Genomic DNA, 56660 nt, shown 5'->3' on the forward strand with positions numbered 1-56660 from the left:
CCGCCCGCCGGTCCGCCCGCCGGTCCGCCCGCCGGTCCGCCCGCCGGTCCGCCCGCAGGTCCGCCCGCCGGTCCGCCCGCCGGTCCGCCCGCCGGCCCGCCCGCCGGTCCCGCTGGGGGCGCCGTCGGCCCCGCGCCGGAGGTTCGCGACCACGGCTCCGACTCCCTGTTCAGGAACGCCTACTTCCTCATGCTCAGCACGGGCGTCTCCGCCGTGCTCGGCCTGGGGTTCTGGCTGGTGGCCGCCCGCTACTACTCCGAGGAGGCCGTCGGGCAGGGCTCCGCCGCGATCGCCGGCATGCGACTGCTCGCCAGCATCACGGCGACGACGATGATCGGCGCCGTCGTCCGTTTCGTCCCGCGCGCGGGACGGGCGACGGGCCCCCTGGTGTGGCGGGCGTACGCGGCGAGTTCGGTGGTCGTGGCGATCGCCGCGTCGGTCTTCCTGCTCACCCTCGACCTGTGGGGGGCGTCGTACGCGCCGCTCGGCACCCCGCTCGCGGGGGCGGCGTTCGTCGTCGCCTGCGTGGCGTGGGCACTGCTCACCCTCCAGGACGGAGTGCTGACCGGACTGCGCAGATCGGGGTGGGTGCCGGTCGGCAACGCGGTGTTCTCCCTCGGCAAGCTCGTCCTGCTGGTCGTGTTCGCCGGCGTGCTGCCGGTGCTCGGCATCTTCGTCTCCTGGGCCGTCGCCATCGCCTTCTCGACGCTGCCGCTCGGCTGGCTGATCTTCCGCAGACTCATCCCGCGCCAGGCCGCCGCCGATCGCGACCTGGAGCCGCCCAGGCTGAGGGAGATGGGCCGCTTCCTGGCGGGTGACTCACTGGGCGCGCTGTTCAGCCTGGCGATGATCAATTTGCTGCCGGTGATGGTCGCGGTCCGCTTCAGCGCCGCCGAGAACGGCTACTTCTACGTGGCGTACACCGTCGGCGGGACGATGGAGTTCATGGCCATCAACATGGCCTCCTCCCTCACCGCGCACGCCTCGCACGACCCGCGCCACCTCGCCGACGGCGTGCGCGGCGCACTGCGCCGCATGACGTTGCTGCTCGTGCCGGTGGTGCTCGTCCTGGTGGTGTTCGCGCCGCAGATCCTGCTGCCGTTCAACGCGGACTACGCCGAGCACGGCACCACCGTGCTGCGGCTGCTGGCCGCGGGGGCGCTGCCGCGGGTCGTGGTGGAGCTGTACATCGGGGTGCTGCGCGTGCAGGGCCGCACCGGTGTGCTGGCCGCGCTCCAGGGCGCCATGTGCACGCTGGTGCTGGGCAGCGCGGCCGTGCTGTTCACCCCGGCCGGCATCGCCGGCGCGGGCTGGGCGGTGCTGCTGAGCATGTCGCTGATCGCCGTCGTCTCGGTGATCGGCCTGCGCGCCGCGCTGCGCCCGCCCGCCCCCGGTGCCGCCGGTTCGTCCGGGCCCCTCGCCGACCGGGCCGATCCCGCCCTCGCCCCGGTCGACGGGCCCGTCGGGGAGGGTGCCCGGCCCGCCCGGCTGAACGCCACCGCCGGATACGGCACGAGCTGGGCCCGCCGGGCGGCGCACGACCGCGGAGCCTCCGACGAGGACACCGTCGCGCTGTTCATAGGACGTCCCGGCTACGAACGGGAGGCGCTGGAGGCGGACACGCTCGCCGTGATCGTCCGGTCCCGTCAGGGAGCCGCCGCGCCCGCCGAGAGCACCGGGGCGCCATGCGCGCCGGAGCCCGGCTACGAGGGCGACGGCATCTGGTCGGAGCGTGGCCAGCGGTGGCTGCGCGCTGGGCTCTGGAGCCTGCTCGGTGTCACCGCCGTCGTCTTCTGGACGGCGCTGCGGCACCTGCCGTGGCTCGGCGGCTGGATCGACGACTCCCTGGCCGCGCCGATGAGCGGGGCCGGGATGCTCGGCCGGCTGCCCGCCACGGCGATCGTCGCCGGGCTCCTGCTGCTCGTGCTGTTCGTGGCCGCCGTGACCCTGTGCGTACGGCACGACACCTGGCTTCCCGGGACCACCCTGGGGGTGATCGCGCTCGCCCTGTACTCCGTTCCGGTCGCCCTCGGCCGGGAACCGAGGGAGCTGGGTGGGACGTTCTATCGGGAAACGGCCGCTTTCTTCGCCGAGACACTGGCCCTGCCCGGGCCCGAACCGCTGCTGCGATGGGTACCGCCCGTCTGCCAACTGCTGTGCCTGATCCTCCTGTGGCTGCTGCTCGACCGGGTGGGCGACCGCTTGGGTGACCGGCTGGGTGACCGGCTGGGTGACCGGCTGGGCGGACGGCTGCCGTGGGCCGCGCGCTGGGGGGTCGTCTCTCTCACCGCCGTGGGGGGCTGGGCCGGGAGAGATGCGTTCGCACCCGTCGCGCCGCCGTTGCTCCTCCTGCTGTTCCTGCTCGTCCTGCTCCTGTCCGTCCGCTGGGCCGAGTCACCGGCCGAGGCACTGACCGATGAACCGACCGATGAACTGACCGGGGCGCCGACCGGGGCGTCGGCTGATGCGCCGGCCGAGGCCGCGTACCGTCCGCACGCCTCGCTGCGGCGCACCCGTCCGCACCGACCGCCCGTGCACACCCGTCCCACCGACCGGAACCGAGACCCGTCCAGCGACTGATCAAGCTCAGAGCCGAACGCCAGGGGGGAACCGTCGTGCGTCCGCCAACCACTTCACGGGGCAGATCCGAACCGGAGCCCGTACCGGGCCCGGGAACCGACGTGGCCACCGCGTCCCAGCCGGAGCCTGTCTCGGCCTCCGCAAGCGCGACCGCGACCGCGACCACGATCGCGACCGTTCCGGAAGTCGCCGCTCCGGTAGGTGGTGAGCCCGGCGGGTCCGTGAGTGACCTCTCCGACCTCCCTCCCGCCCGCCCCTGGTGGAACACCGCGTTCCATCCGGCTGTCGCCCTGCTGGTCGCCCTCGCCCTGTGGGTCTGGGCGGTGACCCACACCGACGTCTCCGACCTCGACGACTTCGGTCTGGTCACCGCGGTGCATCCCACGTTCTGGGCGGGGCTGGCCGTCCTCACCGCCGGCTTCTGGCTCACCGTGCGCGGCCCGCGCCGCCACCCCGCCTGGGCACCGGCGTACGTGCTCGGACTGCTGGCGATGGAGCGCGCCACCCAGGCCGTGCTCTACCCGACACCGCTGTACGCGTGGGCGTGGAAGCACGACGCGATCATCGACCACCTGCTGACGGCGGGCCGGTTGCAGAGCGAGGAGGTCCTCGGCGACCTGGCCGTCTACGACCAGTGGCCCGGCTTCTTCGCCGCACAGGCCACGCTGGTCAAACTGCTCGGCGTGGACTCCGCCGCGCAGTTCATGGCCTGGTGGCCGCTGGTCTCCAGCCTGATGCTGCTGCTTCCGCTGCTGCTGCTCTACCGCACGTTCACCGACGACCGGCGCCTGATCTGGACCGCGGTCTGGCTCTTCTACGTCGCGAACTGGGTGGGCCAGGACTACTTCTCCCCGCAGTCCGTGGCCTTCGCCCTGCACCTCGGCGTGCTCGCCGTCGTCCTGCGCCGCTACGGCCGTCCCGGCCGGACGGCGGCGCAGCAGCGCCAAGCGGTGTGGACGGTGCTGCTGACCGTGCTGGTCGTCGCCGTCGTCATCTCGCACCAGCTCACCCCGGGCATGCTGATCGTCTCGCTGGCCGCCCTGTTCCTCGTCCGCCACTACCGGGACAAGGTTCCGCTGATCACCACCGCGGTGATCTTCCTGGCCTGGTGTCTGACGGCCGCGCTGCCCTTCCTCTCCGCGACGATGCCCGAGATGATCCGCTCGATCGGCGACATCGGGGGCAACGTCTCCACCGGATACGGCGCCACCCCGACCGGCACGGGCGCGGTGACGACCTCCTGGGCGGCCCGGCTGCTGTCGGCGTCGGTGCTGCTGCTCGCCGTCGTGGGCGTGCTGCGCCAGCCGGTGCTGCGCCACCGCGCGATGCCGCTGCTGCTGCTCGCCGCCGCACCGCTGCCGATGCTCGGCGCGAGCAGTTACGGCAGCGAGATGATCTTCCGGGTGCTGATGTTCATGCTGCCCGGCGCCGCTTTCTTCGCCGCGGCGGCGCTGCTGCCGCAGGTACGCACCCTGACGGCGATGGAGAACAGCCGACAGGCCGGCCATGGCCGCGACCCCGGCCATGGCCACGCCCTCGGCTACAACCGCGACTCCGGCCACAGCCACGAATCTGGCCCCGGCCCCGGGACCGGCTCCCGCCCCGGCCCCGGGACCGGCTCCCGCCCCGGTCCCGGCTCCGGCTCCGGTCCCGGTCCCGGTTCCGGCTCCGGTCCCGGTCCCGGTTCCGGCTCCGGTCCCGGTCCCGGTTCCGGCCCCGGTCCCGGCTCCGGTCCCGGTCCCGGTTCCGGCCCCGGTCCCGGCTCCGGTCCCGGTCCCGGCTCCGGTCCCGGCCCAGGCCCCGGCAAGGGGCGCGAGCCCCGTCGCTATGTCTGGCTGCCGCTGCTCGCCCTCCTCGTCGGCACCCTCGCCTTCGTGCCGAGCTACTCCGGCAAGGACCGCATCAGTTATTTCCCGCCGGCCGAAGTGGACCTGGCCCAGCAGGTGTTCGACCAGGCGCCGGACGACTCCCTGGTCGTCGCGGCCGACCGCAACTATCCGCTCGCGTTCGACCAGTACTGGAGAGTGGACCACTACTGGTTCCTCGACGACGCCCGCGAGCACGTCGACCGGATCGTGCGCGACCCGGCCGCCACCCTGGCCCGCGACATGTCCGCCGTGGAAGCACCCGGCCGCGCCTATCTCCTCCTCACCCGCGGCCAGTTCGCGGACGCCGAGATGAACGGGTTCCTCACCGAGGGGCAACTGGACCGCATCGAGCGGTCGATCGCCGCGTCACCCCTGTTCGAGCGGGTGGCCGCCAACGACGCCGGGACGGCGTACGCACTGAAGGAGGCGGGCCGGTGACCCCGCAGGAACTCGTCGTCCGGATGCTGCCCCCGTTCGGCGGCTGGCTCGCCCTGTCCGCTCTCGCACTGCCCGGCGGCTCCCCGTTGAGGGGCGCCGCGGTGATCGCCTTCCTGGCGGCGGGGCCGGGCGCCGCCCTGCTCAGAATCTGCGGGCCCGCGCTGGTGACGGCCCCCGCCGCCGGGCCGGTCGAGCTCCGGGACCCGGCCTTCGAGCACCACTCCGACCTGCTGGAACGGCTGATGCTGACCGTCTTCGTGAGCGTGGCCGTCGTGCTGCTCGCCGCGACGGTCTTCATCGCCTCGCACGCCTTCAGCGCGCAGCGCGTTCTGCTCACGCTCACGCTGCTGACCACGGTCGCCGCGTTCTGCCCGCGGCTGCGCGCCTCCCCGCCGAGGAATGGGAAGGGTTCTGTTCTGTGAGGCTGCCCCACCCTTCAGATGACGGCCGCCCGTCCGCTGACGACCGCCGTCCACACCGCCACCGCCACCGCCACCGGCGCCCGCGCCGCTTGCCCATCCCCCGCAGGTCCGCCGGGCCCCACGCATCCGGCGCCCGGCGATCCGCTGGTCCCGACCCGTCGGGCGGCCTCACTCCCCGCCCCCGCCCCCGCTATCTCCTCCTGCTCGCGGTCGCCACCGCTCTGTGCGCCGTCCTGACCGCCTGCCTGGTCCTGCGTGACGCCCCCGGCCCGTGGGAAGCCGGCTCCGACCCGGACCAGGCCTCCGGGTCGCGGCCCTCGGCCGTCGGCGGGGAGTGCGCTCCGACGGCACTGCTGGAACCGCCCTGCGGTGCCTGGTTCGGCGCGTTCGTGCCGCACGACAAGAGCAATCTCTCCGAGAAGGTCCGCGACTACGAGGAACGCATCGGCCGCACACTCGATGTCGTGTACACGTACCACGACATGTCCCTCGTCGAAGGCGATCGGCTGGAGGGCCAGTTGCTCACGGCGGAGGAGCAGCGGGTCGCCGCGGACGACCACCTGCTGCTGCTGTCCTGGGAGAGCAAGTGGTGGGGCGGCACCGACGCCCAGCAGCCCACCTGGAAGCAGATAGCCGACGGCGACCTCGACGCGTCCGTCATCGACGTCCAGGCCAGGCGCGTCAAGGAGTTCGGGGAGAAGGTGTTCCTCTCCTTCGACCTGGAGATGGACACCCGCACCCCGGCCAACGGCACCCCGGAGGACTACGTCCGGGCCTACCGGCACATCCACGACCGGTTCCGGGACCTGGGCGTGACCAATGTGGTGTGGACGTGGATCACCACCGGCTACCTGGAGCACGCCGACGTGATCGAACGGATGTACCCCGGCGACGACTACGTCGACTGGGTCGCCTACAACCAGTACAACTACTTCCGTTGTCACCAGGCGGACTGGCTGACCTTCGCCCAGACCCAGCAGGCCACGCACGACTGGATCCGCGAGAACATCTCCGACGACAAGCCGCTGATGCTGTCCGAGTTCGGCACCGCGAACGACCCGTCCCGCCCGGGCCGCCAGGCAGAGTGGTACGCGCAGGTGCCGTCGGTCCTCAAGGGGCTGACGGGGGTCAAGGCGGCGCTCCAGTGGAACTATCGCGACCCCGGCCCGCACTGCGATCTGGCGCTGGCCGACGACCAGGCGTGGAACAGCCTGCGCAAGGCGGTCTCCGACCCTTATCTCAACCAGCCCCTGGGGTAGGGAGGCGCGGGACCGGAGACCGCCTACCGAACGGGCCGGGACTCAGCCCGCGAACACGGGCCCGCGCACCACGGCGCGGGCCCGCCGGTACCACCGCCACGCGACCGTCTTCGCGCCGTCCCGGTAGGGCGCGACCCGCACCCCGTCGCCCGCCAGCCAGGTCTCCACGTCGGCCACGGTGTGGCTGCGGCGCACGATGAGCCGGGCGATGCGGTACCGCTCGTCCCGGTCGGAGCTGAGCGCGTGCCGTACGGCGGTGGCGGTCTCGTAGCCGGCGGCGGCCGCGGTACGGCGCACCCGCCCGCTGTTGTAGCCGTGCGGGTAGGCGAGGTGGCGGACGCCGCGCCCGAGCGCGTCCTCCAGGACGGCCCGCGAGTCGCGCAGTTCCCGCACGAGGTCCCGGGGCGGCAGGGTGTCGAGCTGGGCGTGCGTGACGGTGTGGCTGCCGACCTCCATGCCGCACCGTTCGAGTTCCGCCGCCTGCTCCAGGCGCATCATCGGGGCGGGCGGCAGCAGACTGCGGCCGCCCGGGGTGATGGCGCCGGTGGTCAGATAGGCGGTGGCGGCCAGGCCCCGCGCGGCCAGCGCCTCGGCGGTCGGACCCGGCAGGTCGGCGAAGCCGTCGTCGAAGGTCAGCAGCACCGGCCGGGCGGGCAGCGGCGCCCGCCCGGCGAGATGGTCGGCGAGCGCGCTGACCGTGACGGGCGTACGGCCGCTGTCCACGACGGCGTCGAGTTGCGCCGCGAACTGCCGCGGAGTGACGGTGAACTCCGCGATCCAGTCGGGCGGGTCCTCCATCACGGCGTGGTAAAGGAACACGGGGATGCTCCCCCCGGAGACCGGGGAACCGGAGGTCGGGGAACCGGAGACCCGGGAACCGGAGACCGGGAAACCCGTGTCGCCCCCCGAGCCACTGGCCCCGGTCTCCGCGCTGCTCGCCCCGGTCCCCGTACCTCCTATGCCACTTCTGTCGTCCTCGGCCCCCGTCATCGTGACTCCCGGGCGACGAGAGCCGCCCGCAGGGCCCGCCGGGCCCGCAGGTAGCCGATGGGTCCGTACGCCATCCCCCGGCGCTGCAACCGGGACAGACGGCGTGGCCAGGGATGGCTCCGGTCGTCGTGGGCGCCGGGTGTACGGGTGCCGTCGGCGTCCGCCTCGCGGGTCGCGGTCAGGGTGCGGGCGCGGGCGAGGCCGCGGGGCAGCCGGGCGAGGAACGCGGGGAGGAGGCCGGGACGGTTGACGAGGACGGCGGTGAGGTAAGCGGTGAGGCCTGCGCCGTAGCCGTAGGCCTGGGTCTCCAGGTCCTGCCAGGTCTCCCGGTGGTGGTGCCAGACCAGGGCCTGCGGGGCGTAGTGCAGACGGTGGCCCTGGGCGAGGACGCGGACGAACCCGTAGAGGTCGTCGCCCCCGCGTGCGGGCGTGCCGGCGCCGGTGGCAGGGTCGAAGCCGCCGACCGCGCGCAGTACGGAGCGGCGGAACGCCATGTTGGCACCGGAGCCGAACCGGCCCGCAGTGAACGGGAACAGCGGCTCGTCGGCGGGCGGGTCGGCCGGGTCGTACGTGCGGGCCTCGAAGCCCTTGGCGAAGCCGCCGTGGCTCTCCAGCAGCACCTGGGCGGGGGTGCGCAGCCGGGCCGGCAGGATCAGGCCGGTGACGCAGCCGAGGCCGGGGTCGGCGGTGAAGGGCGCGGTCAGTCCGGTCAGCCAGCGCGGATCGGCGACCACGTCGTCGTCGGTGAAGGCGATCACCTCGCCGCGCGCGGCCTCGACGCCCCGGTTGTGCGCGACGGCGAGACCGGGCACCGGCTCGGTCACGTACCGCACGCGTTCGGCGTACTTGCGTTCGATCAGGTCCCGGGTCGTGTCGGTCACGGGCGCGTTGTCCACGACGACGATCTCGAAGTCGGGGTGGTCCTGGGCGAGCATCGAGTCGAGCGCGTGGGCGAGTTGCCCGGCGCGTTCGCGGGTGGCGATGACGACACTGGTGTACGGCACGGAAGGCGCCGGAGGCGCCGCCCCCGCGCTACCGGACGACCGCTCGGTTGTCTCGGCGCCGTTCCCGCTCCCCGCCCGCTCCGGGACGATCCGCTCCCGGGCCAGGCCGGCGAGGACCGTCTTCGGGTCGGCGCCCTCCGGGACCCGCCCCAGGAGCGTGCCGATCGGCCGGCCGTCCCTCCTGACCAGCAGGAACACCTCGCCGTGGGTGACGGGAGGACTGCCCGGACCGGGCCTGAGGGCGGCCCCGGGACCCTCCAGGTCCAGCTCGGCGACCTGCACCGGCCCGATGTCGAGGAACCGCCGGATCTCCTGCTCCACGTGTGCGCGGGACATGAACCCCCCTGGTCTCATGAGCCTTCCCCTGCCATGAAGTCCCCCTGCCCTCACGGGCACCTCTCGCGACGAGCCCCCGGCCAACCGGCCTCCGACCCGGCCGACACGGCCTCCGGCCACGCCGACCCCGTCTCCGACCCCGCCTCCGCCCCCTTCCGAATCCGCCTCCGCCCCCCTCCGAATCCGCCTCCGCCCCCCTCCGAATCCGCGTCCGATTGCGCGCGTCGGACCCGAGTCGGGCCCCACACCCGAATCTCCCCGCCGGGCCCGGCGGTTCCGACTCTCCCCGCCAGGCCCGGCGATGCCGACCCTCCCTGGCGGGCCCGGTGATCCCGACCGTCACGATCGCCGCAACTGTCGCAACCGCCCCGCGCCCTTCAACGTCCGTGCGGCCGCCGCCGCGAGCCTCGGCCGGGCCCGTACGAAGTGGTGTGCGCGGCGGGAGGGCTCACGGCTGAGCCAGTGGAGCGCGGCGCCCACCCCCGGACGCGTCCACGCCCCCTCGTACACGGGCAGCTCGCCCGTCTTCAGCGAGTCCTTGTACTCGGCCGCGCCCCGCCCCAGATCGAGCAGGCCGACGCCCTCCGCGGCCGAGGCCTCGGCCATCCGCAGATGCAGCACCAGCCCCGGCGAGAACTTCGCGAACTCCGGGTCGTAGGCCGGGAACCAGCAGGCCAGCACGGTTGCCGAACGGAGTCCGAAGTGGGCGGCGACGGGCCGCTCACCGGCGTAGAGCACGGACAGCGTGCCGGAGCACTCCGGAGCGCGCGTCTCGGCAAGGGCGTCCACGAGCCGGGTGATCCACTCCTGCGCGAACCGGTCCCGGCGGCCGGTCCTGCGGTACTGCGCCGACTTCCACGCCATGAGCGTGCGCAGCGCGGCCGGGTCGCGCTCGTCGAACACGAACCGCAGCGGCCCGGCCTGGCGGCCCAGCCTGCGTTCCTTCGCGAGCGTCGTCTTCAGGAACTTCGGCGACTGCGCGCGCAGGCCGGACTCGTAGGTCTCGTACCCCTTCTCCACGTCGATGACGTAGGACGCGTACTCGGCGGCCACCTGCGGCAGGAACAGCCCCTGTTCCGCCTCCAGGTTGTCGAAGGCGAAGCTCGACAGGGAGCACGCGCGCATCAGTTCGTCCGCGTTCAGCCCGATGCCCGGGCTCAGTACGGCTCCTTGGGCGTCCGAGACGCCGTACGCGAGGGCCTGGCCGCGGCCGAGCCTGCCCCGCTCGTGGGGGAGGAAGCCGACCGGCTCACGCCCCTCGTACACCACCGCCACGCGCGCGCGGGGCCGCACCCGGCCCACCGCGTCGGTGAACTCCGGTTCCATGAACGGATTGCGCGGAACCGTGGACGCGGCGCGCAGCGCACGCCAGCGCTCCCGATCCCCCTCGCCGAGCTCCTCCGGCCTGAGCACACGAACACGTCCACTGCTCAACCTGACCCCCCGATCAAGTCCCCCCTGGACTCCTGGACGGTACCGCTCCAGGCGGTCAGGGCGGTAGGTAGCGGAGCATGTTGTTGCCAATCGGTGCAGAGGCCTTCAACCGTCCTGTACCCGGCGTTGCGTGAGAAAGCCGTTTCTGGCCGCCGCTCCCCGTTCTCCCGCGGATCGGCCTGCACGGACGGTGAGTTGGGGACGGCCGGGATCCGTATTCTCTGATCATGGCCGCACCCTTCGCAGATGCCGCGCGCTGCGCCGCGTACTCCCTCATCGCCACCGACCTGGACGGAACGCTGCTCCGCGGCGACGACACCTTCTCCGACCGGTCGCTCGACGCGCTCGCGCGGGCGGCGGCGGCCGGCGCCCGCCACCTGGTCGTGACGGGCCGCCCGGCACCCCGGGTGCGGCCGCTGCTGGCGAACCTGCACAGCAGGGGACTCGCGGTGTGCGGACAGGGCGCGCAGCTGTACGACGCCGGCACGGACCGTCTGCTGTGGTCGGTCACCCTGGACCGGGACCTGGCGGAGACCGCGCTCGGGAAGATCGAGGCGGAGGTCGGCGAGGTGTACGCGGCCGTCGACCAGGACGGCGTCGACGGGCTGACGCTCATCGAGCCGGGCTACCGGATGCCCCACCCGACCCTGCCGGCCCTGCGCGTCGGGTCGCGCGACGACCTGTGGCGCGAGTCCATCAGCAAGGTGCTGCTGCGCCACCCCACCCTGTCCGACGACGAGTTGGCGGCGACGGCCCGCTCGGTGGTCGGCTCGCTCGCGACCGTCACCATGTCGGGGCCGGGCACGGTGGAGCTCCAGCCGTGCGGCATCACCAAGGCGACGGGTCTGGCGCTGGCGGCCGAACACCTCGGGCTGAGGCCCGAGGACTCGCTGGCCTTCGGCGACATGCCCAACGACATCCCGATGTTCGATTGGGCGGCGCGCGGTGTCGCGATGGCCAACGCCCACCCCGAGCTGAAGGCGGTGGCCGACGAGGTGACGACGTCGAACGAGGACGACGGCGTAGCCGTCGTCCTCGAACGCCTCTTCCCCTAGGACATGTGCCGCGGGGTGTGTGCCGCGGGGCCTGTTCTGCGGGGTGTGTCCTGAGCCTCGGGCAGGTCAGTACGCGCCGAACACGTTGTCGATGGAGCCGTAGCGGGCGGCCGCGTAGTTGCAGGCCGCGGTGATGTTGGCGACCGGGTCGTACGGGTCGTACGAGGTGCCGGGCACGTGGTACGCGGCGAAGGTCGGGTCGATGACCTGGAGCAGCCCCTTGGACGGGGTGCCCTTGGCCGCGTTGGAGTCCCAGAGGTTGATGGCCTTCGGGTTGCCCGACGACTCGCGGAGGATGTTGCGGTGGATGCCGTTGTACGTGCCCGGGATGCCGCGCTCGGCCATGATCGCGAGCGACTCGCGGATCCAGCCGTCGAGGTTGTCGGGGTACCCGGCGACCGTGGTGGCCGACGTCGTGGCGACCGACGTCGTGGGGGCGGCGGAGGCGCTGGTGGCGGCCATGAAGGGAAGGGAGAGCACGGCGGCGCCGGTGCAGACGGCGGCGACGGTGCGGGCGAGGCGGGTGCGGCGGGGCTGGGTGGCAGCAGACATGGCGGACTTCCTCTCCGGCGCCTGCGGGGTGAGCTGTCGGGTTCGGGCGGGGAGGTGCCCGGCCGGCCGCCGTACGGGTACGGCGGCACGACTTCACCCCTAGCCGGGGCCGTTACGTGCGTGACGTACGGCCCGGCGTTCTACCTGGGTCCCCCGCTCCTGCCGTGCGTGAGTGTTCGTCGATGGGTGGTGAAGGGCGGCGGCAGGATTCGGCGTCCGCCCGACTGAGCGGAACGTATGCGAGAGCACATGTCCGGAACAAGTGGCGGAATCACACCACACCCCCATTGACCATGATCCGCGCAGTATGGGGTGCTTGATCCTTTGCTGTCGTAAAACGTCAACTCACCTGAGGCAAAGCGGAATCACAGGGTCCGGTGTGAGGAGTGGGGTGGGGGGTGGAGTGAGCCAAGTCACCCGCCATCGCAATAGGGGTCAAACGGACAATGAGTCATAAGTCCTTTTTAAAAGGGCGCGTTGTGGAGGGGGGGTGGAAGGTGCGGAGGGGGGCGGAGCGGTGCGGAGGGGGGTGGGGGGTGCGGAGGGGGGTGGGGGTGCGGAGGGTGCGGGAACTGTCCGGTCGTGGCCCCGGGGCGCCCCGTAGGGCGGGTCGGCGGCGGGGGCGGAACCTCCCCGGTGGTGCCCGTCGTTGTCATGACGGCGGCCGTTCGGGCGGCAGGGGGATGCGCGGGCCCTCGTGGGTCGGTGGGCGGGCGGCGGGGGTCAGGGGGCGGGGTGTGTGGTGCGGCGCAGCCAGGGCGACGCGGCCAGTACGGCCAGGCCGGTGGCGACCGCGATCGCACCGCTGACGCCGTAGTGGACGGGCCGGGACACGTCGTCGTGGAGCCGCGCGGCCTGCGCCTGGATGCCGCCCGCGAGTGCCGCGGAGAGGAACCACAGCGCCATGGTCCACCCGGCGAAGGCGGCCGGGGCGAGCCTGGAGGTGGCCGACAGGCCCGAAGCCTTCACGAGGACGTCGCCGAGGCCGAGCAGCAGGCACGAGCCCACGATCCACCAGCCGGACATCGGGTGCGCGTCGCTGTCACCGCGCCCGCTCGTCGGCACCGCCAGCAGCAGGGCCGCCAGACCGCCGAGGGCGACCCCGAGCGCGATCGTGGGCCCGGCGCCCGGCCCGCGGCGGCCCGGCCGTACCCACAGGACCGCCACCGCCGGCGCGAGGACGGCCTCGAAGGCGCAGAGCGCCGGCAGGTACCAGTTCGCCGGGAAGCCGAAGCCGGGGATCGCGGTCCCGGCGCCCGCCGAGCCCGGCAGCAGTGTGGTGGAGTACGTCCGGAGGAGGGCGAGGTCGAAGACGGTCGAGGCGAGGAAGAGTACGACGCACGGACGCAGCCGGCCGCGTTCCCGCGCGGTCACCGCCGGACTGGTGAACAGCACCGCGAAGCAGGCGACCGGGGCCAGTACCGAGATCAGGGTGAGCAGGTTCACGAATTCTCAGGGTCAGTCACCCCGACGCGGCCAGGTGGACCGTGAACGCGGTGACGACCACGGCCCCGGTGACGATCCGGTGGCCGCCCGGCGTACCGGGGCCGAGCGAGCGAGGGACCGGGGGGAGACCGTGACCTTGCCGGCCGTCGGTACCGATCGAGGGGCGCGCCTTCGCCCGGTCGGGTGAAGGCTCCCGGTCGGGTGAAGGCTCCCGGTCGGTTGAGGGTGGTCGGTCGGCTGACGGCGGTCGGTCGGTTGGGGGAGGCCGGTCGGTTGAGGGTGGTCGGTCGGTTGGGGGAGGCCGGTCGGTTGAGGGCGGTCGGTCAGGTGACGGCGGTCGGCCAGGTGGCGGCGGCCGGTCACGTACTGCGCCAGGCCGCACGTCATGCCGATCGCGGCCGCCGCGAAACCCCCAGTGCCGGCCGTGGTGATCGCCGAGCCCGCCGGTGATCACCGGTCCCGCGAGGGCGCCGAGGCCGAGCGCCGCGCAGTAGAGGGCGAAGTCCGCGTCGCGGCGGTGGTCGTCGGCGCGCCGAAGCGTGCCGACCAGGGTGGCGGCGTTCGGCCTGGCGAGCCCGGTGCCGGCGACGATCAGGCCGAGGCCCGTCCAGGTCGTGCCGGCGGTGGGCACGGCCAGGGCGTAGAGCCCGCAGGCGGTCAGGACTCCACCCCACAGCACCGCGCGGTACGGGCCCAGGACACGGTCGGCGAGTCGGCCGCCGGCGACGGAGGCCAGGTGGGCGAGGGCGCCGAAGGCCGCCGCGAGGGAGACGGCGGTCCCGGCCGGCAGGCCCAGACCGCCGTGGGCCACCGCGTCGGAGAAGTAGAGGACCAGAACGGCCTGCACCCCCAGGAAGGAGAAGCGCTCCCAGGCCGTCAGGCCGCAGAGGGCGAGCAGGCCCCCGGGCCGGCCGGGGAAGCGGCGGCCCGGGACGGCGTCGTTGCGCGGAGGGGGCCGGTCGGCGGATTCGGCGTCCACCTCTGCGCTGGACATGAATCACTACTTCCCGGTCAGTCGATAAATGTCCGTTCGTATCGGCTGATCAGAAACATACCGGTCATGATCGGAAGCCGCCCTGGCTCATCCGGGCTCCTCTCGTCGCCTCCCGGTCGAGCGACCTGGGGGGCCGGGGGACGTGGGGGCTTATCAGTGATCGAAACGTGACCGGATACGCTGACTCGAGTGATGGCAGCGACCTATCGACAAACCGTGTAACCGCCAGTAGACACCAGCAGACAGGAGACCCCTCGTGACCGTCGTCGGGCCGTTCGGGCTGAGCGTGCGGGACCAGGCTCTGGAAGCCGATGTCCAGGCCGGATTGGCGGCTGTCGAGGAAGGCTTGCTCGAGGCCACCAAGAGCGGGGTTCCCTTCATCACGGAGGCCGCCCAGCACTTGGTGCGGGCGGGCGGAAAGCGGTTCCGGCCCCTGCTCGTGATGCTCTCTGCACAGTTCGGCGACCGGCACGCGCCGGGGATCGTGCCGTCGGCCGTGGTGGTGGAGCTCACCCACCTGGCCACGCTGTACCACGACGACGTGATGGACGAGGCGACCGTACGGCGCGGGGTGCCGAGCGCGAACACACGGTGGGGGAACTCGGTCGCCGTCCTCACCGGGGACTTCCTCTTCGCCCGCGCCTCGCACATCCTCGCCGACCTCGGGCCCCAGGCGGTCCGGGTGCAGGCGGAGGCGTTCGAGCGGCTGGTCACCGGGCAGATCCTGGAGACGGCGGGGCCGACGGACGGGCGGGACCCGGTCGAGCACTACCTCGACGTGCTGGGCGGCAAGACCGGCTCGCTGGTGGCCGTCTCGTGCCGGTTCGGCGCGATGATGTCGGGCGCCGACGACACGGTCGTGGACGTGCTGACGCAGTACGGCGAGCGGCTGGGAGTCGCCTTCCAGCTCGCGGACGACGTCCTGGACATCGCGTCGGACTCCCACGAGTCGGGCAAGACCCCGGGTACGGACCTGCGGGAGGGGATCCCGACGCTGCCCGTGCTCCGGCTGCGGGAGCGGGCGGAGCGCCTGGCGCGGCCCGAGGACGTGGCGCTCTGCGAGCTGCTGGACTCCGACCTGAGCGACGACGCACGGCACGCGGAGGCACTGGCCGCCCTGCGCGCCCACCCCGCGCTGGAGCAGGCCCGTGCGGACACCGTGCGGTACGCGAAGGAGGCGCGGGCCGCGCTGGCGCCCCTGCGGGAGTGCGGGGCCAAGAAGGCGCTGATGGAACTGTGCGACGCGGTGGTGCACCGGGCCGGGTGAGGCGAGGCCACCCGGCCGGCCACCCCGCTCGGTGCCATCCGCCCGGCCACCCCGCTCGGTGCCATCCGCCCGGCCACCCCGCTCGGTGCCATCCGCCCGGCCACCGTGCCGCCGTCGCCTCCGCATCGCCCCAACTCCGCGTCGTCCCCTCAGCCTCCCCCCCCCAACTCCGCGTCGTCCCCTCAGCCTCCCCCCCCCAACTCCGCGTCGTCCCCTCAGCATCGCTCTCAACTCCGCGTCGTCCCCTACGGGTAACCGCCGGCCGCCCCGCCTCCGTGTCATACCGCAGGGGGAGGCGGAGTTGAGTCCTCGGGTTGACGTATGTGGGTGGCCGATTTGGTCAGATGGAGACCACGGAAAACCCCACTCCTCACCGATTCGGGTGAGAATGGCGGCTTGGGGTGGGGTCGTTCGCGACATGACCAGCCGCCGCCGACGACGGAGGTAAGGCACACATGGCACCGTACGCATCCGACGACAGCACGCGCGCCGGGGAGACCGACGACGACCCGCGCGTCGGACGGCGCAAGGCCGTGCGGTACGTCGTTCCGGTCACCGTGGCGGGTGTCGCGGCGGCGACGATCGGGCTCGTCCCGGCGTTGGCCGACTCCGGCGACCCCGACCTGCCGAAGATCAGCGCGCACCAGCTCCTGGAGAAGATCGCCGCGTCCGACGTGCAGCAGCTCTCCGGCACCGTGAAGATCAGTACCGATCTGGGCCTGCCCGACCTGGGCGGCCTGGAGAGCGGGCTGCTCTCCGGGGCCACCGGGGAGAGCGGCGGCTCGTCCGCCGACCCCTCTGCCAAGCTCACCGAACTCGCCTCCGGCACGCACACCCTGCGCGTCGCCGCCGACGGCCCGGACCGGCAGAAACTCTCCCTCCTGGAGGACGCCGCCGAGTACAGCGTCATCCACAACGGCACGGACGTGTGGGCGTACGACAGCGCCTCCGACGAGGTCTACCACTCCACCGTCGAGGAGAGCGCGAAGGACGACGGGACGCCCGTGCCCGCCACGCCCGGGGAGCTCACCGAGGAAGCCCTGAAGGCGGTGGACGACACCACCTCGGTCACGGTCGACGGCACCGTCCAGGTCGCCGGCCGCGACGCCTACAAGCTGGTCGTCAAGCCGAAGCAGTCCGGCTCGACCGTCGGCGCGATCAGTGTGGCCGTGGACGCGGAGACCGGGCTGCCGCTGAAGTTCACGCTCACCCCGAGCGGTGGCGGCGCGGCCGTCGTGGACGCCGGCTTCACCCAGGTCAGCTTCGCCGAGCCGGCCGCCTCCACCTTCGAGTTCACCCCGCCCGAGGGCGCGAAGGTGACCGAGGGGGACGCCGCCGACCCGGCCGAGGTGCCCGAGGACTCCGGCGTCCCCTCCGAGAAGGAGCTGGGTGAGAACCTGGCCGGCCTCGATGTCCTCGGCGACGGCTGGACGTCCGTGGCCACCTTCGACACCGGCGCCACCGGCGCCACGGGTGCCGCCTCCGCCGGGGACCTGCCCGACGCTGGCGCTCTCGGCGGCTTCCTGGGTTCCTTCGGCGACAAGGTCACCGGCAAGTTCGGCTCCGGCACCGTCTTCTCCACCCGTCTGATCAACGCCCTGGTCACCGACGACGGCAAGGTCTACGTCGGTGCCGTCACCAAGGAAGCCCTGGTGAAGGCGGCCGACTCGGAGTGGTGAGCGGCCGGCTCGGGGCGTGAGAAGTCGACTCGGAGTGGTGAGCGGCCGGCTCGGGGCACAAGCGGCCTGACGGTCACCAGTGGACAGCGGATCGGGGGAGCCGATGGACGACGACGCGGCGGAGGCACCCGGGGCGGCGCCGGAGGCGGGAGACACCGTCATCCACACCCGCGCCCTCACCAAGCGCTACCGCGGCGGGCAGCTCGCCGTCGACGGCCTCGACCTGGCCGTCCCGGCGGGCAGCGTCTTCGGCTTCCTCGGCCCGAACGGCTCCGGCAAGACCACCACGATCCGCATGCTGATGGGCCTCGTCGAACCGACCTCCGGTACGGCCCGGGTGCTCGGGCGGCCCATGCCACGGGCCGCCCGCACCGTCCTTCCGCATGTCGGAGCCCTCATCGAGGGCCCGGCCCTCTACGGCTTCCTGTCCGGCCGCGACAACCTCCTGCGCTACGACGCCGCCGACCCGACCGCCGATCCGCGCACCCGGCGCCCGCGCGTGGCGGCGGCACTGGAGCGGGTGGGGCTGACGGCCGCCGCCGGCAAGAAGGCGAAGGCGTACTCGCTCGGCATGAAGCAGCGGCTGGGCCTCGCCGCGGCCCTGCTCCAGCCCCGCCGCCTGCTCGTCCTCGACGAGCCGACCAACGGCCTCGACCCGCAGGGCATGCGCGAGATCCGCGTCCTCGTCCGCGAGCTGGCCGCCGACGGCACCACCGTCTTCCTCTCCTCCCACCTCCTCGACGAGATCGAGCAGGTCTGCACGCACGCGGCCGTGATGGCGCGCGGACGCCTCCTCGTCCAGGGCCGGGTGGCCGACCTGGCGCACCGGGCACGCGGCCGGCTCGTCGTGACCACCCCGGACCCGGCGGACGCGGCCCACGTGCTGAAGGAACAGGGGGTGGGCGACGTCGTCGTCACCGAGGACCGGGTGACGGGCGAACCCGGCGACCTGGAACTCTCCGACCTGAACGCCGCGTTGGTGACGGCGGGCGTCCGGGTGCGCGGCTTCGGCGCGGAGCGGGCCTCGCTGGAGGAGGCGTTCGTGGCACTCACGGGGGAGGGGTTCGATGTCGCGGGCTGAAACGGCCGCAACGGCGTCCACGGCTGAAACGGCCGCAACGGCGTCCACGGCTGAAACGGCGGCAACGGCCGCACCGGTGCGGGCCGAGGGCGTCCGAGGGACCCGCCCGTTGTGGACCCTCGGCCTCTTCCGCAGCGAACTGACCGTCACCCTCCGTCGCTGGCGCACCCTCGCCCTGCTGGCCGTACTGGCGGCCGTGCCGGTCCTGGTCGGGATCGCCGTGAAGATCGAGACCGGGGACGGCTCCACGGCCGGGCAGCGGGGCGGCGGCGGTGAGGCGCCGGCCTTCATGGCGCAGATCACCAACAACGGCCTGTTCCTGGTGTTCACCGCGCTCGCGGCCACGCTGCCGTTCTTCCTGCCGATGGCCGTGGGGGTCGTCGCGGGCGACGCGCTCGCCGGTGAGGCGAACGCCGGCACCCTGCGCTACCTCCTGGTGGCCCCCGCCGGCCGCACCCGCCTCCTGCTCGCCAAGTACGCGGTCACGGTGGCCTTCTGTTTGCTGGCCACCTTCGTCGTCACGGTGTCGGCGCTCGCGGTCGGCGCGCTGCTGTTCCCGCTCGGCGACCTCACGACGATCTCCGGCACCCGCATCTCCTTCGCCGACGGCCTGGCGCGGGCCCTGCTGATCGCGTTGTCCGTAGCCGCCTCCCTGCTCGGCGTGGCCGCGCTCGGCCTGTTCGTCTCCACGCTCACCGACAGCGGCATCGCGGCGATGGCGACGACCGTGGGGCTGCTGATCACCGTCCAGATCCTCGACCAGATCCCTCAACTGCACGCGATCCAGCCGTATCTGTTCTCCCACTACTGGCTGTCCTTCGCCGACCTGATGCGCGATCCCGTCTACTGGGAGGAACTGCGCAGGAACTTCGGCCTGCAGGCCCTGTACGTGGCCGTCTTCGGCTCGGCGGCGTGGGCGCGGTTCACGACGAGGGACATCACCGCGTAGTCGGCTCCGTCCCGGGCTCCGGCTCGGTCTCGTAGGGGAAGCGCGCCAGGGGCGCCTCCCGGGCGAAGAACGTCTTGGCGCGCGCGAGCGCCTCCGTGTCGTTCAGGACGTCACCGGGCTTGCTGCCGTTGCCGAGCAGCACTCCGCCGAACCGCATCCCCATGTACGCGGCCGAGTTGTGCAGCGCGCCGACCAGCGGGTCGGCGACCACCGACTCCTCGTGGGCGAGCGCGGTGACCCCCCACAGCGTGCGGCCGGCGAGCGTCGCCTTGAAGTCCAGGCCGGGGGTGCGCAGCCAGCCCGACCAGTAGTCCAGGTAGCGCTTGGTGTGGCCGGAGAGCGTGTACCAGTACAGGGGCGAGGCGATCACGATGTCGGTCGCCGCGAGCGTGGCGTCGAGCAGCAGGCCCGCGTTGCCCTCGGTGGGGCGGACGTGGTCCTCGTCGTGACGCAGGTCCTCGAAGTCGGGCAACGGGTGCTCGGCGAGGGCGAGCCACCGCTGTTCGACGTCGGCGGGCAGTTGTTCGGCGGCCCGGCGGGCCAGCAGTTCGGTGTTGCCGGCGCTGCGGGCGCTGCCCAGCAGGAACAGGAAACGGCGGGTGCTCACGGTCTTCCCCCAGATGGTAGGCGTGCAGCAGTAAGACGCCTGTACACTATATGCGCATGCAACTACATCCGCCAGGGCTGGTCGGACGACGGCCGTTCGCCGAGGCCGCCGCCGGGCACCAGGACCCCGGTCGCCGCCTCCGCACGCGCCGCCACGGAGAGGAGCAGCGCCTCCCGCCCGTGCGGCGCCACGGCCTGGAGTCCCGCCGGGCAGCCGTCCGGGCCGATCCCCGCCGGGAGGCTGACCGCCGGATGCCCGCTGAGGTTGAACGCCCAGGTGAGCGCCGTCGAGTAGCGCTCGCCCGGCCCCTCGTGGCCGTGCGGCGGATGGGGCGTCGTGGGGGTCAGCAGCAGGTCGGCCCGCGCGAAGAACGCGGCCAGCCGGGAGTCGTTGACCCTCCGGACGGCCCCGGCGAGACCGCCGCCACCTCCGCTGCCGGCACCGGCACCGGCACCGGCACCCGCCCCGGCCCCGGCCCCGGCACCGGCCCCGGCACCGGCACCGGCACCGGCACCCGCCCCGGCCCCGGCGGCGCGGAGCGCCAGCCACGCCGGGCCGGGATCCTCCAGCCGCAGCGGCACCTCGGGGCGCAGCAGCCGCACGACACCGGCGTCCGCGAGGCGAACGGCGGCGGCGCGGGCCAGGGCCACGGGCTCCGGGTCGGGACCGGCGAACCCGAGGTCGGGGGAGAAGACGGCGGTGGGCGCATGGGTGGTGGGCGGATCGGTGGTGGGCGCATGGGTGGTGGGCGGATCGGTGGTGGGCGCATGGGTGGTGGGCGGATCGGTGGTGGGTGCATGGGTGGTGGGCGGATCGGTGACGGGTGGGTCGGACCGGGATGCGTCGAGCGCGCCGGACACTCCCGCCGCCGCCCCGGCCATCACCCGCCAGTAGGCCTCCGCGTCCGCCGCGTACCGCGCGAGCACGCCGGGCGCCGCCAGCCCCGTAGGGTCGGCCGACGGGAGGCGGCCCCCGGTGACCTTCAGGCCGAGGACCCCGCACCACGCCGCCGGGATCCGCACCGACCCCGCCCCGTCGCTGCCGGTCGCCAGCGGCACCAGGCCGGCCGCGACCGCCGCCGCGGAACCGGCCGAGGAGCCACCCGGCGTGCGGTCGGCACGCCAGGGGTTGACGGTACGGCCGTGCGCTCCGAGCCCCCAGGTCTGCCATGCGGTACCCGGCCCGGGCACGGCGGTCGCGCCCACCGGCACGCATCCGGCGTCGGTCAGCGGCCCCGCCGCCCGCAGCCCGTACCGCCCCTTGACGCCGATCGGCACCCCGGCCAGCGGCAGCCGCTCACCCGCGGCGACCCGCACGTCGACCTCGGCCGCCGCCGCCATCGCCGCCTCCTCCCACACCTCGACGAAGGCGCACACCGCATGGTCGGCCCGCCGGATCCGCTCCAGCGCCCCGGCGACGGCGTCGACGGCCCGCAGCCGCCCAGCCCGCACGGCGTCGGCGATCCCGACGGCGGGAGGCAGCGGAGGGAACGACGGCGGGAACGGCGGAGGGAACGGTGGCGGGGCGGGCGGGGTCAGCGGGCCCGCCGAGTGGTCGTGCCGGTGAGGCGGCACAGCGGCTCGGTCTCGCGGGGCGGCTCCCCCGACAGGTCGCCGAGGCGCCAGGACGGAACCCAGGGCACGCGGTACACGTCGATGGCCGACTCGATCGGCCGGATCAGCTGGGCGAGCGGCCGTGGCAGGCGGCCTGGGGCGTCCGCGACGAGGACGACCGCCTCCAGGTCGAGTCCGGCCGGCGCCTCCGCGCGCCGGAAGACCTCCAGGGTCCGCAGGGCGGACTCGATGCCGGTCGCGTGCGTCCGGGCGGCCAGCAGGACGGACGAGGGCGCGTGGGCGCCCGGCCAGTCGCGTCCGCAGTCGTGACCGCCGTAGACGGCGGCGAGCGTGGAGGTTCCGGCCCCGCCGTGGGCGGCGAGCCACGAGAAGCGCCGGGGAGTGGCGGTCGGGGCCGCCCCGGACTCGTACGGCCCCGGTACCGGTCCCGGCGCGGCCACCGGTCCGCGGATCCAGATCTCCGGTCCACGCTGCCCGTCCGTCGTCCGCATGTCCGTGCTCCTCCTCGTACTGACTGTGCGGGCCGCTCCTTGGAACGAGCCTGTGACGTCGTGGTGACGTCGGGAAAGGGAGCGGGCGGAGAAACTCAACAGTACGTGTACGTGTGCGTGCACGGATCATGAGCACCAGGTACGTGCACGGGATACGTGTCCGAGTGAGGAAGACCGATGTCGCGACTCAGCCGCGAGAAGAAGCGGGAACAGCAGCACGCCGGGCGGCAGGCCGCGGTGGTGGCGCCGCTCGACGTGCACGTGTCCGGGGCCGGGCCGGCGACGATCGGCGGTGTCCCCGTCGTCCCGGCCGACGGCCAGGAGGTGCAGCACGCCGTCCTGGGCCACCTGCACCGCATCGCCCTGGCCACCGGCCATCCGGTCGCCGCCACCGTGCACGACGAGCGCATCGGCTACGTCGTTCCCCTGCGCGTCGAACCGAACGGTTCCAGCCATTTCGCGGGCGAGCCGCTGCGCGTGGCGCCGCCGCAGCAGCCGCCCGCGCCACCCCGCCACGACAAGCCCACGCACACCTTGCGATCCGTGCCCGAACCGGTGCACGAGACGGCTCCCACCTTCCCCCTGCGCACCGTCCCGGAGCCCCGCCCCTCAATCCCCCCTCAGTCGCAGTCGCTCCCCCCGTCGCACCCGCGGGACGACGTCCCGGCCCCCGGCACGGTCGTCGCCCCGACGGGCGTCTTCGGTCCGCCGCCCGCGATGGACACCTCGCCGCCCCCGATGGACACCCCTCCGCCCGCGGACACCGGCCGCACTCCCGACGCCGGACCGGAATCCGCCGGCGGCCCCGTCCTCGGCCACGCCCTCGGCTCCCACCCCGACTCGGATCCCGACCCCAAGCCGACTCCCGCCCGCGGCTTCGACGCCGTCGCGGAGGCCGTGCTCGGCGACGACCCCCGCTCGCTCCCGGGTGACGGCGACGCGCCCGCACTCCTCGCGGAGCCGATGGCGCAGATCAACGCGGCTGTGCGGGCGGGCCGGACGCAGGCGGCGGCCGAGCTCGCGGAGCGGACCGTCGCACAGGCCTCGGGGACGCTGGGGCCGGAGCACCCCGAAGTGCTCCGGCTGCGTGAACTCAGCGCGTACATCGCCTACCTGTCGGCGGACCCGCTCCGGTCCTTCCACCTCTCCCTCGACCTGGCCCGGATCCACCACCGCGCTCGGGACACGGAGGCCGCGTACGGCAACGTCCTGAGTGCGGCGACGGCCTGGCGCGCTGTGCGCGACCCCTTGCAGGGGCTCAACCTGGGTACCGAACTCCTCGCACTGTGGACGGAGCTGACCACCGAGGAAGGGCCGGCTGCCGAGGACGTGGAGCAGTTGGAGTCGGCACGCGCCCGGATGACGCGGCTGGCCGAGCGGGCCCGGAACTCCGGTTCACTCCCGCGCGGTTGAGCCGGGGGCCGGGGGCCGGGGGCCGGGGCCATGGGGTCCGGGGGCGGGGCGAGGGGCCCGGGGCCATGGGGTCCGGGGGCGGGGCGAGGGGCTCGGGGGCCGGGCCGGGAGCCGCCCCAGGTCCATGTCCGCGCTCACTGCACGCAGAACTCGTTCCCCTCCGGGTCCGCCATCACCACCCACTCCCCGGACGGATCCCTCACCTCCCGCAGCACACTCGCCCCCAGCGCCGTCAGCCGTTCGACCTCGGCCGCTCGCCGCCCGTCGCCGGGATGCAGATCGAGGTGGAGCCGGTTCTTGCCCGTCTTCGCCTCCGGCACCCGCTGGAACAGCAGCCGCCGCCCGAGCCCCGTCCCACGGTCCGGGTCGAACGGGTCCTCGGGATGCCGTACGGCGATCAGGTCCCGGAAGGCGGGCCGGCCGTGGTGCTCCACCGTCGCCTCACCCTTCAGCGCGCCGAGTTCCAGCAGCCGCTCGATGAACGCGCTGTTGTCCTCCACCTCGTAGCGCAGCGCGGCGGCCCAGAAATCGGCCTGGGCGTGCGGGTCGGCGCTGTCGACGACGAGCTTCCAGTGCACGGGTGCGGGTGCGGGTGCGGGCGTCGGTGTCTCCGTCATGGGGCCAGTTATAGGGCTCCGGCCGCGCTGACCCGAAGCCTCCGCGCGCCCGCGCGCGTCGCGGACCGCACGGACGCCCGCCCCACCGACCGGCGTCCCGGCGCCGACCGCCGCCTACGGCTTGGCGGCGGGAGCGGTGGCGGTGGCGGTGGCCGAAGCCGAAGCCGGAGCCGAACCCGAGGCCGGAGCCGAAGCCGAAGCCGAAGCCGAGGCCGGAAGCGGAGTCGAAGCCGGAAGCGGAGTCGAAGCCTGCCCCTGCTCCGGCGTTTCCGCCCCGGCCGCCCCACTCCTCGGCGTTCGTACCGCCCCGACGCCGACGCCGCTGCCGGCCCCGGCCCCGGCGGTGTCCGTCGCGGCAAGGGGGCCGGACGTGCCGACGGCGAGCGCGCGGGCCGACCGGCGGGCCGTGCGCAGCGCGTCCGCGGTGAGCAGGGTCAGCGCCAGCCATACCAGGGCGAACCCGGCCCAGCGCTCGGGCGGCATGGCCTCGTGGAAGTAGAGGACGCCGAGCAGGAACTGGAAGACCGGCGCCAGGTACTGCAACAGCCCCAGAGTGGACAGCGGCACGCGGATCGCCGCCGCGCCGAAGCAGACGAGCGGGAGCGCGGTGACGACGCCGGTGGAGGCGAGCAGGACGGCGTGCCCGGTGCCCTCGCCCGTGAAAGTGGAGCCGCCGTCGGCGGACAGCCACAGCAGGTAGCCGAGAGCGGGCAGGAACTGGATCGCCGTCTCGGCGGCCAGCGACTCCACCCCGCCGAGGTTGACCTTCTTCTTCACCAGCCCGTACGTGGCGAAGGAGAACGCGAGACACAGGGAGATCCACGGCGGGCGGCCGTAGCCGATGGTCAGCACCAGCACCGCGGCGAAACCCACGCCGACCGCCGCCCACTGCACGGGCCGCAGCCGCTCCTTGAGGAGCAGCACGCCCATGGCGATGGTGACCAGCGGGTTGATGAAGTAGCCGAGGGATGCCTCGACCACGTGCCCGCTGTTCACCGCCCATATGTAGACGCCCCAGTTGACGGTGATGACGGCCGCGGCGATCGCGACCAGACCCAGCCGGCGCGGCTGCCGCAGCAGCTCACCGGCCCACGCCCAGCGCCGCACGACCACCAGCGCCGCCGCGACGAAGAAGAGGGACCACACCATGCGGTGGGCGAGGATCTCCAACGCGCCGGCGGGCTTGAGCAGCGGCCAGAAGAGCGGCACGAGCCCCCACATCCCGTAGGCCGCGAAGCCGTTCAACAGGCCGGTACGGCCCTCACCCCTCGACGTCCCGGCCACAGGGTCCTCCTTCTCACGACAGGCATGCGTGAACGAAGGTAACGCCGGGCACCCCGGCCTGTCATGCCCGTATCGGCATACGGTCATGACAGGCGGGGGCGGAAGGGGGCGGCGGGGTGCGTGCGCAGCACCCTGCGCCGGCCGACGACCCGACGGGCCTATAGGCCGACGACCCGATGACCCGACAGGCCGACGACCCGACAGGCCGATGACCCGACAGGCCGACGACCCGATGGCCAGACGACCCGACGACCCGACGGGTCGATCAGCTCTCGTCCTTGAGCGCGGCCGCGATCGCCTCGGAGAGCGGTGTGGTCGGGCGGCCCGCCAGGCGGGACAGGTCGCCGGTCGAGACGACCAGCTCGCCCTTCTCGATCGACGCGTCCACCCCGGCGAGGATCGCCGCGAGCGGCTCGGGCAGCCCGGCGCCGGTCAGGACGCCGGTGAGGGCCTCGGTCGACACGGCGTTGTAGGTGATCTCCCGGCCGGTCCGCCGGCTCAGCTCCGCCGCGTACTCCGCGAAGCTCCACGCCTCGTCGCCCCCCAGCTCGTACGTCTTGTTCTCGTGGCCCTCGCCGGTCAGCACGGCGACCGCGGCCGCCGCGTAGTCCGCGCGGGACGCGGAGGAGACCCGGCCCTCGCCCGCGGCCGCGACCACCGCGCCGTGCTCGAGCACCGGGGCGAGCTGCTCGGTGTAGTTCTCGTGGTACCAGCCGTTGCGCAGCAGCGTGTACGGCAGCCCGGAGGCGAGCAGGACGTCCTCGGTGGCCCGGTGGTCGTCGGCCAGCGCGGCGGTGAGGCTGCCCGGGGCACTGGTGTAGGCGAGCAGGGCGACACCGGCCGCCTTTGCGGCGTCGATGACGACCTGGTGCTGCCGCGGGCGGCCCTTGTCGAACTCGTTGCCCGAGATCAGCAGCACCCTGTCCCCGGCGGCGAACAGCCCCTCGAAGGTCTCGGGGGCGTTGTAGTCGGCGACCGCGAGCCGCACCCCGCGGGCCGCGAGACCGGCGGCCTTCGCCTCGTCGCGGACGACGGCGGTGATCTGCTCCGCCGGAACCTTCTCCAGCAGCTGCTTCACGACGTGGCGGCCCAGGTGTCCGGTGGCTCCGGTGACGACGATGCTCATGGCGAGAACTCCTTGCGGGATGCGCGGCAGGGGGCCGGCGGTACGGGGGTGTGCGATCTGGTGCCAACCCTAGGAGGGGCGCTAACTATTCGAAAGTACCCACTTTGAAGTAAGGTACTGGCATGGCAGTAATCAATCAGGTGGGGACTGACGATGCGGGCATGTGTCCGTCCCGGCTCGTCCTGGAACACGTCACCAGCCGCTGGGGCGTCCTCGTCCTGATGGAGTTGCTCGACCGCCCGCACCGCTTCGGCGAGCTGCGCCGGGTGATCAGCCGGTTCGGCCGGACCGTCAGCGAGAAGATGCTCACGCAGACCCTCCAGACGCTGGAGCGCGACGGCCTGGTCCACCGGGACGCCAAGCCCGTGATCCCGCCGCGCGTCGACTACTCGCTCACCGAGCTGGGCCGCGAGGCCGCCGTGCAGGTGACGGCCCTGGCGAACTGGACGGCGGAGCGGCTGGCCGACGTCCAGGAGGCCCGCCGGGCATACGACGAGGCCCGGGACATCCCGTCCCGGGCCTCCTGAACCACCGCCGCTCCGGGCCGTCTCAGCCGACGACCGTCCAGGTGTCCCCGCCGGCCAGCAGCGCCGCCAGGTCGCCCTTGCCGTGCTGCTCGACCGCGGTGTCGAGCTGTTCGGCCATCTGGGTGTCGTAGACCGGCCGTTCGACGGCGCGGAACACCCCGATGGGCGTGTTGCGCAGGGTGTCCGGATCGGCGAGGCGGGAGAGGGCGAACGCGGTCGTCGGGGACGCGGAGCGCGCGTCGTGGACCAGCACCTCCGCCTCGTTCTCCTCGGTCACGGCGACGATGCGCAGATCACCGGTGGCCCGGTCCCGTACGACACCCTTCGAGCCGTCGGTGCCGAACCGGACCGGCTGCCCGTGCTCCAGCCGGATCACCGCCTCCTCGGCCGACTGCTTGTCCTTCAGCACCTCGAACGCGCCGTCGTTGAAGATGTTGCAGTTCTGGTAGATCTCGACGAGGGCCGTGCCGGGGTGGGCGGCGGCCTGGCGCAGCACCTCCGTCAGGTGCTTGCGGTCGGAGTCGACGGTCCGCGCCACGAACGACGCCTCCGCGCCGAGGGCCAGGGAGACCGGGTTGAAGGGCGCGTCGAGCGAGCCCATCGGCGTCGACTTGGTGATCTTGCCGACTTCGGAGGTGGGGGAGTACTGGCCCTTGGTCAGCCCGTAGATCCGGTTGTTGAACAGCAGGATCTTCAGGTTGACGTTGCGGCGCAGGGCGTGGATCAGATGGTTGCCGCCGATGGAGAGGGCGTCGCCGTCCCCGGTGACGACCCACACGCTCAGGTCCTGCCGGGAGGCGGCCAGACCGGTGGCGATGGCGGGTGCCCGCCCGTGGATGGAGTGCATGCCGTACGTGTTCATGTAGTACGGGAAGCGGGAAGAGCAGCCGATGCCGGAGACGAAGACGATGTTCTCCCTGGCCAGGCCCAGTTCCGGCATGAAGCCCTGGACGGCGGCGAGGATCGCGTAGTCACCGCAGCCGGGGCACCAGCGCACTTCCTGGTCGGACTTGAAGTCCTTCATGGACTGCCGGGCCTCGGCCTTCGGCACGAGCGAGAGCGCCTCGATCGTGCCCGTGCCTGCCCCGGACGAACCGGTCGTCTCAGCCATCGATGGCCTCCTTGAGCGCGGTGGCGAGCTGCTCCGCCTTGAACGGCATGCCGTTGACCTGGTTGTACGAGTGCGCGTCGACCAGATACCTCGCCCGGATCAGGGTGGCGAGCTGGCCCAGGTTCATTTCGGGGATCACGACTGCGTCGTACGCCTCCAGCACCGCCCCCAGATTCTTCGGGAAGGGGTTGAGATGCCGCAGATGGGCCTGCGCGATGCTCTCCCCGGCCGCCCGCAGCCGCCGTACGGCCGCCGTGATCGGCCCGTACGTGGAGCCCCAGCCCAGCACCAGGGTGCGCGCCCCCTGCGGGTCGTCGACCTCGAGGTCGGGGACGTCGATGCCGTCGATCTTCGCCTGGCGGGTGCGGACCATGAGGTCGTGGTTGGCGGGGTCGTAGGAGATGTTGCCGGTGCCGTCCTGTTTCTCGATGCCGCCGATGCGGTGCTCCAGGCCGGGGGTGCCCGGGACCGCCCACGGCCGTGCGAGGGTCTGCGGATCCCGCTTGTACGGCCAGAAGACCTCGCTGCCGTCCTCCAGCGTGTGGTTGGGGCCCTGGGCGAACTGCACGGTCAGGTCCGGAAGCTCGTCCGGCTCCGGGATGCGCCAGGGTTCCGAGCCGTTGGCGAGGTAGCCGTCGGAGAGCAGGAACACCGGAGTGCGGTAGGCGAGCGCGATCCGGGCGGCCTCCAGGGCGGCGTCGAAGCAGTCGGCCGGGGTGTGCGGGGCGATCACCGGGACGGGTGCCTCGCCGTTGCGGCCGTACATCGCCTGGAGCAGGTCCGCCTGCTCCGTCTTGGTCGGCAGGCCGGTGGAGGGGCCGCCCCGCTGGATGTCCACCACCAGCAGCGGCAGCTCCAGCGACACCGCGAGCCCGATGGTCTCGGACTTCAGCGCCACACCCGGCCCGCTTGTCGTGGTCACGGCCAGCGAACCGCCGAACGCCGCTCCCAGGGCCGCCCCGATGCCCGCGATCTCGTCCTCGGCCTGGAACGTGCGGACGCCGAAGTTCTTGTGCCGGCTCAGCTCGTGCAGGATGTCGGAGGCCGGGGTGATCGGGTACGAGCCGAGGAAGAGCGGCAGGTCCGCCTGGCGGGAGGCGGCGATCAGGCCGTAGGCCAGGGCCAGGTTCCCGGAGATGTTGCGGTAGGTGCCGACCGGGAAGGCCTTCGCCGCCGGGGCCACCTCGTAGGAGACGGCGAAGTCCTCGGTGGTCTCGCCGAAGTTCCAGCCGGCGCGGAACGCGGCGATGTTGGCGGCCGCGATGTCCGGCTTCTTCGCGAACTTCGACTTCAGGAACTTCTCCGTGCCCTCCGTGGGCCGGTGGTACATCCATGACAAGAGGCCGAGCGCGAACATGTTCTTGCTGCGCTCGGCCTCTTTACGGGTGAGGTCGAAATCTTTCAGGGCCTCGACGGTCAGTGTCGTCAGCGGCACCGGGTGGAGCTGGTAGCCGTCGAGTGAACCGTCCTCCAGCGGTGAGCTGTCGTAGCCCACTTTCTGCATCGCCCGTTTGGTGAACTCGTCCGTGTTGACGATGATCTCCGCCCCGCGCGGCACGTCCCCGATGTTGGCCTTCAGGGCGGCCGGGTTCATCGCGACCAGCACGTTCGGCGCGTCCCCCGGGGTGAGGATGTCGTGGTCGGCGAAGTGCAGCTGGAAGGAGGAGACGCCGGGAAGGGTGCCCGCGGGTGCGCGGATCTCGGCGGGGAAGTTCGGCAGGGTGGACAGGTCGTTGCCGAACGACGCCGTCTCCGAGGTGAAGCGGTCGCCGGTGAGCTGCATACCGTCGCCCGAGTCTCCCGCGAACCTGATGATCACCCGGTCGAGACGACGGACGCTCTTCGTCCCGCCCGGACCGCGCTGCTCTCCCACGACGGTTCCGTCGGCCTGTTCCGCTGTGCTGCTGACCTGACTGGTCACTGAACTGGACCTCCCTCGAGGTGGCTGTCCGGGAGCGGCCTTCCCCAGGCCTCCCCGGATCAACCCTACGTCGGTAAGGGTTGCCTTCCCTCGGCCATTCGTATGACGGTCACTGCCCTGAGACGGCCCGGCGCCCTGACAAGTCATGATTTCGTGCCCTGCCGGTGCTGTGCCGGAAGACGCTCCGACCCACGCGCCGGTTCTGCCGCGACGACCGTCCGGTTCACGGCTCGGTCATGGAGCCGGCCGGCGCTCGATCGGAGCCCCGGCGCCGGCCCTGACGGGGGCACAGTGCCATCCCGTCACGAATTCAGGTAGGTGAGGACCGCGAGAACGCGTCGGTGATCCCCGTCACTGGGGGACAGCCCCAGCTTGAGGAAGATGTTGCTGACGTGCTTCTCGACCGCTCCGTCGCTCACCACCAGTTGTCTGGCGATCGCCGAGTTCGTCCGCCCCTCGGCCATCAGTCCCAGCACCTCACGCTCCCGCGGGGTCAGCCCCGCGAGCACGTCCTGCTTGCGGCTGCGCCCGAGCAACTGGGCGACCACCTCCGGGTCCAGCGCCGTACCGCCCTCGGCGACCCGCACCACCGCGTCCACGAACTCCCGCACCTCGGCCACCCGGTCCTTGAGCAGATAGCCCACGCCGCGGCTGGAGCCGGCCAGCAGTTCGGTCGCGTACCGCTCCTCGACGTACTGCGACAGCACCAGCACCCCGAGCCCGGGATGCGACCTGCGCAGCTGCACGGCGGCCCGCACCCCCTCGTCGGTGTGGGTCGGCGGCATCCGCACGTCGGCCACCACGACGTCGGGCAGCTCGCCCGCCGCGTCCATCTCGGTGATGGTCTTCACCAGCGCCCCGGCGTCCCCGACCCCCGCCACGACGTCATGCCCCCGGTCGGTCAGCAGCCGGGTCAACCCCTCCCGCAACAACACCGAGTCCTCGGCGATGACCACCCGCACCCTGTTCTCCACGATCTCCGGCCCCCCAGCGCTTCCGCGTCCGTCGTCGGCCCTCAGTATCGCGCGATCCGCTCCTCGCCACCGGGCCTGTGGACAGATCCCCCCCGAGCCTGTGGACAGACCGGACATGCCTGTGGACGGACGGACGGCCGGACGGACGGCCGGACGGACAGCTGGACGACTGGACGGCTGGACGGCTGGACGGCTGGACGCCGGCTGTCCGGGAGAGGTTCGGGTTGCTCCGGGCGTCCGGCCCGTCTCTAAGGCGTCCGGGCGCCTATACGTGCCTTGCCGTCTCAGAGGCGTCCGGCCCCCTGGAGGTGCCTGTCCGGGCCGACCGCCAGGGAAGCTCCGCCGTCACCTTGGTCGGCCCGCCGGCCGGGGAGTCCACCAGCAGGATCCCGTCCACCGCGTCCAGCCGTTCGGCCAGACCCGCCAGGCCCGAGCCGGCGGAGGCGTCCGCGCCGCCCTCGCCGTCGTCGGCGACCTGCACCAGCAGCCGGTTCTCCACCCGCCACACGTCGACGGAGGCCGACCGCGCCCGGCTGTGCTTGCTGACGTTCTGCAGCAGCTCGGAGACGGTGAAGTAGGCGATGCCCTCGATGGCCGGCGCCGGGCGTTCCGCGAGGTCGACCTCCACCGTCACCGGCACCGTGCACCGCGAGGCCACCGCCGACAGCGCCGCGTCCAGGCCGCGGTCGGTCAGGACGGCCGGGTGGATGCCCCGCGCCAGGTCCCGCAGCTCCCGCAGCGCCGTCTTCACCTCGCCGTGCGCCTCGTCCACCATCCGCGCCGCCGCCCGCGGATCCTCCCGCAGCTTCTCCTTCGCCAGCCCCAGGTCCATCGCCAGCGCCACCAGCCGCGCCTGCGCCCCGTCGTGCAGGTCCCGCTCGATGCGCCGCAGGTCGGCCGCCGCCGTGTCGACCACCACCCCCCGGTCGGACTCCAGCTCCACCACCCGCGACGCCAGCCGCGACGGCCCGAGCAGCCCGTGCACCAGCACCCGGTCCACCGTCGTCAACGCCCGCACGATCCACGGCGTCGCCAGCGTGAACAACAGCCCGACCAGCGCGGTCACCGTGATCTCGAACGGGTTGTCGAGGTAGATCCGGTGCTGCTCGTCCCCGTACAACTGGAGCCCGCCCTGCCCGCCGTACATCGGGAACACCCAGAACCACAGCGGATACGTCAGCATCGCCCAGCCGTACGTCCAGAACGCGACCGCGACGGAGAAGGAGAACACCGCCCACGGCAGGTGCAGCACCGCGTACAGCGCGTGCCGCCAGGACGCGCCGCTCCGGAGCACCGCGCCCATCCAGGCCAGGGCACCGTGCCCGCGCCGGCGCAGCGGCTCGGGCGGCGCCACCTCCAGACCGAGCAGTGCGCGCGCCCGCGCCCGCTCCAGCGAACCGAGGCCCCGGCACCCGGCCAGCCCCGCCGCCAGTACCGGAATGCCGAGGAACGTCACCAGCAGGCCCGCCCCCAGCGACAGCATCGTCACCACGAACGTGAACAGCACGATGCTGATCGGCAGGCTCAGCAGCAGATAGGCGAACTCGCGCCAGGCCCGCGCCTCGACCGGCGCCCGCAGCGCGCGCGGCAGCCGGTGCCGCCGCGCGCCGCCGGTTCCGTGCCCGTCCGGGTACCGCGGGTAGTCCCCGTACTCGCTGTACTGCGTGGCCATCGGCGTGGTCCGTTCTACTCGTCTCGTCCGCGGGTGTCGTCCCCTGTCTCCACCCTCCTCGGACACCGGCCCGTGGACCATGGAGGCCATCGGCGTCCTGGACGGGGGGTTTTCCCTACCTCGCGGATCCGCCCGGGTCGGTCCGGTCACGCCAGGGCAGCTCGGCGGTCACCGTCGTCGGGCCGCCCGGCGGCGAGTCCACGACGAACATGCCGTCCACCGCGCCCAGCCGCTCCGCCAGCCCCCGTATCCCGCTGCCGCCGTCGAGCCGCGCGCCGCCCCGGCCGTCGTCCACGACCTGGATCAGCAGCCGGTTCTCCACCCGCCACACGTCCACGGAGGCCGACCGCGCCCCGCTGTGCTTGCTGACGTTCTGCAGCAGCTCGGAGACGGTGAAGTAGGCGATGCCCTCGATGGCCTGCGCCGGTCTCGACGGCAGGTCGGCCATCACCGTGACCGGCACCGCGCACCGCGAGGCCACCGCCGACAGCGCCGCGTCCAGGCCGCGGTCGGTCAGGACGGCCGGATGGATGCCCCGGGCGAGATCACGCAGCTCCTGCAACGCCAGCTTCACCTCGCCGTGCGCCTCCTCGACCATCGCCGCGGCCGCGTCCGGGTCCTCCAGCAGCTTCTCCTTCGCCAGCCCCAGCCCCATCGCCAGGTTGACGAGCCGGGCCTGCGCCCCGTCGTGCAGATCCCGCTCGATGCGCCGCAGGTCGGCGGCGGCCGTGTCCACCACGACCCCCCGGTCGGACTCCAGTTCGGCGATCCGCCGCTCCAGCTCGTCGGACGGGGACAGCAGCGCCCGCACCATCGCCCGGTCCGCGTTGGCCAGCCCGCGCGCCAGGAACGGCAGCACCGGCCACAGCACGAACAGCGAGACGAGAACGGTCGTGAAGGTGAGGATCCCCCACGGCAGCCGGACGAAGTCGTACAGCACCGTCCGCCAGGCCACCGGGTCCTTCAGCGCCAGCCACATTCCCTGGAGGAAGTTGCCCGCCCGGCGCAACGGCAGCGGACTCGGCTCGTCGATCCGCACCCCGAGCAGCAGCCGTGCCCGCCCCCGCTCGAACCGGCCGATCAGCCGCGCCCCCAGCAGTCCCAGCGCGAGCAGCGGCAGCCCGGTCACCGTCAGCGTCAACGCGGCGCCCGTGAACAGCACCGTCATCACGTACGTGAAGCCGAACAGCGACATCGGCAGGTTCGCCAGGAGGTGCGTGATCTCCTTCCACGTGTGCGCGTCGTAGGCGAGACGGGCCGGCGGCGGACGGTCGTCGCCTCGCGCCGCACCCCGCCCGGCGACGATCACGGCGGTCGGACGCCCCGCTCCGCTGGTGCCGCCAGGTCCGCCGCTTCCGCCAGGGCCGCCGCTTCCGCCAGGTCCGCCCGTTCCGCCTGCTCCGGGGACACCAGCGGTACCGGCGGTTCCGGTTGCTCCGGCGGTTCCGGCTGGTGCGGAGGCGGGTCCGGTTGCTCCGGCTGCTCCGGCTGCTCCGGCGGTTCCGGCGGTTCCGGCAGGTCCGGGGAAGGCCGGGTGTCCGGTGGCCGTGGCCGTGGCCGGGTGTCCGGTGGCTGCGGCCGCGGGCGGGTGCCCGGTGCCGGGCGCGGGCTGGGATACGGTCATATGCGCTAGCGTGCCGCGTGCCGCGCCACCGCGCCATGGAGTCCGCCGCCCCTGTCGCCTGGGGAAAACCCCACCCCCGTTGCCCCAGACGTGACGGCCTGCTTACCGTGCCTTTATCAGGCCCTAGACTCCCGTGCGTACAGATCGTCGAACAGGCCGAGGCCGAGGAGTGAGGGACGGACGGTGCCCCAGACGTCGCACGAAACGGTGAAGGGTTCGACGGTCGTCGTCGCGTCGGACTACTTCCACTCCTACGCGGTCGTCGGACTCCTCGTCGCCGTGGGTGTCCTGTTCGTCGCGGTCGCCTTCGGCGCGGGCCGCCTGCTGCGCCCGGTGGTCCCCACCCCCGAGAAGCTCCTGACGTACGAGTGCGGCGTCGACCCCGTCGGCGAGGGCTGGGCCCACACCCAGGTCCGCTACTACGTCTACGCCTTCCTCTACGTGATCTTCGCGGTCGACTCGATCTTCCTCTTCCCCTGGGCGACGGTCTTCGCGGCCCCCGGTTACGGCGCCACCACCCTCGTGGAGATGTTCCTCTTCCTCGGCTTCCTGGCCGTGGGCCTGCTCTACGCATACAAGAAGGGCGTCCTGGCATGGACGTGACCCCCTCGGAACCCGTGCTGCTCCCGGAGCCGAAGCGGCTGGGCACCCTTGCCCGCCTCGCGCCCGAGCCGATGAAGGTCGTCCTGAACTGGGGCCGCCGCTACTCCCTCTGGGTCTTCAACTTCGGCCTCGCCTGCTGCGCGATCGAGTTCATCGCCGCGTCGATGGCCCGCCACGACTTCATCCGCCTGGGCGTCATCCCCTTCGCCCCCGGCCCCCGCCAGGCCGACCTCATGGTCGTCTCGGGCACGGTCACCGACAAGATGGCCCCGGCCATCAAGCGCCTCTACGAGCAGATGCCCGAGCCGAAGTACGTCATCTCCTTCGGCGCGTGCAGCAACTGCGGAGGCCCCTACTGGGACTCGTACTCCGTGACCAAGGGCGTCGACCAGATCATCCCGGTGGACGTCTACGTCCCCGGCTGCCCGCCCCGCCCCGAGGCGCTGCTCCAGGGCATCCTCAAGCTCCAGGAGAAGATCGCGCGCGAGTCCCTCGGCGAGCGCTACGCCGCCGGCCCCGCCCGCCCGTCGGCTGCGGCGCTCCAGAGCGGCCTCGTGCGGCCGCCGGCCGACGCGTCGCGCCCGACCGCTCCGGGGGAGGCGGACCGATGACCGCGGCCGGCTGGCTGCCCACACCCGTCGAGGACCTCTTCGGCCCGGACGCCACGGCCGAGGAGGCCTACGACGTCCTGACCGTGGACGTCCCCCCGGCCGCCTGGACCACGGCCCTGGAGACCGCCCGCGACCGACTGGACTGCACCTACTTCGACTGGCTGAGCGCGGTCGACGAACCGGGCACCGGCTTCCGCGTCGCCGCGCACGTCGTCGCCCTGTCACCGGTCCGCCGGCTGCTGGTGCGCACGACGGTCCCGCACGAGTCCCCGGTCCTCGCCTCCGTCGTCGGCGTCTACGCGGGCGCCGCCTGGCACGAGCGCGAGACGCACGAGATGTTCGGGGTCGTCTTCCAGGGCCACCCCGCCCTGGACCACCTCCTCCTGCCGGACGGCTTCGAGGGCCACCCCCTGCGCAAGGACTTCGTCCTCGCCGCCCGCGTCGCCAAGGCCTGGCCCGGCGCCAAGGAACCCGGCGAGTCCGAGCACGGCGGCCCCAAGCGCCGCCAGATGCTGCCCCCGGGCGTCCCCGACCCCAACGAGTGGGGCCCCCTCAAGGGCCAGCTCCCTCCCGCACCGGCCCGCCCGGCGCGGGGTGCGGCGGGCCGTGCGGCCGGCGAACGACCGGCACGCGCGGCGGCCGGCGACCGGCCGGTACAGGCCGCGGGTGACCGTCCCGCACGGGCCGCCGGGGAGCGCCCGGCACGCCGCACCCGGTCCGCGGCCCAAGGCTCGGTCAGCCAGTCGGCGGACGCCCCCTCGGCCACACCGTCGCCCACGAACGCCCCGGCTCCCGCGGACACCTCAGCTGCCGAGGCGGGCGCGACAGGCGCGACAAACGAGCCCGGCGCGACAGGCGCGACAGGCGCGACAAGCGGTACTGCCGGTACTGCCGGTACTGCCGGTACTGCCGGTACTGGCGGTACTGGCGGGACGGACCGCTCCGCCCCGCCCGCCCCCCGGAGCACGAGCGGACCGCGCCGGTCCCGCAGCGCGAGCGAGGGCTCGGTCGGCCAGCGGACGCCCGCTCCCGCGGAGGCCACCCGGGACCAGGCGCCGTCGCCGTCCCCGCGCAGCTCCGACGCCCCGTGGCACCACGCCCGCCCGGCCTTCGACGAACCGGACCCGCAGGCCACCGAAGTGCGGCGGCCGGCCCCTGACGAGGGACCGTCCGGCGACGACGGAACCCGCGCCGCCGAGACCCCCGACGGCACGCCCCCCGCAGACAAGTCCCCCGAAGACAAGTCCCCCGCCGACGAGCCCCGCGGCACCAAGTCCCGGGACACCGAGTCCCACGTTGGCGAGCCCTCCGCCGACGAGTCCCGCGGCACCAAGTCCCGGGACACCGAGTCCCATGCCGGCGAGCCCTCCGCCGACGAGCCCCGCGGCACCAAGTCCCGGGACACCGAGTCCCCCGCCGGCGAGCCCCCCGCCGGCGAACCCCGACTCCCCACCGACGAGACCCCCGAGAACCGCCCAGGAGGCCCGCAGTGAACGACGCTCTCGACGTCGCCCTGCGACTCCTGGTCGTCTTCGTCGTCTTCCTCACCTTCCCCTTGATCGTCGGTCAGACCGAGCACAAGGTGATGGCCCACATGCAGGGCCGCCTCGGACCCATGTACGCCGGCGGCTTCCACGGCTGGGCCCAGCTCGTCGCGGACGGCGTGAAGTTCGCGCAGAAGGAGGACGTCGTCCCGGCCGGCGCGGACCGCCGCGTCTTCCAGCTCGCCCCCGCCGTCGCTCTCCTCCCGTACCTCCTCGTCCTCCTCGCCATCCCGATCGGGCCGGGCGAGGGCGCGGTCGGCGAGGTGGTCGACGCGGGTGTCTTCTTCGTCCTCGCCGTGATGGGCGTGGGCGTCCTCGGTTCGCTCATGGCCGGCTGGGCCAGCGCCAACAAGTTCTCCCTCCTCGGCGGACTGCGCACCGCCGCCCAGCTCCTCGCCTACGAACTCCCGATGCTCCTCACCGCCGCCTCGGTGGCGATGGCGGCCGGGACGGTGTCGATCCCCGGCATCCTCGACGCCTTCGAGTGGTGGTGGCTGCCCTGGCAGATCGTCGGCGCGATCGTCTTCTTCGTCGCGGGCCTCGCCGAGCTCCAGCGCCCGCCGTTCGACATGCCCGTCGCCGACTCGGAGATCATCTTCGGCGCGTACACCGAGTACACCGGTCTCCGCTTCGCCCTCTTCCTCCTCGCCGAGTACGCCGGGATCGTCGTCCTGTGCGGTCTGACCACCGTCCTCTTCCTGGGCGGCTGGCACGGCCCCTGGGGCGCCGACGGCCTCGGCTGGGTCTGGACCCTGCTGAAGACGGCGCTGCTGGCCTTCGTCGTCATCTGGCTGCGCGTCACCTACCCCCGGCTGCGCGAGGACCAGCTCCAGAAACTGTCCTGGACCCTCCTCGTCCCCCTCTCCCTCGCCCAGATCGCCCTCACCGGCATCGTCAAGGTGGTGATCCAGTGACCATGGCCGAGCCGTCCCCGCCCACCCGGTCCCGCATCCCCGGCAGCGGCCTCGCCAAGGGCCTGGCCGTCACCCTCCGCACGATGACGAGGAAGACCGTCACCGAGCAGTACCCGGACACCCAGCCCGACCTCCCGCCCCGCACCCGCGGGGTGATCGGCCTGTTCGAGGAGAACTGCACGGTCTGCATGCTCTGCGCCCGTGAGTGCCCCGACTGGTGCATCTACATCGACTCCCACAAGGAGACGGTGCCGGCGGCGACCCCCGGCGGCCGCGAACGCAGCCGGAACGTCCTCGACCGCTTCGCCATCGACTTCTCCCTGTGCATGTACTGCGGTATCTGCATCGAGGTCTGTCCTTTCGACGCCCTGTTCTGGTCCCCGGAGTTCGAGTACGCCGAGACCGACATCCGCGAGCTCACCCACGAACGCGACAAACTCCGCGAGTGGATGTGGACCGTCCCGGCACCGCCCGCCCTAGACCCCGGCGCGGAGGAACCGAAGGAGATCGCCGCCGCCCGCAAGACGGCCGAGAAGCTGGCCGCGACCCAGGCCCAGGAGCAGGCCGAGCCGCAGCAGAGGGAGGGGGACGCGTGAACCTCGCGGCCGAAGCCCATGGCTTCCTCTCCCCGACCGGCGTCGAGATCGCCTTCCTCCTCGTCGGCCTGGTCACCTTCGGCGCCGCCCTCGTCACCGTCACCACCCGGCAACTCGTGCACGCCGCCCTGTGGCTGGTGGTCAGCCTCGGCGGCCTCGCCGTCGAGTACCTCCTGCTCACCGCCGAGTTCATCGCCTGGGTACAGGTCCTCATCTACGTCGGTTCCGTCGTCGTCCTCCTCCTGTTCGGTCTGATGCTCACCCGGGCCCCCATCGGCCGCTCCCCGGACGCCGACTCGGGCAACCGCTGGGCCGCCCTCGCCGTGGCCCTCGCCGCCGCGGCCGCCCTGGTGTGGGTCGTCGTCGACGCCTTCCGCACCACCTGGATCGACCTCGACGGCCCGGCCGCAGGCTCGACGGAGGTCACCGGCGCGAGCCTCTTCCAGCACTGGGTCCTCCCCTTCGAGGCCCTCTCCGTCCTCCTCCTCGCCGCCCTGGTCGGCGCGATCGTCCTGTCCCGCAAGGCCACGGCCGAGGCCACGGCCGACGCGGGGACGCCCACCCCCGGCGCCTCCGCCGCCACCGCGTCCGCCCCCGGCGACCGGAGTGACAAGGAAGGCGCCCGCTGATGCACCTCGCCTATCCCGCCGTCCTCTCCGCCCTCCTCTTCTGCACCGGCCTGTACGGCGTCCTGGCCCGCCGCAACGCGATCCTGGTCCTGATGTCGGTCGAGCTGATGCTCAACGCCGTCAACCTCAACCTGGTCGCCTTCGACGTGTGGCTCAGCCGCACCGCCGAGGAGACCCTGCACTCCGGCCAGGCCCTGACCCTGTTCACCATCGCCATCGCCGCCGCCGAGATCGGCATCGGTCTGGCGATCGTCCTCGCCGTCCACCGCAACCGCGGCACCGCGGACATCGACAAACTCCGCGACACCGCCGAGGACCCGGGCACCGACGACCCCGACGGTCACGGCACCGGCAGTGGCGCCCGGACGGCCGAACCGACCGAGCGGACCGAGAAGGCTGAGGCCACCGCGTGACCACGACCACCCTCGCCGTCCTCGTCCCCCTCCTTCCGTTCCTCGGCGCGGTCGCCGGTCTGCTCCTGGGCCGCACGGCCCCCGGCTTCGTCCGCCCGCTCGCCGTCCTGCCGACCCTCGCCTCCCTCGTCCTGGCCGCCCTGGTCGCCGTACGGCAGGGCGGTGACGCGGCCGTCGACGCGGCTACCGAACTCACGCCCACCGGCTCGGTGCCGATCGAGCTCGCCCTGCACATCGACGGCTTCGCCGCCCTCGTCGCCGTCCTGGTCGGCCTCGTCGCTGCCTGCGTGCAGATCTACTCGACCGGCTACCTCCGCGAGGACCCCCGCTACCCCTCCTACGCCGCGCTCGTCTCCCTGTTCACCTCCGCGATGTTCCTGGTCGTCTACTCCGGCGACCTGATCGTGCTGCTGGTCGGCTGGGAGGTCATGGGCATCTGCTCCTACTTCCTGGTCGGCCACTACTGGGAGACCCCCGAGGCCCGCGCCGCCTCCATCAAGGCCTTCCTGGTCACCAAGCTCGGCGACGTCCCCTTCCTCATCGGCCTGTTCGCCCTCGCCACCGAGGCCGGCTCCTTCGAGATCACGAAGGTGCTCGGCGCCGTCGCGCACGGCGGACTCGACCACCCCACCCTGATCGCCCTGCTGCTCCTGGCGGGCGTGGCGGGCAAGTCGGCGCAGTTCCCGCTCCACACCTGGCTCCCGGACGCGATGGCCGGCCCGACACCCGTCTCCGCGCTGATCCACGCCGCGACGATGGTCGCCGCCGGCGTCTACTTCGTGGCCCGCCTCCTCCCGGTGTTCGAGGCCTCCCAGGCCGCGATGGTCGTCCTCGCCGTCATGGCCGCCGTCACCATGGCCGGTTCGGGTCTCGCCGCACTCGCCCAGGACGACATCAAGCGCGTCCTCGCCTACTCGACGATCGGCCAGCTCGGCTACATGACCGGCGCCCTCGCCGTCGGCGACCGCGGTGCCGCCGTCTTCCACCTCCTGTCGCACGGCGCCTTCAAGGCGCTGCTGTTCCTCGCGGCCGGCGTGATCATCCACGCCGCCAGCACCAACTCGCTGGCCGCCATGTCCCGTATGAGCCACCTGCGCGACCGCGTCCCCGACGCCTTCTGGACGATGACCGTGGCGCTCCTCGCGCTCGCCGCGATCCCGCCGTTCAGCGGCTTCTTCTCCAAGGAGTCCGTCCTCGGCGCCGCCGAGCACGTGACCACCGGCCACACCGGGCACGCCCCCGCCGCCGCGGGCTGGCTCGTCCTCGTCGCAGGCCTGTTCACCGCCCTCCTCACCGCCGCCTACGCGACCCGTCTGTGGCTGCTGGCCTTCCGCGGCCGGGGCACCGAGGCCCCCGACCACGGCCGGCAGCCCCTGCCGATGACCGTCGTGCTGTGGGTGCTCGCCGTCCCCTCCCTCGCGCTCGGCGGGCTCGCCTACCGCACGCTCCCCGACTGGTTCGACGGCGGCGCCCTCGCCCCGACCCTCACCACCTCCGTCCTCGGCACGGGCCTGGCCCTGGCCGGCGCCCTCGTCCTGTACGGCGCCTGGCGGCACACCGCCGCCGCCGCCCGCGTCCCCCTGGGCGCGGTCGCCGCCCACCCCGAGGGCGACGCCGGACAGGTCGAGGCCGAGGCCATCGCGACCCACGCGCCCGCCTACGGGGACATCGCCTCCGCCCCCGACCCGGCCGACCCCGGCCGGCTCCTGCTCGGCCCGCTCCACCGCCACGCGGCCGCCGGCTTCCACCTGGACGCCGTCTACCGGGCCCTGTTCGTCCGCCCGGTGCAGGCCGGAGCGAGCCTCGTCCGGTTCCTCGACCGCGAGGTCGTCGACACCTACGTAAGCGGCGCGGGCACCCTGCCCCGCTGGCTCGGCACCGCCGTACGGCGCGCCCAGACCGGCAACGTCCAGACCTATGTGAGCGCGCTGCTCGCCGGCACCGTCGTCCTGGCGGTCGCCGCCCTCCTCGTCGCCACGGGAGCGTGAGCAGGCGTGATCGATATCAGCGAGTCCGTGATGCAGTTCCTTCTGGCGTTCGTCGTCGTCGGCCCGCTCCTCGGCGCCGCCGCGGCTCTCCTCCCGGCCCCGCCCGGACTGAAGGGGAAGTCACCCGAGCAGGCCGTGCTGCGGCACGGCGTGACCGTGACCGGCGCGATCCTCGCCGCCGCGATCGTCCTCACGCTCGGCTTCGACCACGACCAGCCGTCGAAGATGCAGGCCACGACCGACATCAGCTGGATCCCCGCACTCGACGTGCGCATCCACCTCGGCATCGACGGCATCTCCCTCCCCCTTCTGGTCCTGACCGCGCTGCTGACCTTCCTCTGCGCGCTCTACTCCTACTTCAACCCGCCCGCGGGCCCGAGCCCCAAGGCCTTCGTCGCGCTCCTGCTCGTCCTCGAGTGCGGCACCCTCGCCACCTTCGCCGTCCTCGACCTGCTGCTGTTCTTCCTCGCCTTCGAGACGGTCCTCATCCCGATGTACTTCCTCATCGCCCGCTGGGGCGGCGAGGGCCGGACCCAGGCGGCCTGGAAGTTCATCCTGTACACGCTGCTCGGATCCGTGGTCATGCTGCTCGGCCTGCTCCTGATCGGACTCGAGGCGGGCACGTTCGACATGGTGGCACTCGCCACTGACAACGGCCGGTCGCTGACCACATCCGTGCAGGTCATCGCCGTACTGGCGATCGGGATCGGGCTCGCGGTCAAGACCCCGATGTGGCCGCTGCACAGCTGGCTGCCCGACGCCCACACCGCCGCCCCGACGGTCGGCTCGGTCCTGCTCGCCGGTGTCCTGCTGAAGATGGGCACGTACGGTTTCGTGCGCATCCTCCTCCCGGTCGCGCCCGACGGCTTCCACACCTTCGCGCCGTACCTCGCCGCCTTCGGCGTCGTCGGCATCATCTACGGATCCCTGGCCTGCCTGGCCCTCGCCAAGCGGGGCGCGAAGGGCGACCTCAAGCGCCTCATCGCCTACTCCTCCGTCGGCCACATGGGCTTCGTCCTGCTCGGCATCGCCTCCACGACCCCGACCGGCGTGAACGGCGCCCTGTTCGCCAACATCGCCCACGGCCTCATCACCGGCCTCCTCTTCTTCCTGGTCGGCGGCCTGAAGGACCGCACCGGCACCACCGACCTCGACACCCTCGCCGAGGCCACCGGCGCCGCCCTCTACGGCAGGGCACCCCGCCTCGGCGGCCTCCTCGCCTTCGCCGCGGTCGCCTCGCTCGGCCTGCCGGGCCTGGCGGGATTCTGGGGCGAGATGCTCGCCCTGTTCGGCGCCTTCGACCCCGCCGACGACCTCAGCCGCCCCGCCTTCCTCACCTTCACCGCCATCGCCGCGTTCGGCACGCTGCTGACGGCCGCCTACCTGCTCGTCGTGGTCCGCCGCGTCTGCATGGGCGCCCTCCCGCAGGACGCGCCGCGGCTCACCGACGTCCGCAGTTACGAGTTCGCGGCCTGGACACCGCTCGTCGTCCTGACCGTGGCCGCCGGCCTCTGGCCCAAGGCCCTTCTCGGCCTGACCGACCCGGCCGTGCAGCAGCTCCTCGCAGGAGGCACCCGATGAGCTCCCTGGCCCAGCCCCTGGCCGCGTCGGTGGTCCAGTCCGTCGACTGGCTCGCGATCGCCCCGCCCACCCTCGCGGCGCTTGTCGGCCTCGTCGTCCTCGTCGCCGACCTGTTCGTGTCCGACAGCAGGAAGCCGCTCCTCGGATGGCTGTCCGTCGCCGGGCTCGCCGCGTCCACGGCCCTCCTGCTGCCCCTCCTGGACGGCGACCGCTCCACCTTCTGCCTCACCGGCGACCCGCGCGCGTGCAGCTACACGGCCGACCGCTTCACCCTGGTCATCCAGTTCCTGGTCCTCGGGGGAGCGCTCCTGGCCGCCCTGCTGTCCGTCACGGCCCTGAAGGACGCCCGCAAGCGGCTCCCCGAAGGGGAGTTCTGGTTCCTGCTGCTGTCGTCCGCCGCCGGCGCCGCCCTCCTGCCCGCCTCCCGCGACCTCGCCACCCTCGTCGTCGCCCTGGAGGTCGCCTCCCTGCCGGCCTTCGCCCTCGTCGGCATCCGGCGCGGCGACCGCAGGTCCTCCGAGGCGGCCCTGAAGTTCTTCCTGTCCTCCGTCACCGCCACCGCCGTCAGCCTCCTGGGCATCAGCTTCGTCTACGCCGCGACCGGCACCCTCCACCTCACCCTGGTCGCCGAGCGCATCCAGGCCGTGAACGGCCAACTGCACACCCTCGCCCAGACCGGCGTCGTCCTCACCCTCGTCGGCTTCGCCTTCAAGACGGCCGCCGTCCCCTTCCACTTCTGGGTCCCCGACACCTACGTCGGCGCCCCCCTGCCCGTCGCCGCCTATCTGTCGGTCGTCGGCAAGGCCGTCGGCTTCTCCGGCCTCATCCTGGTCACGGTCGTCGCCTTCCCCTCGTACGCCGACGTGTGGGGCCCCGCCCTCGCCGCGCTGGCCGCTCTCACCATGACCGTCGGCAACGCCGGCGCCCTCCGCCAGCGAGCCACGCGCGCGTACAGCGCCGTCCGCCTGCTCGCCTGGTCCTCCGTCGGCCAGGCCGGCTACCTCCTCGTCCCGATCGCCGCCGCCGCGTACTCCGACGACCGCGACCACGCGATCGGCTCCACCGTCGCCTACGCCCTGATGTACGCCGCCGTGAACCTCGGCGCCTTCACGGTGGCTGCCCTGGTCGGCCGCAAGAACCCGGCGAACCGCCTCACCGACTACCGGGGCCTCTACGCGAGGAACCCCCTGGCCGCCCTCCTCCTGGCCTTCTTCCTGCTCTGCCTCGCCGGACTGCCGCCGGGCATCATCGGCCTCTTCGCCAAGGTCACCGTCTTCTCCGCCGCCGTCGACGCCGGACTGGGCTGGCTCGCCGTCGTCATGGCCGTCAACGTGGTGATCGCCCTGTACTACTACCTCCAGTGGACGGCCCTGCTGTTCCGCGCCCCCGAGGGCGAACCCGTCAGGCACCGCGTCCCCGCCCCCCTCACGGCCGCCCTCACCCTCACCGCGGTCCTCGCCGTCGCCCTGTCCGGAGCTCCCCAACTGATCCTGCGCTTCGCCGACACCGCCCTCTTCTGAGCCGTCGTCCCCCTCACCGTGGGCCCTCACCCGGACGGCCCACGCATGCCCGCGGGCGGACAAGGGAACCAGTGGACCTCGCCTGGCGTTGACCAAAACGGGAGGTTCCACTGGACGTGACACCACGACACCCGTGGCACCGCAGACCAAAGGGAAAGATCAACAAGCAAAGGGTTCCCCTGCCGCACGACTTGGAGGGCGTACCGTGCACCGCCGGCACAACGGGCTCAGGACCGCAGTACTCCTCGGGGGACTGTCCGCACTCATCATCGTCATCGGCAGCTTCTTCGGCCGCACTGGGCTCGTCGTCGCGGTCCTGATCGCGCTCGGCACCAACGCCTACGCGTACTGGAACAGCGACAAGCTGGCCCTGCGCGCGATGCGCGCCCGCCCGGTGAGCGAGTTCGAGGCCCCGGCCCTGTACCGCATGGTCCGCGAGCTCTCGACCCAGGCCCGCCAGCCCATGCCCCGTCTGTACATCTCCCCGACCGAGGCACCCAACGCCTTCGCCACCGGCCGCAACCCGCGCAACGCCGCGGTGTGCTGCACCGAGGGCATCCTCCGCCTCCTCGACGAGCGTGAGCTGCGCGGCGTCATCGGCCACGAGCTGAGCCACGTCTACAACCGGGACATCCTCATCTCCTCGGTCGCCGGCGCCCTCGCCTCCGTGATCATGTTCCTGGTCAACATCGCCTGGCTGATCCCGATCGGCCGCTCCGACGACGACGACGGCCCCGGCATCCTCGGCATGCTCCTGATCATGATCCTGGGCCCGCTCGCCGCCTCCGTCATCCAACTCGCCATCAGCCGCTCCCGCGAGTACGAGGCCGACTCCTCCGGCGCCCAGCTCACCGGTGACCCCCTGGCCCTCGCCGGCGCCCTGCGCAAGCTCGAGACCGGCACCAAACAGCTCCCGTTGCCCCCTGAGCCCCGCATCGAGACCGCGAGCCACATGATGATCGCGAACCCGTTCCGCCCGGGCCAGGGACTGTCCAAGATGTTCTCGACGCACCCGCCGATGGCCGAGCGCATCGCCCGTCTCGAGAAGATGGCAGGTCGCCACCAGTGAAGACAGTCCTGAACGTCATTTGGCTCATCCTCAGCGGCTTCTGGCTCTTCCTCGGCTACATGCTGGCGGGCCTGCTGCTCTGCGTCACGATCATCGGTATCCCGTTCGGCGTCGCGGCCTTCCGGATCGGCGTCTACGCCCTGTGGCCCTTCGGCTACACGACGGTCGAACGCCGCGACGCGGGCGCCCCGTCCTGCCTCGGCAACGTCCTCTGGCTGGTCCTCGCCGGGTGGTGGCTGGCCCTGGCGCACATCACCACCGGCATCGTCCTCTGCGTCACGATCATCGGTATCCCGTTCGGCATCGCCAACTTCAAGCTGATCCCGGTCTCACTGCTTCCGCTGGGCCGCGAAATCGTGCCGTCGGACCGGCCGTTCGCCTCGCGCTGACGGTTCCCGCCCCACCCGCACGGGTGGCTCGCTCGTCCACAACCGGCCGGTTGTCCACAACCCCCGCCCCGCTGTCAGCGGTGGCCCGCATCATGAACGCGTGACCGGCTGCGAGCAGTTGCTCCCAGGGGGCCGGCCGATCCGGACCGTGTCATGGGCCGCACCCCCACGACGAGCGGAACCGGAACGCGCCGTCCCGGCGTCGTCCCTCACGACACCGCACGAACACGCACATGACGCACGAACGCACAGCCGGTCCGGAGCGACATCACGGTGGCGGGACAGTGCGGGCACAGCACGAAAGGGCAGGTTCAGGGCATGAGCATCATCAGCTGGATCATTCTGGGGCTGCTGGCCGGAGTCATCGCCAAGGTTCTGCTGCCGGGCCGCGACCCGGGCGGCTTCATCGGCACGACCTTCATCGGCATCGCGGGCGCGTTCATCGGCGGCTGGATATCGGCCCGCTGGCTCGACCACCCCGTCACCAAGGACTTTTACGACGGCGCCACCTGGGCGGCGGCGATCGGCGGTTCCCTCGTGCTCCTGATCGCCTACCGCATCCTGTTCGGCAACTCGCGGGACTGAGTTCGATTCCGGGCGCGGCCGGCCGACGAGAAGGGCGGGCGCCGACCGGGTGCCCGCCCCTCCTCGTCCCCGGTGGCGGGGGCCACCGGTACCGGATGCCTACCGGTAGTTCACGAACTGCAGTGCGAAGTCGAAGTCCTTGCCCTTGAGCAGGGCGATGACGGCCTGCAGGTCGTCGCGGCTCTTGGAGCTGACGCGCAGCTCGTCGCCCTGGACCTGGGCCTTGATGCCCTTGGGGCCCTCATCGCGGATGATCTTGGCGACCTTCTTGGCGTTCTCCTGGGAGATGCCTTCCTCGATCGACGCGAAGATCTTGTACTCCTTGCCGGAGAGCTGCGGCTCACCCGCGTCCAGTGCCTTCAGCGAGATCCCGCGCTTGATCAGCTTCGACTGGAAGACGTCGAGGACAGCGTTCACCCGGTCCTCTGAGTTCGCCTCCATCAGGATCTTGTCGCCGGACCACGAGATCGAGGCACCGACGCCCTTGAAGTCGTAGCGCTGCGAGATCTCCTTGGCGGCCTGGTTGAGGGCGTTGTCGACCTCCTGCCGCTCGACCTTCGAGACGATGTCGAAACTGGAGTCGGCCATGTCCTGTGGCTCCTTGTATCGGGGTGGCTGTCGGGTGCGTGTCGGCGTCCGTGAGCTGCCGCCGAGCCCGGCGTCAGACGCGGGCCGCATCCGGACAAGCCTAGCCACCCGGCCCTCTCCCGGCGCCGCGGAATCCAGGTGGCGGAGCACCCCCCTCCATCAGGTATCGTTTACGTCGTTGCCAGGGAGCACCGCCGAAAAGCGGTTCGAACGGCAGCAGACCCGGCGGTGTGCCCGAGCGGCCAAAGGGAGCAGACTGTAAATCTGCCGGCTCAGCCTTCCCAGGTTCGAATCCTGGCGCCGCCACGCTGAGGGAAACCCCCTCCGACCTGCGCTCGCAGCAGGTCGGAGGGGGTTTTCGCGTTGTTCCGGCCGCCGATCGGTGTGTGGGGTGCCGGGTCGTTCGCGTGGTGCCGTGTCGGGCCGGCTGTCGAACCGTTCACAGGTGTCCACCCGTCCGCGCATGCTGAACTGGCACCCGTATGGACGCCGAGAGAGACGTCGTGGAAGGGACTGACACATGACCTCGGTCCTCAGTACAGGGTGGGACAGCGTACGGCAGCGGGCCAGACTGACTGCCCGAGCGCCCGGGGCCGGGGCCCCCATGGAACGGCTCACCGCGCTCGGGCGGGCCGAGTTGCTCGGGCGGCTGCGCTGGGAGGTCGTCCAGGGCGGCTCCCTGTTCCTGACGTACCCTCAACTGCTCGACGGCGCCGCCTTCGCCGCGCTCCGGCCCGCCGCGCTCCTCGACGAGCTGGCGATCGGGGCGATCGGCGGCGGTGCGGTGCTGCCGATGCGAGTGAACTCCCGGAACGCGGACCTCGCCGGACAGCTGACCGCGATGCTCTCGACCGGCTTCCTCTTCTCGTCCCTCCCGGTCCCCGACGCGCAGTGCCTGCGCCTCCAGCAGGAGTTGGCCGCCCGCGCGGACGCCGAGGCCGCGGTCACGGTCCTCGCCGCGGAGGGACCGGTCGGCATGGCGGACCGTTTGCTGGCCGCCACCGGCGTCCTCGACACTCCGCTGCGGCGGCGCACCGTCGCCCGATGGGGTGACTGGCTGGAGGCAGCCGATCGTGGCCTGCTCGAGGTCAGCCCCCTGGTGCCCGCCGACTACGCGACCGCGTACGCGCAGTGCCCCCCGCCGGGCCCGCAGGACGTGGCCGGCGACGAGGGGCGGGCGGTCCTCGCCGCCTGGACCAGCGGTGAGCTCGACGTGAACGGCCTGCCCAGCCGCAGCCGCTTGTACGAGAGCCTCGACCCCCTGCTGCGCTCCGGCGACCCCGTGGCGCGAGCGGACGCCCAGATGCTGCGCGAGTCCTTCGACGAGACGTACTACCGGGCCATAGCGGCGGGCGAGGGCTGCCTGCTCGGTCTGGCCTCACCACGCCGTGGCGTCCGGCGCAGGCAGGCTGCGACGCTGGTGGAGCAGACGCCGGTCGTGATCTACCCGACCCGCTTCGAACTGCGGCTCGGGCTGATGAGCGGTGAGCAGTGGCAGCGTTTCACGGACGATGCCGCCGACGCCCTCACCCGCTGGTGGCAGCAGCGTGATCTCGCCGCGTTGCAGGAGGTGGGTGACCTGCTCGCGGGGCGTACCGAAGAGCCACCGGACGGCGGGGCGGACGAGGTGTCGGTGACCCGGCTCCAGCGGTTCGCGCAGAGCGCACGCGGGGTCGGCGCTCACGTGGTGGCGGGCGGCGGGATGAGCCTGGCCACCGGTCTGCTCGGCCAGGGGGCGTCCGGGGCGTTCGCGGCCGGCGCCGGCGGAGCGCTCGCCCCGGTCGTCGTCGCGGCCGTGGCAGCCGGGGTGACCCGCCTGACCGACTTCCGGGGGCGGTACGACGTGATAGAGCTCCCCGAACAGCTGCCCGAGCCACCCGGGGGGCACACAGGAGGATCTGATGGACACTGAGACGCCCCGCACGCACACCCGCCGGGCGTACACCGACGCCGACGGCGGTCGATGGTGCGAGGTCTTCCTCGACACCTACCGTCTGCCGTCCGGCGCCGAGACCGTCCTGCACCGCGTCCGGGTCGGCGGCGGCCGTACGGGGGTCGTGGTGCTGGCCCGGCGAGGTGACGACATCCTGCTGGTCCGCCAGTGGCGGCCGGCCGTCGGCCGGTGGGCCTGGGAGCTGCCGCGTGGCTTCGGTGAGGCCGATCCCGTCTCGGACGCGCTGCGCGAGCTGGTGGAGGAGGCGGGGCTGGCGGGCTCGGCGGCGGCCGCGGTGGCGTACCTGGACGTCGATTCCGGCATGCTCGAGAACGAGGTCGCCGTCGTCGAGGTCTCGGTACCGGAGGACGCCGTACTGAATCCCGGGGCCGCCGGCGACGGAGAGGTCGCCGCCGCGCGCTGGTGGAGTCCCGACGAGATCGCACGGGCGATCCGCGCCGGAGAGCTGCGGGACGGCTTCACACTCGCGGCGCTCGGGGCGTCCGCCGCGGCCCGCCGCTAGGGCGTGCCCGCGGAATCCTGCCTGCGGAGTCCTGCCCGCGGAATACTGCCTGCGGAGTCCTGTCCGCGGAGGTCTGCCCGGCAAGGTTCGAAGCGCGCACGCGGTCCTGGAGCGGCGGATGGACGCCGGCTCGCGAGCCTGGGACGCACTCCTCCGAAGGGGGTGCCCTCCGCCGCGTCGTCGGGCCGCACGCATACGCCCAGTGGGCGGCCCTCCGCGAGGCCTGTCCTCCGGACTGACGGCGCTCCTGTGCGGACGCGGCCCGGGAACCCGCCGCCCCTCTCCGCCGGCTCACCCTCCCAGGCGGTCTCATCCCTCCCCGGAGGGCGCCTCGGGGGACTTCGCGGCGCGTTTGACGTCCTCCTCGACGTCCGTGCGCTGTCTGCCCTCGTTCTTGGCGTACTCGGTCACCGCGGCTTGGGCGTCACGGGCGAGGTCGCGCCAGGCGCGCCAGGCGGTTTCGTAGGTGTCGGTCTGGATCTCCGACCAGGGGGCGGCGGTGGGGGCGCCGTACGCGTCCCGCAGGTGCAGGACCCGCGTGTGGGCCTCGTCGGCCGCGCGCTGCTTCTCCACGAGTTCCTCGAAAGTGTGTGCCACATGTACGGATGCTAGGGAGAAGGTCGCACTTCCGCGCGGCGAGAGCGGCCGGCGCGGTGGGTGGGGCAAGGAGGGACATCTGGGGCTCGCGGGATCGGCGAGTCACGTGGGCGCTGCGCGGCAGGCGGGACGCGGGGGAGTTCGGCGGGAGGGACGGAGAGCGCCGGCCGCGGGGCGGAAGGGACCCGCGGGGCGCGCTCGGGCACACTGGCCCCATGTCCAGCCGTCGTAGAACCTGCCCCGAGTGCCGTCGCGAGATCGCCGTCGTCGCCGGGCGGTTCGCCCGGCACGACCCGCCCGGGGCGCGGGAGAGCGGGCGGCTCACCTCCTGCCCCGGTTCCCGTCGGGCCGCGCAACTGGGTGCGGCGCAGCCGTCGTTGGACGGGTACGTCGTGGCTGAGATACCCGGCCAGCTGCCGCTGTTCTGAGCGCGGGGCGGCCGGGTGCCGGAGCGCCGGGCCTCGGCCGCGCCGGGCCGGCCTGCCGCCGGCTGGCGGGCCTCAGTTGCCCGCCACCGACTTCACCGCCACCGACACCGGCGTCGACCCGCCGATCAGCTCCAGGGTCAGGCCGGCCGTCGCCGGGGTGTCCAGCAGCTCCGCCAGGACGGTGGCCACGTCGTCGCGCGGGATCGCGCCGCGGCCTGTGTGCGCCTCCAGCCGGACGAGCCCCGAGCCCCGGTCGTCCGTCAGCGAACCCGGGCGCAGAATCGTCCAGTCGAGGCCGTCCAGGCCACGGACGTACGCGTCCGCCTCGCCCTTGGCCCGCAGGTAGACGTCGAACACCTCGGAGCCCTGGTGGCCGGCGTCCGCGCCGTACGACGACACGACCAGGAAGCGCCGTACGCCCGCCCGGACCGCCGCGTCCGCGAACAGGACCGCCGCGCCCTTGTCCACGGTCTCCTTGCGGGCCGTTCCGCTGCCCGGCCCGGCGCCGGCCGCGAACACCGCCGCGTCCGCGCCCCGCAGCCGCTCCGCGACCTCCTCGACCGACGCCGACTCCAGGTCCAGCACGACCGGTTCGGCGCCGACGGCCCGCAGGTCGTCGGCCTGCTCGGCCTTGCGGATGATGCCCGCGACGGCGTTCCCGCGCGCGGCGAGCAGGCGCTCGAGCCGCAGCGCGATCTGACCATGACCTCCAGCGATGACAATGCGCATGCTTCCGACCGTACGCCCCGACGGCCCCGCCCGCCGCCCAGGTCGAACGCCTGAACGGGCGTGGCGCCCCGCCGGGTTCACGACACCTCGCCCCGCCCCTGCCGCGGCAGCCCCAGCTCCGCGGTCGCCGCCGAGTCGCAGTACTCGCGGACCGCGCTCGTGCGCGACACCACCCGGCCCTGGTGGATCACGATCCGGCTGTACGCCAGCGACAGCGCGGCGGGCAGCCGGTCGCCCCGGACCGCGAGGAGGTCGGCGGGGAACCCCGCCTCGAGCCGGACCTCGGGGAGACCGAGGGCCGCCCGGGCGGACGCGCTGACGGTGTCGTAGGCGTCCTCGGGGCGCAGGCCGTGGCGGGAGGCGAGGAGGTAGGCGGCCTCCAGCGGGTCGCCGCGGCCGACCGGGTTGGACACGTCCCGCAGGGCGCCGCTGCCGGCCGCGACGCGGACGCCGGCGGCGCGCAGCAGCCGTACGGGCGCCGTGCCGCGGCGTTCCACGGAGCCGCAGCCGCCCTGGGGGAGACAGACCACCGTCACCCCGGCGGCGGCCAGCTGGTCGGCGCTGCGGGTGGCGGCCTCGGCGGGCAGGTGGGCCAGGGCGCTGCACGGGCCGAGGGTGACGCCGGGGCGCAGCCCGCCGGCCATCGCGGCGAGGCGGGCCAGGCGGGCCGGGTCGGCCGCGTCGGTGTGCAGGTCGACGGGGCAGCCGTGCTCGGAGGCGACGGTCAGGACGGCCTCCACGTAGCCGGTCGGATCGGGGTCGAGGTCCGGACAGCCGCCGACCACGGAGGCGCCCATCTTCACCGCGTCCCGCAGTATCGCGAGCCCGTCCGCGCCGGCCAGCCCGGTCAGCATCCGGGGCATCGCCACCGTCGTCAGCTCCACGAGTCCGCGCAGGCCGCGTCGGGCCTGGAGCACGGCGGCCAGCGCGCCGAGCCCCTGGACGTCGCCCACCCGTACGTGGGCGCGGAGCGCGGTCGCGCCGTGGCCGAGTTGCAGCAGCGCGGCCTCCGTGGCGCGGCGCTGGACGTCCAGGGGGGCGTACGAGACGGGGCCGTCGGCGTCCGCGGACAGGGCGGTGTCGGCGTGGGCGTGGGGCTCGGCGGGAGCGGGCAGCAGGAGGTAGCCGCCGAGGTCCACCCGGGTTCCGGCGGCGCGGGACGGGCCGGGGGCCAGACTGCCGGCCGTGCCGACCGCCTCGATGCGGCCGTGGCTCAGCCGTACGTCCACGGTCCGGCCGTCCGTGAGGCGCGCGCCGCACAGCAGGAGGACGGCCGGGTCGGGCCGCCCGTCCGCGGGATCGTCCGACGCGCCGGGCGAGGACACCGAGGGGGGCGCGGGCGGCGCGGGCGGCGCGGGCGGCGCGTGCAGTGCCGGGGACGGCGAGGGGGGCGGCTGCTGGTGGCTGTCGGGCATCGCGCTCCAGTGGCTCGGCGGTGAGGGGAGGGGCTTGGAGGGGGCTTGGGGGGCTTGAGGCCGGGGGCGTCGGCGGGAGAGGGCGAGGGCTTGCGGTGGGCGGGGCGGGGCGGGGCCGTGTTGCGGGGGCCGTAGGACGGGGGCCCGGGGAACGGGGCTGGGATCGGGGCTCTGGGCGGGGGCTCGGGGCGGGTTCGTGGGCGGGGAAGATCACACAGAGTGAGTCGAGCCTAGGGCGGCCGTCCGGCGCTGTCGGGGAGGAGCGCAATAGTCGTACCGGTGTGGTTCTGGGGGGCGGGGCGGACCCGGGAGACCCGCGGGACCTGCGGGAAAGGGCCCGGGGCAGCTCCGGCGGAGGTCCGGGCGGAGGTGCGCGGACGGGTCCCGCCGGGGTCCTGGGGCGGGCCCGGCAAACGGATTTGGGCGAACGGCGGAGGACCGTGTAATGTCTTCATCGCTCGCCCCAATAGCTCAGTCGGCAGAGCGTCTCCATGGTAAGGAGAAGGTCTACGGTTCGATTCCGTATTGGGGCTCTGGTGTGAGAGGTTCCCGCCGCAAGGCGGGGCCCGATCGCATCTCAGCGGTGTAGCTCAGTCGGTAGAGCAAGCGGCTCATAATCGCTGTGTCACCGGTTCAAGTCCGGTCACCGCTACTGACAGTAGCCGATTGCGGGGTCGGTCCTTCGATCGGCTACTCTTCTATGCGTTAACTCAGTCCCATCCGTTCGTCAAGGAGCACTCACGTGGCTGCCACCGACGTCCGCCCGAAGATCACGCTGGCCTGCGTGGAGTGCAAGGAGCGGAACTACATCACCAAGAAGAACCGGCGTAACAACCCGGATCGTCTGGAGATGAAGAAGCACTGCCCGCGTTGCAACGCGCACACCGCGCACCGCGAAACGCGATAAATCAGGCTCGTACGCGAGGCCGTCCCCGAGTGATCGGGGGCGGCCTCGCGTCGTTGAACGACCCGTACCGGTCAGTAGAGCAAGCAGGAGGTGCCGAGCCCATGGCGCTCGACCAGTCCTTCGTGGGGCGGACCTACCCGCCCACCGACCCCTACGAGGTCGGCCGGGAGAAGATCCGCGAGTTCGCGGAGGCCGTGGGGGACACCAACCCGGTGTACACCGACCCGGAGGCCGCGAAGGAGCTCGGGCACCCGGATGTGATCGCCCCGCCGACCTTCGTGTTCTCCATCACGTTCAAGGCCGCGGGGCAGGTCGTCCAGGACCCGCAGCTCGGCCTCGACTACAGCCGGGTGGTGCACGGCGACCAGAAGTTCGCCTACCGGCGTCCGGTGCGCGCCGGTGACCGGCTCACGGTGACCTCGACCATCGAGGGCGTCAAGTCGATGGCCGGCAACGACATCCTCGACATCCGCGGTGAGGTCCACGACGAGGCCGGCGAGCACGTCGTCACCGCCTGGACCAAGCTGGTGGCGCGCGCCGCCGAGGAGAGCTGACATGACGGCGAAGATCGCTTACGACGACGTCGAGGTCGGCACCGAACTGCCGGCCCGGTCCTTCCCCGTGACCCGCGCCGCCCTCGTGCGGTACGCGGGGGCCTCCGGGGACTTCAACCCGATCCACTGGAACGAGCGGTTCGCCAAGGAGGTCGGCCTGCCGGACGTCATCGCCCACGGCATGTTCACCATGGCCGAGGCGATCCGTGTCGTCACCGACTGGACCGGCGACCCGGGCGCGGTCGTCGACTACGGGGTGCGCTTCACCAAGCCCGTCGTCGTGCCGGACGACGACCAGGGCGCCGTGATCGAGGTCGCCGGCAAGGTCGCGGCCAAGCTCGACGGCCACACCGTGCGCGTCGACCTGACGGTGACCAGCGGCGGGCAGAAGGTGCTCGGGATGTCGCGGGCGGTCGTGCGACTGGCCTGAGAGCGGCCGGGAGGTCCGGGAGGTCCGGCAGGCCCGGGAGGTCCGGGAGGGTCGAGGGGCTGGGTGGTCCGGGTGGTCCGTGCGGTCGGCATGGTTCTCCGGGTGGCCTGTCGGTAAGGGGCGTTCTCCCTTGTGAGGCGCCCCTTACGCGTGTCCGGAGCGACGTCCCGCGCGGTGAGTGCGCGGACGGGGCTGTCGGTGCCGTCTCGTAGGCTTGGGCGCGTGCTGGAACTCCACGACGCCCCGCTCGCCCCGCTGACCACCTTCCGGCTGGGCGGCCCCGCCGCCCGGCTGGTGACCGCGACGACCGACGCCGAGGTGGTCGCCGCCGTGCGCCGGGCGGACGCCGACGGCACTCCGCTGCTCGTCATCGGCGGCGGCTCCAACCTCGTCATCGGCGACAAGGGCTTCGCGGGCACCGCCCTGCACATCGCCACCACCGGATACGAACTCACCGGTACGACGCTGGAGCTGGCGGCCGGCGAGGTGTGGACCGACGCCGTCGCCCGCACCGTGGAGGCCGGCCTCGCCGGCATCGAGTGCCTGGCCGGCATCCCCGGCTCGGCCGGCGCCACCCCCCTGCAGAACGTGGGCGCGTACGGCCAGGAGGTCTCCTCCACCATCACCGAGGTCATCGCCTACGACCGCCACGCCGGCGAGACGGTCGCGCTGAGCAACGAGGAGTGCGCCTTCTCCTACCGGCACAGCCGCTTCAAGGCCCAGCCCGACCGGTACGTCGTGCTGCGCGTCCGCTTCGCGCTGGAGGACGCCGGAGGACTGTCGGCGCCCGTCAAGTACGCCGAGACCGCCCGCGTGCTGGGCGTCGAGGCCGGCGACCGGGTGCCGCTGGCCGAGGCCCGGGAGACCGTGCTCAAACTGCGCGCCGGTAAGGGCATGGTGCTCGACCCCGAGGACCACGACACCTGGTCGGCCGGATCCTTCTTCACCAACCCGATCCTCAACGACGCCGACTTCGCCGTCTTCCACGCGCGCGTGCGCGAGCGCCTCGGGGACGGCGCGCAGCCGCCCGCCTACCCGGCGGGACAAGGACACACCAAGACCTCCGCGGCCTGGCTCATCGACAAGGCCGGCTTCACCAAGGGCTACGGCGACGGACCCGCCCGTATCTCCACCAAGCACACGCTCGCCCTCACCAACCGGGGCGAGGCCACCACCGAGGACCTGCTGGCGCTGGCGCGCGAGGTCGTGGCCGGAGTGCGGGAGGCGTTCGGGATCACGCTGGTCAACGAGCCGGTGATGGTGGGGGTCGGACTGTAGGGACGGTCCGTCCGCCCGACGGCACCCGGCCGTTGGGTGGGGGCGGCCGCGGGCCCAGGGCCTCCCCCGAATCCGCAGTCCCGGCAGCCGCGGGCGCCCCCCTCACGATGGTGGCCGCTCCCGCATCCCCTGGCTCTACCACAGCCTGGTTGTTTCCCGGTCGCGGCGGCTGAAATACGGCCGAAAGCACCGCGCGGACCGTTCTCCGACGCCAGTATGTGGGGCGAACGGGATCCGGGGAGGCACGCGTGACGGTGAGCGGGACGCAGGGCAGGGCCGGGAACGGGCCGGGGGAGGGACCGTCGGACCTGCTCCGCCGGGCCGCCGCGCTCGGCCGGGCCTGGGACGGCGCCGGCGGGCAGCCCCCGCCGGACGCCGCCGCGACCGACCGGCTGCTGCGGGAGCTGACGGACGCGGAGACAACCGCGGGGGACGCGGACCGCCGCGCGTTACGGACGGCCCGCGGCACGCTGCTGGCGGCACGGTATCTGGCCGGCGGGGCGGAGGGGACCCACGCCGGCACGGACGAGCGAGCGGTGGC

The 56660-nt window shown here is 72.9% G+C and carries 52 protein-coding genes, 3 tRNA genes, 1 pseudogene and 1 riboswitch (1 of these 57 running past the window's edge); of the genes and pseudogenes, 35 read left to right on the forward strand and 21 right to left on the reverse strand.

Annotated elements, in window-relative coordinates; all coding sequences use genetic code 11:
* The 4 genes from ACFV9M_RS33985 to ACFV9M_RS34000 all read left to right on the forward strand — a co-directional run.
* The coding region (locus ACFV9M_RS33985) for a lipopolysaccharide biosynthesis protein (RefSeq protein WP_385102623.1) at positions 1-2580 on the forward strand (2580 nt) is incomplete at its 5' end.
* Positions 2581-2801: 221 nt separating this feature from the next.
* Positions 2802-4886: a hypothetical protein gene (locus tag ACFV9M_RS33990; protein ID WP_385071769.1), complete on the forward strand. Its 2085-nt coding sequence runs from the start codon at positions 2802-2804 to the stop codon at positions 4884-4886.
* Positions 4883-5308: a hypothetical protein gene (locus ACFV9M_RS33995; RefSeq protein WP_385071766.1), complete on the forward strand. Its 426-nt coding sequence runs from the start codon at positions 4883-4885 to the stop codon at positions 5306-5308. Before ACFV9M_RS33990 ends, ACFV9M_RS33995 begins: the two co-directional genes overlap by 4 nt.
* Before the next feature lie 89 nt (positions 5309-5397).
* Entirely contained in the window at positions 5398-6567 is a 1170-nt protein-coding gene (locus tag ACFV9M_RS34000) for a glycoside hydrolase family 26 protein (protein ID WP_385071764.1), read from the forward strand.
* Positions 6568-6609: 42 nt separating this feature from the next.
* Here ACFV9M_RS34000 and ACFV9M_RS34005 read toward each other — a convergent pair whose 3' ends face one another.
* The 3 genes from ACFV9M_RS34005 to ACFV9M_RS34015 form a co-directional block, all read right to left on the reverse strand.
* A complete protein-coding gene (locus tag ACFV9M_RS34005; RefSeq protein WP_385071761.1) occupies positions 6610-7386 on the reverse strand; it encodes a polysaccharide deacetylase family protein in 777 nt (258 codons plus the stop codon).
* Between the two features lie 167 nt (positions 7387-7553).
* Positions 7554-8897 carry a glycosyltransferase gene (locus tag ACFV9M_RS34010; protein WP_385071758.1) on the reverse strand — a complete coding sequence of 448 codons (1344 nt, stop codon included), beginning with the start codon at positions 8895-8897 and terminating at the stop codon, positions 7554-7556.
* 339 nt (positions 8898-9236) lie between these two features.
* Positions 9237-10310 carry a GNAT family N-acetyltransferase gene (locus tag ACFV9M_RS34015; protein WP_385071755.1) on the reverse strand — a complete coding sequence of 358 codons (1074 nt, stop codon included), beginning with the start codon at positions 10308-10310 and terminating at the stop codon, positions 9237-9239.
* 248 nt (positions 10311-10558) lie between these two features.
* Between ACFV9M_RS34015 and ACFV9M_RS34020 the strand changes: the two genes are divergently transcribed.
* Entirely contained in the window at positions 10559-11386 is an 828-nt protein-coding gene (locus ACFV9M_RS34020) for an HAD family hydrolase (RefSeq protein WP_385071754.1), read from the forward strand.
* A gap of 66 nt (positions 11387-11452) precedes the next feature.
* Here ACFV9M_RS34020 and ACFV9M_RS34025 read toward each other — a convergent pair whose 3' ends face one another.
* The 3 genes and pseudogenes from ACFV9M_RS34025 to ACFV9M_RS34035 all read right to left on the reverse strand — a co-directional run.
* Positions 11453-11938, reverse strand: a complete 486-nt coding sequence (locus ACFV9M_RS34025) for a transglycosylase SLT domain-containing protein (RefSeq protein WP_385071751.1) — start codon at positions 11936-11938, stop codon at positions 11453-11455.
* A gap of 5 nt (positions 11939-11943) precedes the next feature.
* A riboswitch (cyclic di-AMP (ydaO/yuaA leader) is annotated at positions 11944-12123 on the reverse strand.
* A 538-nt stretch (positions 12124-12661) separates the two neighbouring features.
* Complete coding sequence (locus tag ACFV9M_RS34030; RefSeq protein WP_385071747.1) at positions 12662-13384, reverse strand: hypothetical protein; 723 nt, start codon at positions 13382-13384, stop codon at positions 12662-12664.
* A 327-nt stretch (positions 13385-13711) separates the two neighbouring features.
* Positions 13712-14378 (reverse strand): annotated as a pseudogene (locus ACFV9M_RS34035) (oligopeptide:H+ symporter); the annotation flags it as partial.
* Positions 14379-14634: 256 nt separating this feature from the next.
* On the opposite strand from ACFV9M_RS34035, the gene ACFV9M_RS34040 reads away from it, so the two are divergent.
* The 4 genes from ACFV9M_RS34040 (at position 14635) to ACFV9M_RS34055 (ending at position 19354) form a co-directional block, all read left to right on the forward strand.
* Complete coding sequence (locus ACFV9M_RS34040) at positions 14635-15645, forward strand: polyprenyl synthetase family protein (protein ID WP_385071744.1); 1011 nt, start codon at positions 14635-14637, stop codon at positions 15643-15645.
* A 455-nt stretch (positions 15646-16100) separates the two neighbouring features.
* Entirely contained in the window at positions 16101-17324 is a 1224-nt protein-coding gene (locus tag ACFV9M_RS34045) for an outer membrane lipoprotein carrier protein LolA (protein ID WP_385071741.1), read from the forward strand.
* 103 nt (positions 17325-17427) lie between these two features.
* Positions 17428-18405 carry an ABC transporter ATP-binding protein gene (locus ACFV9M_RS34050; RefSeq protein ID WP_385071738.1) on the forward strand — a complete coding sequence of 326 codons (978 nt, stop codon included), beginning with the start codon at positions 17428-17430 and terminating at the stop codon, positions 18403-18405.
* Entirely contained in the window at positions 18392-19354 is a 963-nt protein-coding gene (locus ACFV9M_RS34055; RefSeq protein WP_385071736.1) for an ABC transporter permease, read from the forward strand. The genes ACFV9M_RS34050 and ACFV9M_RS34055 overlap by 14 nt, the downstream gene beginning before the upstream one ends.
* Here ACFV9M_RS34055 and ACFV9M_RS34060 read toward each other — a convergent pair.
* The 3 genes from ACFV9M_RS34060 to ACFV9M_RS34070 all read right to left on the reverse strand — a co-directional run bounded on the left by ACFV9M_RS34060 (position 19344) and on the right by ACFV9M_RS34070 (position 22026).
* Positions 19344-19961, reverse strand: a complete 618-nt coding sequence (locus tag ACFV9M_RS34060) for a flavodoxin family protein (protein WP_385071733.1) — start codon at positions 19959-19961, stop codon at positions 19344-19346. The two genes, ACFV9M_RS34055 and ACFV9M_RS34060, sit on opposite strands and share 11 nt — an antisense overlap.
* Positions 19962-20023: 62 nt before the next feature.
* Positions 20024-21442, reverse strand: a complete 1419-nt coding sequence (locus tag ACFV9M_RS34065; protein ID WP_385071775.1) for an amidase family protein — start codon at positions 21440-21442, stop codon at positions 20024-20026.
* A 53-nt stretch (positions 21443-21495) separates the two neighbouring features.
* Positions 21496-22026, reverse strand: coding sequence for a DUF6668 family protein (locus ACFV9M_RS34070; protein ID WP_385071731.1), 531 nt, complete (start codon positions 22024-22026; stop codon positions 21496-21498).
* Between the two features lie 177 nt (positions 22027-22203).
* Here ACFV9M_RS34070 and ACFV9M_RS34075 point away from each other — a divergent pair, with 177 nt between their 5' ends.
* A complete protein-coding gene (locus tag ACFV9M_RS34075) occupies positions 22204-23439 on the forward strand; it encodes a tetratricopeptide repeat protein (protein ID WP_385071728.1) in 1236 nt (411 codons plus the stop codon).
* Positions 23440-23573: 134 nt separating this feature from the next.
* Here ACFV9M_RS34075 and ACFV9M_RS34080 read toward each other — a convergent pair whose 3' ends face one another.
* The 3 genes from ACFV9M_RS34080 to ACFV9M_RS34090 all read right to left on the reverse strand — a co-directional run bounded on the left by ACFV9M_RS34080 (position 23574) and on the right by ACFV9M_RS34090 (position 26466).
* A complete protein-coding gene (locus tag ACFV9M_RS34080; RefSeq protein WP_385071725.1) occupies positions 23574-24056 on the reverse strand; it encodes a VOC family protein in 483 nt (160 codons plus the stop codon).
* Positions 24057-24170: 114 nt separating this feature from the next.
* Complete coding sequence (gene rarD / locus ACFV9M_RS34085; protein WP_385071722.1) at positions 24171-25340, reverse strand: EamA family transporter RarD; 1170 nt, start codon at positions 25338-25340, stop codon at positions 24171-24173.
* A 265-nt stretch (positions 25341-25605) separates the two neighbouring features.
* The gene (locus ACFV9M_RS34090; protein ID WP_385071721.1) at positions 25606-26466 is read right to left on the reverse strand and encodes an SDR family oxidoreductase; all 861 of its coding nucleotides are present in this window, start codon (positions 26464-26466) and stop codon (positions 25606-25608) included.
* Between the two features lie 122 nt (positions 26467-26588).
* Between ACFV9M_RS34090 and ACFV9M_RS34095 the strand changes: the two genes are divergently transcribed.
* Positions 26589-26993 (forward strand): winged helix-turn-helix transcriptional regulator, encoded by a 405-nt coding sequence (locus ACFV9M_RS34095; RefSeq protein ID WP_385071718.1) that lies wholly within the window; start codon positions 26589-26591, stop codon positions 26991-26993.
* Between the two features lie 22 nt (positions 26994-27015).
* Here the strand turns inward: ACFV9M_RS34095 and ACFV9M_RS34100 are convergent, their stop codons facing one another.
* The 5 genes from ACFV9M_RS34100 to ACFV9M_RS34120 form a co-directional block, all read right to left on the reverse strand.
* Entirely contained in the window at positions 27016-28104 is a 1089-nt protein-coding gene (locus ACFV9M_RS34100) for a 2-oxoacid:ferredoxin oxidoreductase subunit beta (protein WP_385071716.1), read from the reverse strand.
* The gene (locus tag ACFV9M_RS34105; protein ID WP_385071714.1) at positions 28097-30025 is read right to left on the reverse strand and encodes a 2-oxoacid:acceptor oxidoreductase subunit alpha; all 1929 of its coding nucleotides are present in this window, start codon (positions 30023-30025) and stop codon (positions 28097-28099) included. The genes ACFV9M_RS34100 and ACFV9M_RS34105 overlap by 8 nt, the downstream gene beginning before the upstream one ends.
* Before the next feature lie 302 nt (positions 30026-30327).
* A complete protein-coding gene (locus ACFV9M_RS34110) occupies positions 30328-30999 on the reverse strand; it encodes a LuxR C-terminal-related transcriptional regulator (RefSeq protein ID WP_385071711.1) in 672 nt (223 codons plus the stop codon).
* Positions 31000-31264: 265 nt separating this feature from the next.
* Positions 31265-32671: a sensor histidine kinase gene (locus tag ACFV9M_RS34115; protein ID WP_385071709.1), complete on the reverse strand. Its 1407-nt coding sequence runs from the start codon at positions 32669-32671 to the stop codon at positions 31265-31267.
* Between the two features lie 115 nt (positions 32672-32786).
* Entirely contained in the window at positions 32787-33980 is a 1194-nt protein-coding gene (locus ACFV9M_RS34120; protein ID WP_385071707.1) for a sensor histidine kinase, read from the reverse strand.
* Positions 33981-34478: 498 nt separating this feature from the next.
* Here ACFV9M_RS34120 and ACFV9M_RS34125 point away from each other — a divergent pair, with 498 nt between their 5' ends.
* From ACFV9M_RS34125 to ACFV9M_RS34185, 13 genes are all read left to right on the forward strand, one after another.
* Entirely contained in the window at positions 34479-34898 is a 420-nt protein-coding gene (locus ACFV9M_RS34125) for an NADH-quinone oxidoreductase subunit A (protein ID WP_385071704.1), read from the forward strand.
* Positions 34889-35509 (forward strand): NADH-quinone oxidoreductase subunit B, encoded by a 621-nt coding sequence (locus tag ACFV9M_RS34130; RefSeq protein WP_385071701.1) that lies wholly within the window; start codon positions 34889-34891, stop codon positions 35507-35509. The genes ACFV9M_RS34125 and ACFV9M_RS34130 overlap by 10 nt, the downstream gene beginning before the upstream one ends.
* Entirely contained in the window at positions 35506-37002 is a 1497-nt protein-coding gene (locus ACFV9M_RS34135; RefSeq protein WP_385071699.1) for an NADH-quinone oxidoreductase subunit C, read from the forward strand. The genes ACFV9M_RS34130 and ACFV9M_RS34135 overlap by 4 nt, the downstream gene beginning before the upstream one ends.
* A complete protein-coding gene (locus ACFV9M_RS34140) occupies positions 36999-37967 on the forward strand; it encodes an NADH-quinone oxidoreductase subunit H (RefSeq protein ID WP_385071696.1) in 969 nt (322 codons plus the stop codon). The genes ACFV9M_RS34135 and ACFV9M_RS34140 overlap by 4 nt, the downstream gene beginning before the upstream one ends.
* A 2-nt stretch (positions 37968-37969) precedes the next feature.
* Entirely contained in the window at positions 37970-38563 is a 594-nt protein-coding gene (locus tag ACFV9M_RS34145) for a NuoI/complex I 23 kDa subunit family protein (RefSeq protein WP_385071693.1), read from the forward strand.
* On the forward strand, positions 38560-39192 hold the full coding sequence (locus ACFV9M_RS34150; protein ID WP_385071690.1) for an NADH-quinone oxidoreductase subunit J: 633 nt from the start codon (positions 38560-38562) through the stop codon (positions 39190-39192). The genes ACFV9M_RS34145 and ACFV9M_RS34150 overlap by 4 nt, the downstream gene beginning before the upstream one ends.
* Entirely contained in the window at positions 39192-39605 is a 414-nt protein-coding gene (gene nuoK, locus ACFV9M_RS34155; protein WP_385071687.1) for an NADH-quinone oxidoreductase subunit NuoK, read from the forward strand. The genes ACFV9M_RS34150 and nuoK overlap by 1 nt, the downstream gene beginning before the upstream one ends.
* Positions 39602-41593, forward strand: coding sequence for an NADH-quinone oxidoreductase subunit L (locus ACFV9M_RS34160; protein ID WP_385071684.1), 1992 nt, complete (start codon positions 39602-39604; stop codon positions 41591-41593). Before nuoK ends, ACFV9M_RS34160 begins: the two co-directional genes overlap by 4 nt.
* A gap of 6 nt (positions 41594-41599) precedes the next feature.
* Positions 41600-43174: a NuoM family protein gene (locus ACFV9M_RS34165; protein ID WP_385071681.1), complete on the forward strand. Its 1575-nt coding sequence runs from the start codon at positions 41600-41602 to the stop codon at positions 43172-43174.
* Positions 43171-44694 carry an NADH-quinone oxidoreductase subunit N gene (locus ACFV9M_RS34170; protein WP_385071678.1) on the forward strand — a complete coding sequence of 508 codons (1524 nt, stop codon included), beginning with the start codon at positions 43171-43173 and terminating at the stop codon, positions 44692-44694. The genes ACFV9M_RS34165 and ACFV9M_RS34170 overlap by 4 nt, the downstream gene beginning before the upstream one ends.
* Before the next feature lie 205 nt (positions 44695-44899).
* Positions 44900-45763, forward strand: a complete 864-nt coding sequence (gene htpX / locus ACFV9M_RS34175) for a zinc metalloprotease HtpX (protein WP_385071675.1) — start codon at positions 44900-44902, stop codon at positions 45761-45763.
* Positions 45760-46152: a YccF domain-containing protein gene (locus ACFV9M_RS34180; RefSeq protein ID WP_385071673.1), complete on the forward strand. Its 393-nt coding sequence runs from the start codon at positions 45760-45762 to the stop codon at positions 46150-46152. Before htpX ends, ACFV9M_RS34180 begins: the two co-directional genes overlap by 4 nt.
* A gap of 318 nt (positions 46153-46470) precedes the next feature.
* On the forward strand, positions 46471-46737 hold the full coding sequence (locus ACFV9M_RS34185) for a GlsB/YeaQ/YmgE family stress response membrane protein (protein WP_385071670.1): 267 nt from the start codon (positions 46471-46473) through the stop codon (positions 46735-46737).
* Between the two features lie 99 nt (positions 46738-46836).
* Here the strand turns inward: ACFV9M_RS34185 and ACFV9M_RS34190 are convergent, their stop codons facing one another.
* Positions 46837-47325 carry a YajQ family cyclic di-GMP-binding protein gene (locus ACFV9M_RS34190; protein WP_115906502.1) on the reverse strand — a complete coding sequence of 163 codons (489 nt, stop codon included), beginning with the start codon at positions 47323-47325 and terminating at the stop codon, positions 46837-46839.
* A gap of 224 nt (positions 47326-47549) precedes the next feature.
* Here ACFV9M_RS34190 and ACFV9M_RS34195 point away from each other — a divergent pair.
* The 3 genes from ACFV9M_RS34195 to ACFV9M_RS34205 all read left to right on the forward strand — a co-directional run bounded on the left by ACFV9M_RS34195 (position 47550) and on the right by ACFV9M_RS34205 (position 49781).
* Positions 47550-47631: transfer RNA gene (locus ACFV9M_RS34195), tRNA-Tyr, on the forward strand.
* 298 nt (positions 47632-47929) lie between these two features.
* Positions 47930-49237, forward strand: coding sequence for a hypothetical protein (locus ACFV9M_RS34200; protein WP_385071668.1), 1308 nt, complete (start codon positions 47930-47932; stop codon positions 49235-49237).
* Positions 49227-49781 (forward strand): NUDIX hydrolase, encoded by a 555-nt coding sequence (locus ACFV9M_RS34205; RefSeq protein ID WP_385071665.1) that lies wholly within the window; start codon positions 49227-49229, stop codon positions 49779-49781. The genes ACFV9M_RS34200 and ACFV9M_RS34205 overlap by 11 nt, the downstream gene beginning before the upstream one ends.
* Before the next feature lie 309 nt (positions 49782-50090).
* Here the strand turns inward: ACFV9M_RS34205 and ACFV9M_RS34210 are convergent, their stop codons facing one another.
* Positions 50091-50378, reverse strand: a complete 288-nt coding sequence (locus tag ACFV9M_RS34210) for a hypothetical protein (protein WP_385071662.1) — start codon at positions 50376-50378, stop codon at positions 50091-50093.
* Between the two features lie 215 nt (positions 50379-50593).
* Between ACFV9M_RS34210 and ACFV9M_RS34215 the strand changes: the two genes are divergently transcribed.
* Positions 50594-50806: a hypothetical protein gene (locus tag ACFV9M_RS34215; RefSeq protein WP_385071660.1), complete on the forward strand. Its 213-nt coding sequence runs from the start codon at positions 50594-50596 to the stop codon at positions 50804-50806.
* A gap of 72 nt (positions 50807-50878) precedes the next feature.
* On the opposite strand, the gene ACFV9M_RS34220 is transcribed toward ACFV9M_RS34215, so the two are convergent.
* Both ACFV9M_RS34220 and ACFV9M_RS34225 read right to left on the reverse strand, forming a co-directional pair.
* Positions 50879-51535, reverse strand: coding sequence for an SDR family oxidoreductase (locus tag ACFV9M_RS34220; protein ID WP_385071657.1), 657 nt, complete (start codon positions 51533-51535; stop codon positions 50879-50881).
* A 77-nt stretch (positions 51536-51612) separates the two neighbouring features.
* Positions 51613-52950, reverse strand: a complete 1338-nt coding sequence (locus ACFV9M_RS34225; RefSeq protein ID WP_385071654.1) for an amidohydrolase family protein — start codon at positions 52948-52950, stop codon at positions 51613-51615.
* A 460-nt stretch (positions 52951-53410) separates the two neighbouring features.
* Between ACFV9M_RS34225 and ACFV9M_RS34230 the strand changes: the two genes are divergently transcribed.
* The 7 genes from ACFV9M_RS34230 to ACFV9M_RS34260 form a co-directional block, all read left to right on the forward strand.
* Positions 53411-53483, forward strand: a tRNA-Thr gene (locus tag ACFV9M_RS34230).
* A 46-nt stretch (positions 53484-53529) separates the two neighbouring features.
* Positions 53530-53602, forward strand: a tRNA-Met gene (locus ACFV9M_RS34235).
* Between the two features lie 90 nt (positions 53603-53692).
* Entirely contained in the window at positions 53693-53857 is a 165-nt protein-coding gene (rpmG, locus tag ACFV9M_RS34240) for a 50S ribosomal protein L33 (RefSeq protein ID WP_003948671.1), read from the forward strand.
* Between the two features lie 101 nt (positions 53858-53958).
* Complete coding sequence (locus ACFV9M_RS34245) at positions 53959-54411, forward strand: MaoC family dehydratase N-terminal domain-containing protein (RefSeq protein WP_385071651.1); 453 nt, start codon at positions 53959-53961, stop codon at positions 54409-54411.
* Position 54412: 1 nt separating this feature from the next.
* Positions 54413-54841, forward strand: coding sequence for a MaoC family dehydratase (locus ACFV9M_RS34250; RefSeq protein WP_385071648.1), 429 nt, complete (start codon positions 54413-54415; stop codon positions 54839-54841).
* Positions 54842-55063: 222 nt separating this feature from the next.
* Entirely contained in the window at positions 55064-56119 is a 1056-nt protein-coding gene (locus ACFV9M_RS34255) for a UDP-N-acetylmuramate dehydrogenase (RefSeq protein WP_385071646.1), read from the forward strand.
* Positions 56120-56367: 248 nt separating this feature from the next.
* On the forward strand, positions 56368-56660 hold the start of the coding sequence (locus ACFV9M_RS34260) for a CHAT domain-containing protein (protein WP_385071643.1). 3310 nt of this gene lie beyond the right edge of the window; the window shows 293 of its 3603 coding nt (coding positions 1-293); its start codon is at positions 56368-56370; its stop codon lies off the right edge, out of view.

It is taken from the genome of Streptomyces sp. NPDC059895 (assembly GCF_042731035.1).
Lineage (GTDB): Bacteria > Actinomycetota > Actinomycetes > Streptomycetales > Streptomycetaceae > Streptomyces.

Excerpts from the sequence above, each read along its gene's own strand:
- ACFV9M_RS34070 (WP_385071731.1), bottom strand. The coding sequence starts at position 22,026 with ATGCGGACGACGGACGGGCAGCGTGGACCGGAGATCTGGATCCGCGGA.
- ACFV9M_RS34185 (WP_385071670.1), top strand. The coding sequence starts at position 46,471 with ATGAGCATCATCAGCTGGATCATTCTGGGGCTGCTGGCCGGAGTCATC.
- ACFV9M_RS34025 (WP_385071751.1), bottom strand. The coding sequence starts at position 11,938 with ATGTCTGCTGCCACCCAGCCCCGCCGCACCCGCCTCGCCCGCACCGTC.
- nuoK (WP_385071687.1), top strand. The coding sequence starts at position 39,192 with ATGCACCTCGCCTATCCCGCCGTCCTCTCCGCCCTCCTCTTCTGCACC.
- ACFV9M_RS34245 (WP_385071651.1), top strand. The coding sequence starts at position 53,959 with ATGGCGCTCGACCAGTCCTTCGTGGGGCGGACCTACCCGCCCACCGAC.
- ACFV9M_RS34170 (WP_385071678.1), top strand. The coding sequence starts at position 43,171 with ATGAGCTCCCTGGCCCAGCCCCTGGCCGCGTCGGTGGTCCAGTCCGTC.
- ACFV9M_RS34080 (WP_385071725.1), bottom strand. The coding sequence starts at position 24,056 with ATGACGGAGACACCGACGCCCGCACCCGCACCCGCACCCGTGCACTGG.
- ACFV9M_RS34220 (WP_385071657.1), bottom strand. The coding sequence starts at position 51,535 with ATGCGCATTGTCATCGCTGGAGGTCATGGTCAGATCGCGCTGCGGCTC.
- ACFV9M_RS34075 (WP_385071728.1), top strand. The coding sequence starts at position 22,204 with ATGTCGCGACTCAGCCGCGAGAAGAAGCGGGAACAGCAGCACGCCGGG.
- ACFV9M_RS34010 (WP_385071758.1), bottom strand. The coding sequence starts at position 8,897 with ATGTCCCGCGCACACGTGGAGCAGGAGATCCGGCGGTTCCTCGACATC.
- ACFV9M_RS34215 (WP_385071660.1), top strand. The coding sequence starts at position 50,594 with ATGTCCAGCCGTCGTAGAACCTGCCCCGAGTGCCGTCGCGAGATCGCC.
- ACFV9M_RS34205 (WP_385071665.1), top strand. The coding sequence starts at position 49,227 with ATGGACACTGAGACGCCCCGCACGCACACCCGCCGGGCGTACACCGAC.
- ACFV9M_RS34050 (WP_385071738.1), top strand. The coding sequence starts at position 17,428 with ATGGACGACGACGCGGCGGAGGCACCCGGGGCGGCGCCGGAGGCGGGA.
- ACFV9M_RS34225 (WP_385071654.1), bottom strand. The coding sequence starts at position 52,950 with ATGCCCGACAGCCACCAGCAGCCGCCCCCCTCGCCGTCCCCGGCACTG.
- ACFV9M_RS34100 (WP_385071716.1), bottom strand. The coding sequence starts at position 28,104 with ATGGCTGAGACGACCGGTTCGTCCGGGGCAGGCACGGGCACGATCGAG.
- ACFV9M_RS34135 (WP_385071699.1), top strand. The coding sequence starts at position 35,506 with ATGACCGCGGCCGGCTGGCTGCCCACACCCGTCGAGGACCTCTTCGGC.
- ACFV9M_RS34145 (WP_385071693.1), top strand. The coding sequence starts at position 37,970 with ATGGCCGAGCCGTCCCCGCCCACCCGGTCCCGCATCCCCGGCAGCGGC.
- ACFV9M_RS34055 (WP_385071736.1), top strand. The coding sequence starts at position 18,392 with ATGTCGCGGGCTGAAACGGCCGCAACGGCGTCCACGGCTGAAACGGCC.
- ACFV9M_RS34020 (WP_385071754.1), top strand. The coding sequence starts at position 10,559 with ATGGCCGCACCCTTCGCAGATGCCGCGCGCTGCGCCGCGTACTCCCTC.
- ACFV9M_RS34090 (WP_385071721.1), bottom strand. The coding sequence starts at position 26,466 with ATGAGCATCGTCGTCACCGGAGCCACCGGACACCTGGGCCGCCACGTC.
- ACFV9M_RS34190 (WP_115906502.1), bottom strand. The coding sequence starts at position 47,325 with ATGGCCGACTCCAGTTTCGACATCGTCTCGAAGGTCGAGCGGCAGGAG.
- ACFV9M_RS34250 (WP_385071648.1), top strand. The coding sequence starts at position 54,413 with ATGACGGCGAAGATCGCTTACGACGACGTCGAGGTCGGCACCGAACTG.
- ACFV9M_RS34095 (WP_385071718.1), top strand. The coding sequence starts at position 26,589 with ATGGCAGTAATCAATCAGGTGGGGACTGACGATGCGGGCATGTGTCCG.
- ACFV9M_RS34045 (WP_385071741.1), top strand. The coding sequence starts at position 16,101 with ATGGCACCGTACGCATCCGACGACAGCACGCGCGCCGGGGAGACCGAC.
- ACFV9M_RS34200 (WP_385071668.1), top strand. The coding sequence starts at position 47,930 with ATGGAACGGCTCACCGCGCTCGGGCGGGCCGAGTTGCTCGGGCGGCTG.
- ACFV9M_RS34130 (WP_385071701.1), top strand. The coding sequence starts at position 34,889 with ATGGACGTGACCCCCTCGGAACCCGTGCTGCTCCCGGAGCCGAAGCGG.
- ACFV9M_RS34115 (WP_385071709.1), bottom strand. The coding sequence starts at position 32,671 with ATGGCCACGCAGTACAGCGAGTACGGGGACTACCCGCGGTACCCGGAC.